59 protein-coding genes, 4 tRNA genes and 1 pseudogene (1 of these 64 cut by a window edge) are annotated in these 53,107 nt (G+C 70.3%); 40 read left to right on the forward strand and 24 right to left on the reverse strand.

Features of this window, described 5'->3' with window-relative positions; translation table 11 throughout:
* The first annotated feature begins 334 nt into the window (after positions 1–334).
* On the forward strand, positions 335–1,354 hold the full coding sequence (locus ACTIE9_RS02075) for a TerC family protein (protein ID WP_439563921.1): 1,020 nt from the start codon (positions 335–337) through the stop codon (positions 1,352–1,354).
* A 48-nt stretch (positions 1,355–1,402) separates the two neighbouring features.
* Here the strand turns inward: ACTIE9_RS02075 and ACTIE9_RS02080 are convergent, their stop codons facing one another.
* Positions 1,403–2,401 (reverse strand): isopenicillin N synthase family dioxygenase, encoded by a 999-nt coding sequence (locus ACTIE9_RS02080; protein ID WP_439563922.1) that lies wholly within the window; start codon positions 2,399–2,401, stop codon positions 1,403–1,405.
* Positions 2,402–2,562: 161 nt separating this feature from the next.
* Positions 2,563–3,384 (reverse strand): polyphosphate kinase 2, encoded by an 822-nt coding sequence (ppk2, locus tag ACTIE9_RS02085; RefSeq protein WP_439563923.1) that lies wholly within the window; start codon positions 3,382–3,384, stop codon positions 2,563–2,565.
* Between the two features lie 45 nt (positions 3,385–3,429).
* Here ppk2 and ACTIE9_RS02090 point away from each other — a divergent pair.
* The 4 genes and pseudogenes from ACTIE9_RS02090 to ACTIE9_RS02105 form a co-directional block, all read left to right on the forward strand.
* Positions 3,430–3,808 (forward strand): annotated as a pseudogene (locus tag ACTIE9_RS02090) (HAD-IC family P-type ATPase); the annotation flags it as partial.
* 99 nt (positions 3,809–3,907) lie between these two features.
* On the forward strand, positions 3,908–4,555 hold the full coding sequence (locus tag ACTIE9_RS02095) for a hypothetical protein (RefSeq protein WP_439563924.1): 648 nt from the start codon (positions 3,908–3,910) through the stop codon (positions 4,553–4,555).
* Between the two features lie 55 nt (positions 4,556–4,610).
* Positions 4,611–5,093, forward strand: a complete 483-nt coding sequence (locus ACTIE9_RS02100) for a glutathione peroxidase (protein WP_439564098.1) — start codon at positions 4,611–4,613, stop codon at positions 5,091–5,093.
* 33 nt (positions 5,094–5,126) lie between these two features.
* Positions 5,127–6,242, forward strand: coding sequence for an AAA family ATPase (locus ACTIE9_RS02105; RefSeq protein WP_439563925.1), 1,116 nt, complete (start codon positions 5,127–5,129; stop codon positions 6,240–6,242).
* A gap of 39 nt (positions 6,243–6,281) precedes the next feature.
* Here ACTIE9_RS02105 and ACTIE9_RS02110 read toward each other — a convergent pair whose 3' ends face one another.
* Positions 6,282–6,914: an alpha/beta hydrolase gene (locus ACTIE9_RS02110; protein WP_439563926.1), complete on the reverse strand. Its 633-nt coding sequence runs from the start codon at positions 6,912–6,914 to the stop codon at positions 6,282–6,284.
* The gene (locus ACTIE9_RS02115; RefSeq protein ID WP_439563927.1) at positions 6,911–7,879 is read right to left on the reverse strand and encodes a ring-cleaving dioxygenase; all 969 of its coding nucleotides are present in this window, start codon (positions 7,877–7,879) and stop codon (positions 6,911–6,913) included. The genes ACTIE9_RS02110 and ACTIE9_RS02115 overlap by 4 nt, the downstream gene beginning before the upstream one ends.
* A 143-nt stretch (positions 7,880–8,022) precedes the next feature.
* Between ACTIE9_RS02115 and ACTIE9_RS02120 the strand changes: the two genes are divergently transcribed.
* Together ACTIE9_RS02120 and ACTIE9_RS02125 are read left to right on the forward strand one after the other, a co-directional pair.
* Positions 8,023–8,382, forward strand: coding sequence for a hypothetical protein (locus tag ACTIE9_RS02120; protein ID WP_439563928.1), 360 nt, complete (start codon positions 8,023–8,025; stop codon positions 8,380–8,382).
* A 90-nt stretch (positions 8,383–8,472) separates the two neighbouring features.
* Positions 8,473–8,652: a YegP family protein gene (locus ACTIE9_RS02125; protein ID WP_439563929.1), complete on the forward strand. Its 180-nt coding sequence runs from the start codon at positions 8,473–8,475 to the stop codon at positions 8,650–8,652.
* A gap of 154 nt (positions 8,653–8,806) precedes the next feature.
* Here the strand turns inward: ACTIE9_RS02125 and aspS are convergent, their stop codons facing one another.
* On the reverse strand, positions 8,807–10,147 hold the full coding sequence (gene aspS, locus ACTIE9_RS02130) for an aspartate--tRNA(Asn) ligase (RefSeq protein WP_439563930.1): 1,341 nt from the start codon (positions 10,145–10,147) through the stop codon (positions 8,807–8,809).
* Positions 10,148–10,230: 83 nt separating this feature from the next.
* On the opposite strand from aspS, the gene ACTIE9_RS02135 reads away from it, so the two are divergent.
* From ACTIE9_RS02135 to resB, 4 genes are read left to right on the forward strand one after another with little or no spacing between them, the layout of a single operon-like run.
* Positions 10,231–10,863: a histidine phosphatase family protein gene (locus tag ACTIE9_RS02135; RefSeq protein ID WP_439563931.1), complete on the forward strand. Its 633-nt coding sequence runs from the start codon at positions 10,231–10,233 to the stop codon at positions 10,861–10,863.
* The gene (locus tag ACTIE9_RS02140; RefSeq protein ID WP_439563932.1) at positions 10,860–11,465 is read left to right on the forward strand and encodes a TlpA family protein disulfide reductase; all 606 of its coding nucleotides are present in this window, start codon (positions 10,860–10,862) and stop codon (positions 11,463–11,465) included. Before ACTIE9_RS02135 ends, ACTIE9_RS02140 begins: the two co-directional genes overlap by 4 nt.
* Positions 11,462–12,250, forward strand: coding sequence for a cytochrome c biogenesis CcdA family protein (locus ACTIE9_RS02145; RefSeq protein ID WP_439563933.1), 789 nt, complete (start codon positions 11,462–11,464; stop codon positions 12,248–12,250). The genes ACTIE9_RS02140 and ACTIE9_RS02145 overlap by 4 nt, the downstream gene beginning before the upstream one ends.
* Complete coding sequence (gene resB / locus ACTIE9_RS02150; RefSeq protein ID WP_439563934.1) at positions 12,228–13,853, forward strand: cytochrome c biogenesis protein ResB; 1,626 nt, start codon at positions 12,228–12,230, stop codon at positions 13,851–13,853. The genes ACTIE9_RS02145 and resB overlap by 23 nt, the downstream gene beginning before the upstream one ends.
* On the opposite strand, the gene ACTIE9_RS02155 is transcribed toward resB, so the two are convergent.
* Positions 13,850–14,581 (reverse strand): DsbA family protein, encoded by a 732-nt coding sequence (locus tag ACTIE9_RS02155; RefSeq protein WP_439563935.1) that lies wholly within the window; start codon positions 14,579–14,581, stop codon positions 13,850–13,852. The two genes, resB and ACTIE9_RS02155, sit on opposite strands and share 4 nt — an antisense overlap.
* A gap of 94 nt (positions 14,582–14,675) precedes the next feature.
* Between ACTIE9_RS02155 and ccsB the strand changes: the two genes are divergently transcribed.
* Positions 14,676–15,644 (forward strand): c-type cytochrome biogenesis protein CcsB, encoded by a 969-nt coding sequence (ccsB, locus tag ACTIE9_RS02160; RefSeq protein WP_439563936.1) that lies wholly within the window; start codon positions 14,676–14,678, stop codon positions 15,642–15,644.
* Positions 15,645–15,717: 73 nt separating this feature from the next.
* On the opposite strand, the gene ACTIE9_RS02165 is transcribed toward ccsB, so the two are convergent.
* Positions 15,718–16,317, reverse strand: coding sequence for a hypothetical protein (locus ACTIE9_RS02165; protein WP_439563937.1), 600 nt, complete (start codon positions 16,315–16,317; stop codon positions 15,718–15,720).
* Positions 16,318–16,393: 76 nt separating this feature from the next.
* Positions 16,394–17,386 carry an o-succinylbenzoate synthase gene (locus ACTIE9_RS02170; RefSeq protein WP_439563938.1) on the reverse strand — a complete coding sequence of 331 codons (993 nt, stop codon included), beginning with the start codon at positions 17,384–17,386 and terminating at the stop codon, positions 16,394–16,396.
* Positions 17,387–17,426: 40 nt separating this feature from the next.
* On the opposite strand from ACTIE9_RS02170, the gene ACTIE9_RS02175 reads away from it, so the two are divergent.
* The gene (locus tag ACTIE9_RS02175) at positions 17,427–18,341 is read left to right on the forward strand and encodes a 1,4-dihydroxy-2-naphthoyl-CoA synthase (RefSeq protein ID WP_439563939.1); all 915 of its coding nucleotides are present in this window, start codon (positions 17,427–17,429) and stop codon (positions 18,339–18,341) included.
* Positions 18,342–18,368: 27 nt separating this feature from the next.
* Here the strand turns inward: ACTIE9_RS02175 and ACTIE9_RS02180 are convergent, their stop codons facing one another.
* On the reverse strand, positions 18,369–18,992 hold the full coding sequence (locus ACTIE9_RS02180) for a TetR/AcrR family transcriptional regulator (protein WP_439563940.1): 624 nt from the start codon (positions 18,990–18,992) through the stop codon (positions 18,369–18,371).
* A 100-nt stretch (positions 18,993–19,092) separates the two neighbouring features.
* Between ACTIE9_RS02180 and ACTIE9_RS02185 the strand changes: the two genes are divergently transcribed.
* From ACTIE9_RS02185 to ACTIE9_RS02195, 3 genes are read left to right on the forward strand one after another with little or no spacing between them, the layout of a single operon-like run.
* Positions 19,093–20,124, forward strand: a complete 1,032-nt coding sequence (locus ACTIE9_RS02185) for a serine hydrolase domain-containing protein (protein WP_439563941.1) — start codon at positions 19,093–19,095, stop codon at positions 20,122–20,124.
* Positions 20,125–20,162: 38 nt separating this feature from the next.
* Positions 20,163–21,299, forward strand: a complete 1,137-nt coding sequence (locus ACTIE9_RS02190) for an AMP-binding protein (protein ID WP_439563942.1) — start codon at positions 20,163–20,165, stop codon at positions 21,297–21,299.
* A 10-nt stretch (positions 21,300–21,309) separates the two neighbouring features.
* Complete coding sequence (locus ACTIE9_RS02195) at positions 21,310–22,290, forward strand: 1,4-dihydroxy-2-naphthoate polyprenyltransferase (RefSeq protein WP_439563943.1); 981 nt, start codon at positions 21,310–21,312, stop codon at positions 22,288–22,290.
* Here ACTIE9_RS02195 and ACTIE9_RS02200 read toward each other — a convergent pair.
* The 5 genes from ACTIE9_RS02200 to ACTIE9_RS02220 all read right to left on the reverse strand — a co-directional run bounded on the left by ACTIE9_RS02200 (position 22,287) and on the right by ACTIE9_RS02220 (position 25,770).
* The gene (locus ACTIE9_RS02200; RefSeq protein ID WP_439563944.1) at positions 22,287–23,411 is read right to left on the reverse strand and encodes a sensor histidine kinase; all 1,125 of its coding nucleotides are present in this window, start codon (positions 23,409–23,411) and stop codon (positions 22,287–22,289) included. The two genes, ACTIE9_RS02195 and ACTIE9_RS02200, sit on opposite strands and share 4 nt — an antisense overlap.
* Positions 23,408–24,154, reverse strand: a complete 747-nt coding sequence (locus ACTIE9_RS02205) for a response regulator transcription factor (RefSeq protein ID WP_439563945.1) — start codon at positions 24,152–24,154, stop codon at positions 23,408–23,410. The genes ACTIE9_RS02200 and ACTIE9_RS02205 overlap by 4 nt, the downstream gene beginning before the upstream one ends.
* Positions 24,147–24,887 carry a cytochrome c biogenesis CcdA family protein gene (locus tag ACTIE9_RS02210; RefSeq protein WP_439563946.1) on the reverse strand — a complete coding sequence of 247 codons (741 nt, stop codon included), beginning with the start codon at positions 24,885–24,887 and terminating at the stop codon, positions 24,147–24,149. The genes ACTIE9_RS02205 and ACTIE9_RS02210 overlap by 8 nt, the downstream gene beginning before the upstream one ends.
* A gap of 9 nt (positions 24,888–24,896) precedes the next feature.
* On the reverse strand, positions 24,897–25,394 hold the full coding sequence (locus ACTIE9_RS02215; RefSeq protein WP_439563947.1) for a thioredoxin family protein: 498 nt from the start codon (positions 25,392–25,394) through the stop codon (positions 24,897–24,899).
* A gap of 94 nt (positions 25,395–25,488) precedes the next feature.
* On the reverse strand, positions 25,489–25,770 hold the full coding sequence (locus tag ACTIE9_RS02220) for a DUF4229 domain-containing protein (RefSeq protein ID WP_439563948.1): 282 nt from the start codon (positions 25,768–25,770) through the stop codon (positions 25,489–25,491).
* Between the two features lie 61 nt (positions 25,771–25,831).
* Between ACTIE9_RS02220 and ACTIE9_RS02225 the strand changes: the two genes are divergently transcribed.
* Genes ACTIE9_RS02225 through ACTIE9_RS02235 form a run of 3 tightly spaced genes read left to right on the forward strand, consistent with a single transcriptional unit; the run spans position 25,832 to position 28,714 of the window.
* On the forward strand, positions 25,832–26,188 hold the full coding sequence (locus ACTIE9_RS02225; protein ID WP_439563949.1) for a PLD nuclease N-terminal domain-containing protein: 357 nt from the start codon (positions 25,832–25,834) through the stop codon (positions 26,186–26,188).
* Positions 26,160–27,857: a 2-succinyl-5-enolpyruvyl-6-hydroxy-3-cyclohexene-1-carboxylic-acid synthase gene (menD, locus tag ACTIE9_RS02230; protein ID WP_439563950.1), complete on the forward strand. Its 1,698-nt coding sequence runs from the start codon at positions 26,160–26,162 to the stop codon at positions 27,855–27,857. Before ACTIE9_RS02225 ends, menD begins: the two co-directional genes overlap by 29 nt.
* A gap of 32 nt (positions 27,858–27,889) precedes the next feature.
* On the forward strand, positions 27,890–28,714 hold the full coding sequence (locus ACTIE9_RS02235) for a PPK2 family polyphosphate kinase (protein ID WP_439563951.1): 825 nt from the start codon (positions 27,890–27,892) through the stop codon (positions 28,712–28,714).
* A 57-nt stretch (positions 28,715–28,771) separates the two neighbouring features.
* Here ACTIE9_RS02235 and ACTIE9_RS02240 read toward each other — a convergent pair whose 3' ends face one another.
* Complete coding sequence (locus ACTIE9_RS02240) at positions 28,772–30,022, reverse strand: isochorismate synthase (protein ID WP_439563952.1); 1,251 nt, start codon at positions 30,020–30,022, stop codon at positions 28,772–28,774.
* 80 nt (positions 30,023–30,102) lie between these two features.
* Between ACTIE9_RS02240 and ACTIE9_RS02245 the strand changes: the two genes are divergently transcribed.
* Genes ACTIE9_RS02245 through ACTIE9_RS02255 form a run of 3 tightly spaced genes read left to right on the forward strand, consistent with a single transcriptional unit; the run spans position 30,103 to position 33,328 of the window.
* Positions 30,103–30,813, forward strand: a complete 711-nt coding sequence (locus tag ACTIE9_RS02245) for a class I SAM-dependent methyltransferase (protein ID WP_439563953.1) — start codon at positions 30,103–30,105, stop codon at positions 30,811–30,813.
* A 34-nt stretch (positions 30,814–30,847) separates the two neighbouring features.
* On the forward strand, positions 30,848–31,921 hold the full coding sequence (locus ACTIE9_RS02250) for a polyprenyl synthetase family protein (RefSeq protein ID WP_439563954.1): 1,074 nt from the start codon (positions 30,848–30,850) through the stop codon (positions 31,919–31,921).
* A gap of 54 nt (positions 31,922–31,975) precedes the next feature.
* Entirely contained in the window at positions 31,976–33,328 is a 1,353-nt protein-coding gene (locus ACTIE9_RS02255) for an FAD-dependent oxidoreductase (RefSeq protein WP_439563955.1), read from the forward strand.
* 3 nt (positions 33,329–33,331) lie between these two features.
* Here ACTIE9_RS02255 and ACTIE9_RS02260 read toward each other — a convergent pair whose 3' ends face one another.
* The 4 genes from ACTIE9_RS02260 to ACTIE9_RS02275 all read right to left on the reverse strand — a co-directional run bounded on the left by ACTIE9_RS02260 (position 33,332) and on the right by ACTIE9_RS02275 (position 36,465).
* On the reverse strand, positions 33,332–33,814 hold the full coding sequence (locus ACTIE9_RS02260) for a hypothetical protein (protein ID WP_439563956.1): 483 nt from the start codon (positions 33,812–33,814) through the stop codon (positions 33,332–33,334).
* Between the two features lie 199 nt (positions 33,815–34,013).
* Positions 34,014–34,433 (reverse strand): DUF1801 domain-containing protein, encoded by a 420-nt coding sequence (locus ACTIE9_RS02265; RefSeq protein ID WP_439563957.1) that lies wholly within the window; start codon positions 34,431–34,433, stop codon positions 34,014–34,016.
* Between the two features lie 45 nt (positions 34,434–34,478).
* Positions 34,479–35,969, reverse strand: coding sequence for a cardiolipin synthase (gene cls / locus ACTIE9_RS02270; RefSeq protein WP_439563958.1), 1,491 nt, complete (start codon positions 35,967–35,969; stop codon positions 34,479–34,481).
* Positions 35,970–35,976: 7 nt separating this feature from the next.
* Positions 35,977–36,465: a YajQ family cyclic di-GMP-binding protein gene (locus ACTIE9_RS02275; RefSeq protein ID WP_439563959.1), complete on the reverse strand. Its 489-nt coding sequence runs from the start codon at positions 36,463–36,465 to the stop codon at positions 35,977–35,979.
* 60 nt (positions 36,466–36,525) lie between these two features.
* On the opposite strand from ACTIE9_RS02275, the gene ACTIE9_RS02280 reads away from it, so the two are divergent.
* From ACTIE9_RS02280 to ACTIE9_RS02295, 4 genes are all read left to right on the forward strand, one after another.
* The gene (locus tag ACTIE9_RS02280) at positions 36,526–37,305 is read left to right on the forward strand and encodes a lytic transglycosylase domain-containing protein (protein ID WP_439563960.1); all 780 of its coding nucleotides are present in this window, start codon (positions 36,526–36,528) and stop codon (positions 37,303–37,305) included.
* An 84-nt stretch (positions 37,306–37,389) separates the two neighbouring features.
* Positions 37,390–37,474, forward strand: a tRNA-Tyr gene (locus ACTIE9_RS02285).
* Positions 37,474–38,319, forward strand: coding sequence for an inositol monophosphatase family protein (locus ACTIE9_RS02290; RefSeq protein WP_439563961.1), 846 nt, complete (start codon positions 37,474–37,476; stop codon positions 38,317–38,319). Before ACTIE9_RS02285 ends, ACTIE9_RS02290 begins: the two co-directional genes overlap by 1 nt.
* 209 nt (positions 38,320–38,528) lie before the next feature.
* Positions 38,529–39,707 (forward strand): peptidoglycan DD-metalloendopeptidase family protein, encoded by a 1,179-nt coding sequence (locus tag ACTIE9_RS02295; protein WP_439563962.1) that lies wholly within the window; start codon positions 38,529–38,531, stop codon positions 39,705–39,707.
* Here the strand turns inward: ACTIE9_RS02295 and ACTIE9_RS02300 are convergent.
* Positions 39,704–41,407 (reverse strand): glycoside hydrolase family 13 protein, encoded by a 1,704-nt coding sequence (locus ACTIE9_RS02300; RefSeq protein WP_439563963.1) that lies wholly within the window; start codon positions 41,405–41,407, stop codon positions 39,704–39,706. The two genes, ACTIE9_RS02295 and ACTIE9_RS02300, sit on opposite strands and share 4 nt — an antisense overlap.
* Before the next feature lie 147 nt (positions 41,408–41,554).
* On the opposite strand from ACTIE9_RS02300, the gene ACTIE9_RS02305 reads away from it, so the two are divergent.
* Positions 41,555–41,626 (forward strand) — tRNA-Thr (locus ACTIE9_RS02305).
* Positions 41,627–41,671: 45 nt separating this feature from the next.
* Positions 41,672–41,748 (forward strand) — tRNA-Met (locus tag ACTIE9_RS02310).
* A 180-nt stretch (positions 41,749–41,928) separates the two neighbouring features.
* Here ACTIE9_RS02310 and ACTIE9_RS02315 read toward each other — a convergent pair.
* Positions 41,929–42,474: a hypothetical protein gene (locus ACTIE9_RS02315; protein WP_439563964.1), complete on the reverse strand. Its 546-nt coding sequence runs from the start codon at positions 42,472–42,474 to the stop codon at positions 41,929–41,931.
* A gap of 212 nt (positions 42,475–42,686) precedes the next feature.
* On the opposite strand from ACTIE9_RS02315, the gene ACTIE9_RS02320 reads away from it, so the two are divergent.
* The 5 genes from ACTIE9_RS02320 to ACTIE9_RS02340 all read left to right on the forward strand — a co-directional run bounded on the left by ACTIE9_RS02320 (position 42,687) and on the right by ACTIE9_RS02340 (position 45,865).
* Entirely contained in the window at positions 42,687–42,821 is a 135-nt protein-coding gene (locus ACTIE9_RS02320) for a hypothetical protein (RefSeq protein WP_409647561.1), read from the forward strand.
* 99 nt (positions 42,822–42,920) lie between these two features.
* On the forward strand, positions 42,921–43,856 hold the full coding sequence (locus tag ACTIE9_RS02325; protein WP_439563965.1) for a hypothetical protein: 936 nt from the start codon (positions 42,921–42,923) through the stop codon (positions 43,854–43,856).
* A 38-nt stretch (positions 43,857–43,894) separates the two neighbouring features.
* Entirely contained in the window at positions 43,895–44,344 is a 450-nt protein-coding gene (locus ACTIE9_RS02330) for an FAS1-like dehydratase domain-containing protein (RefSeq protein ID WP_439563966.1), read from the forward strand.
* Positions 44,341–44,757, forward strand: a complete 417-nt coding sequence (locus ACTIE9_RS02335) for a MaoC/PaaZ C-terminal domain-containing protein (protein ID WP_439563967.1) — start codon at positions 44,341–44,343, stop codon at positions 44,755–44,757. Before ACTIE9_RS02330 ends, ACTIE9_RS02335 begins: the two co-directional genes overlap by 4 nt.
* Before the next feature lie 4 nt (positions 44,758–44,761).
* Entirely contained in the window at positions 44,762–45,865 is a 1,104-nt protein-coding gene (locus ACTIE9_RS02340; RefSeq protein WP_439563968.1) for a UDP-N-acetylmuramate dehydrogenase, read from the forward strand.
* Positions 45,866–45,870: 5 nt separating this feature from the next.
* On the opposite strand, the gene ACTIE9_RS02345 is transcribed toward ACTIE9_RS02340, so the two are convergent.
* A complete protein-coding gene (locus tag ACTIE9_RS02345) occupies positions 45,871–46,725 on the reverse strand; it encodes an ABC transporter permease (RefSeq protein WP_439563969.1) in 855 nt (284 codons plus the stop codon).
* The gene (locus ACTIE9_RS02350; RefSeq protein WP_439563970.1) at positions 46,722–47,621 is read right to left on the reverse strand and encodes an ABC transporter ATP-binding protein; all 900 of its coding nucleotides are present in this window, start codon (positions 47,619–47,621) and stop codon (positions 46,722–46,724) included. The genes ACTIE9_RS02345 and ACTIE9_RS02350 overlap by 4 nt, the downstream gene beginning before the upstream one ends.
* Positions 47,622–47,787: 166 nt before the next feature.
* Between ACTIE9_RS02350 and ACTIE9_RS02355 the strand changes: the two genes are divergently transcribed.
* Entirely contained in the window at positions 47,788–48,129 is a 342-nt protein-coding gene (locus ACTIE9_RS02355) for a histone-like nucleoid-structuring protein Lsr2 (RefSeq protein WP_439563971.1), read from the forward strand.
* A 24-nt stretch (positions 48,130–48,153) separates the two neighbouring features.
* Here ACTIE9_RS02355 and ACTIE9_RS02360 read toward each other — a convergent pair whose 3' ends face one another.
* Positions 48,154–49,362: a pyridoxal phosphate-dependent aminotransferase gene (locus ACTIE9_RS02360; RefSeq protein ID WP_439563972.1), complete on the reverse strand. Its 1,209-nt coding sequence runs from the start codon at positions 49,360–49,362 to the stop codon at positions 48,154–48,156.
* A gap of 161 nt (positions 49,363–49,523) precedes the next feature.
* Here ACTIE9_RS02360 and ACTIE9_RS02365 point away from each other — a divergent pair.
* The 6 genes from ACTIE9_RS02365 to ACTIE9_RS02390 all read left to right on the forward strand — a co-directional run.
* Positions 49,524–49,596: transfer RNA gene (locus ACTIE9_RS02365), tRNA-Trp, on the forward strand.
* A gap of 138 nt (positions 49,597–49,734) precedes the next feature.
* On the forward strand, positions 49,735–50,019 hold the full coding sequence (gene secE, locus ACTIE9_RS02370; RefSeq protein ID WP_439563973.1) for a preprotein translocase subunit SecE: 285 nt from the start codon (positions 49,735–49,737) through the stop codon (positions 50,017–50,019).
* Between the two features lie 48 nt (positions 50,020–50,067).
* The gene (gene nusG / locus ACTIE9_RS02375; protein WP_439563974.1) at positions 50,068–51,012 is read left to right on the forward strand and encodes a transcription termination/antitermination protein NusG; all 945 of its coding nucleotides are present in this window, start codon (positions 50,068–50,070) and stop codon (positions 51,010–51,012) included.
* Positions 51,013–51,099: 87 nt separating this feature from the next.
* Positions 51,100–51,528, forward strand: coding sequence for a 50S ribosomal protein L11 (rplK, locus tag ACTIE9_RS02380; protein WP_439563975.1), 429 nt, complete (start codon positions 51,100–51,102; stop codon positions 51,526–51,528).
* Between the two features lie 155 nt (positions 51,529–51,683).
* Positions 51,684–52,373, forward strand: a complete 690-nt coding sequence (rplA, locus tag ACTIE9_RS02385) for a 50S ribosomal protein L1 (RefSeq protein WP_255160344.1) — start codon at positions 51,684–51,686, stop codon at positions 52,371–52,373.
* A gap of 204 nt (positions 52,374–52,577) precedes the next feature.
* On the forward strand, positions 52,578–53,107 hold the 5' portion of the coding sequence (locus ACTIE9_RS02390; RefSeq protein ID WP_439563976.1) for a GNAT family N-acetyltransferase. The gene runs 43 nt beyond the window's last position; 530 of the gene's 573 nt are visible here — the first part of the coding sequence; it begins with the start codon at positions 52,578–52,580; the stop codon falls past the right edge of the window.

Consider the following 53,107-nt stretch of genomic DNA (forward strand, 5'->3'; position numbering starts at 1 on the left):
CGGGATGTTTCCTATGTCGTGAGACAGGGGTTTCCTATGTCCTGAAACTAGACACCACCGTCACCGCCACTGTCCTCGTAGAGGGCTCAGCGGTTTCCGCTCCGTGAGCAACCCCCGATCCTCATGGATCGGGGGTTGTTTCGTCTCTCCCCTCGCCTCCTGTGGCGTGTCGAACCGGGCCAGCATCGGCAGGTACACTCGTCGAGTCAAGGGGAGTACTCCTTCGAAGCCGACTCGTCAATACGTGCACGCCATCGTGCTCCGGGCGGCTTGTCCCGGTTCGCCGGGGCGGAAGAGACCTTGGTCATTCGTCGATTGACCAAGGAGCATCCCTATGGGCGTCACGCCCCTCATCTGGATCATCACCATCGCGGTCACGATCGCCTTCTTCATCTGGGAGTTCTACGCACATGTGCGTACCCCACACGAGCCCTCGATCGCCGAAGCGGCCAAGTGGTCGGTGTTCTACATCACGCTGGCCCTGATCTTCGGTGTGGGCATCGGAATGGTTTCGGGGTGGCAGTTCGGCGGTGAGTACTTCGCCGGATACCTGACCGAGAAGGCGCTGTCGGTCGACAACGTCTTCGTCTTTCTCCTCATCATGACCGCTTTCGCGGTGCCCAAGATGTATCAGCAGAAGGTGCTCCTGATCGGCATCGCGATCGCCCTCATCATGCGGGGAATCTTCATTGCCGTCGGCGCGACGCTCATCTCCAACTTCTCGTGGATCTTCTACATCTTTGGTGCCCTGCTGCTCGTACTCGCGTATCGCCAGGCATTCGCCTCACACGAGACTGACCCGCAGAACATCGGCATCGTCAAGTTCGCCCGCCGGCACCTGCCGTTCGTTGACAAGTATCACGGAGACAAGCTCTCGGTGAAGATCGACGGCAAGCGGTTCTTCACCCCCATGCTGCTGGTGATCGTGGCCATTGGCTTTGTTGACCTCGTCTTTGCGGTCGACTCGATTCCGGCGATCTACGGTCTGACGGAAGAGGCCTACATCGTCTTCACCGCGAACGCCTTCGCGCTGATGGGTCTGCGCCAGCTCTACTTCTTGATCGGCGGACTCCTCGAACGACTCATCTACCTCGCTCAGGGGCTCGCCGTCATTCTCGCGTTCATCGGCCTCAAGCTCATCTCGCACGCCCTCAAGATCAATGAGTTGCCCTTCATCAACGGCGGCGAGCCGGTGAAGTGGATCCCCGAGATCCCCATCTGGTTCTCACTCGGGTTCATCGCCACGACGATCACCGTCGCGACGGTGCTGAGCCTGTTGAAGACGCGCAAGAACGCTCTCGTGGCGGATGCAGCTGCCGAGAGCGCCGCGAACGAGACGAGCGACAAGCACTAAGGCTCGAGGCACGCCCCGCCGATGTCTCTCATCGCGGGGCGGGCTTCGCTAACTCCAGTGCGGGTAGTGCGCCTCGACGACGTTGGGGTGCGAGCGCACGCGGCTCTTCAGCCAGTTGACGCCGAACACCGGGTGCAGGGGGTTGTCGGGGTCGAGGGTGACGCCCGTCGCCTCGGCCGCGAGCTCGGCGGGCAGGGCGATGGTCGGAATCTCGGCGTCGAGGGCGGGCCCGAAGAAGAACGGCACCGAGATGCGGTCGTCGCCGGCGTCGGGCGACTGCACGCGGTGCAGGGTGGCCTTGAGGTAGCCGTTGGTGGCGATCTCGAGCAGCTCGCCGATGTTCACGACGAGAGCACCCGGCACGGAGGGGGCGTCGATCCACTCGCCGTCCTTCTCCACCTGCAGCCCGCCCTTGCCCTCCTCGACGTAGAGCAGCGTGAGCACGCCCAGGTCTTTGTGGGCGCCGACGCCCTGGGTGCTCTCGGTGCGCTCGCGCCCCGGGTAGCGTGCGATCTTCAGATGCGGTGAGGCGTTGCGGGCGAAGGCCGCGTCGAACGTGTCGGCGGGGGCGCCGAGCGCCTCGGCCCACGACCGCAGCAGGGTGACGCTGACGGCGCCGAGGTGCTCCATCCACTCCATGGTCACGTCGCGCAGCGCCGGCAGCTCGGCAGGCCAGAGGTTGGGGCCCTCGAGCGCCCAGAAGTCGGGTGTTCCGGCGACGAGCGGCACAGCATCCCGCTCGGCACCGATGTCGATCTGCTCGCGCCAGTCGGTGGCGCCCTGCGTGAGCTCGCCGCCCATGCGGGTGTAGCCGCGGAAGTGCGGGCTGTGCGTGTTCTCGATGGCGAGCTTCGCCTCGACCGGCAGGGCGAAGAAGTCGCGCGCCGTGGTCATCATGCGGTCGATGAGCTCGGGGCTCAGACCGTGGCCGACGAGGTAGAAGAAGCCGATCTCGTGGGTCGCGCGGCGCAGTTCGTCGCGGAAGCGGGCTGCGTCGTCGGCGGAGCCGTCGAGGAGGGACAGGTCGAGGATGGGGAGCGTGCGCATGAGAGGGGGTCCTGTTCGATGTCGTGTGGGTTGTCGGGGGCGGGCGCGAAGACGGCGCACCGAGGAGCTAGTTCGGGAGAAGAACTAGCGACAACAGCGACAACAGCGACAACAGAACAGGGTGCTCACGATGCCTCGACCCTAGCAAGACTCGTCGTCGATCAGAAGCGCAGCGTCTCAGCCGCATCGGGCACGTGCTGGTGCTGCTCGCGCGGGGGTCGCTGGTAGTCGGTGGCGGGTGGTCGCTCGGGGATCGCGACCTTCTCGGGGTCGGCGCGCTCGTGGCGGATCTGGCTGAGCAGGTGGCTGATCAGATTGATGCGGGATGCCCGCTTGTCGTCGCTCTCGATCGTCCACCACGGCGCCTCGGGAATATCGGTCGCGGCGAACATGGCGTCTTTCGCCCGCGAGTAGTCCTCCCAGCGTCGGATCGACTCAAGGTCGGTCGGCGAGAGCTTCCACCGCCGAAGCGGGTCGTCGACCCGCGAAGCGAAGCGCTTCTGCTGCACGTCGTCGGAGACCGAGAACCAGTACTTGAGCAGGATGATGCCGTCGTCGACGAGCATGCGCTCGACGACGGGCACCTGGCGCAGGAAGCGCTGGTACTCGTCGTCGCTCGAATAGCCCATGACCCGCTCGACGCCCGCGCGGTTGTACCACGAGCGGTCCATGAGCACGATCTCGCCCGCGGTCGGCAGCCTCTCGATGTAGCGCTGGAAGTACCACTGACCCCGCTCGCGCTCTGACGGCTGGGGCAGGGCGACGATGCGGGCGTGCCGCGGGTTGAGGTACTCCATCACGCGCTTGATGGCACCGCCCTTGCCGGCGGCGTCGCGGCCTTCGAAGATGACGACCACGCGTCGACCGGTCGCGATGACCCACTGCTGCATTTCGACGAGCTCGATCTGCAGGCGCTTCAGCTCTGCCTCGTAGAGCTTCTTCGGCACGCGCGGGGGGTGCCCGCCGGATTTCTTCTTCGCCATCGCCCGTCCTCGCCTTGAGGGCACACTGTACGCCCCGGACGCTCACAGGCCGAGGGCCTCAGCGTGGCGATGGTCGGCGACGGTGTCAACGACGCCCCGGCGCTCGCCGCGGCTGATGTCGGCATCGCGATCGGCGCCGGCACCGACGTGGCCATCGGCTCGGCCGGGGTCATCCTCGCGAGCGACGACCCGCGCTCGGTGCTCTCGGTGATCGCGCTGTCGCGCGCGAGCTACCGCACGATGCAGCAGAACCTGTGGTGGGCGGCCGGCTACAACCTCATCTCGGTGCCGCTCGCCGCGGGCGTGCTCGCTCCCATCGGCTTCATCATGCCGATGTCGGTCGGCGCGCTGCTGATGTCGGCCTCGACCGTGGTGGTGGCGCTCAACGCGCAGCTGCTGCGTCGGCTCGACCTGCGGCCCCGATCGCCTCGACACGGCACGGCCGTAGGGTTAACTCATAGGAGGAGCAAAGGAAAAGATACCCCTAGGGGTATAACGTCTTTCTCAATCGAAGGAGACGATCATGACGATCACCCGCTCTGCGTACGCCCTCATCGCGACGACCGCGCTCACCGCCCTGGCCCTGGCCGGATGCTCGAGCGCCGTCGACGCGACGGTGCAGCCCTCCCCCTCGCGGTTCGTCGCCTCGCCCGCACCGGCGACCGACGACACCGCCATGGGGATCGCTCCTCCCGCCACCCTCCCCGCCACAGCCCTGCCCGAGGAGGTCGATCCCGAGAGCGACACTGCTCTCGCGTGGGAGGCCCTCATGTCGCCCGAGGGGGAGTACGCCGCTGCGGCCTCCTACCTCGCGGTGCTCGAACGCTTCGGCGACGTCGAGCCGTACGCGACGATTCTCGAGGGCGAGCTGCGCCACATCGACGCGCTCACGCGGCAGCTCGATCGGGCAGGTGTCGATGTGCCCGAGAACCCTTACGTCGGCGTCGTCGTCGCCCCCGAAGATCTGCAGACCGCCGCTGAGGCGTGGGCGCAGGGCGAGATGCTGAACGTCGCGATGTACGACGCGCTCATCGCCCAGGCTGATGGCGAGAGGCTCGTGACGGTGCTGGGCAACCTGCGCCGCGCATCCCTCGAATCGCACCTGCCGTTGTTCGAGGCGGCGGCGGCCGCGGGCGGCACGCTCGACGAGCTGCCAGCGCACACTCCGTGACCACGAAGCCCGCGCACCGAGCGCGTTCAGCCTGAGCGCCTACCGTCAGAGGATGATGACGCTCACGGATGCTCCGCTCACGATGCTCGATGGCCGGGCGACCACCTTCGCCGAGTTCGCCGGCAAGGTCGTGCTCGTCGTCAACGTCGCGTCGCGCTGCGGCCTCGCACCGCAGTACGAGCAGCTCGAGAAGCTGCAGAAGACCTACGGCGACCGCGGCTTCACGGTGCTCGGCGTGCCCTCGAACCAGTTTCTGCAAGAGCTCTCGAGCGAGGAGAAGATCGCCGAGTACTGCAGCACCACCTGGGGCGTCACCTTCCCGATGACCGAGAAGGCGAAGGTCAACGGCAAGAAGCGGCACCCGCTCTACGCCGAGCTCGTGCAGGCGCCCGACGCGCACGGCATGGCCGGCCCCGTCACCTGGAACTTCGAGAAGTTCCTCGTGCTACCGAACGGCGAGGTGCACCGCTTCCGCCCGAACGTGAAGCCCGACGCGCCCGAGATTGTCGCCCTCATCGAGGCGAACCTGCCGAGTTGAGCATCCGTCGGTCGTCGCCTCTAGGCTGACGCCATGCTGCGCACCCTGGCCGTTGAGAACTATCGGTCGATCCAGCATCTCATCGTCGAGCTGTCGCCGCTCACGGTGGTGACGGGTGCCAACGGCAGCGGAAAGTCGAACCTCTACCGCGCCCTGCGGCTGCTCGCCGACGTCGTGCGCGACGGCGCGCTCAGTTCGCTCGCTGCCGAGGGCGGCCTGCGCAGCGCGCTGCATGCGGGGGGCCGGACGGGGCGCGATCCGGTCGCGCTGCGCCTCGGCTTCGCCACCGACGAGCTGTCGTACGCCATCGACTTGGGGCTGCCCCAGCCGGGCGTCAGCCCCTTCCCCCTCGACCCCGAGGTGAAGAGCGAAGTCGTCTGGGCGGGTGAGACGCTGCGGCCCTCGACCACCGTCGCCGATCGCCGGTCTCTTCGAGTTCGCGTGCGCGGAGCATCCGGCTCGCTCGAGATCGCGCCGTGGAGCGTGCACCCCACCGAATCGATGCTCGCGACGCTGGCCGACCCCGACGCGGCGCCCGAGCTCTTCGCGCTGCGGGAGCGGGCGCGCGGCTGGCGGTTCTTCGACGCGCTACGCACGGACCCGGATGCCCCCGCCCGGCGCCCCGGCCCGGCGACCTTCACGCCCGTGCTCTCGGGCGACGGCGGCACGCTGCCGGGCGCACTGGCGACCCTGCTGCGGGTCGGCAACGCGGAGGCGCTGCAGCGCGCCATCGGCGATGCCTTCGACGGGGCGCGAGCCGTCGTGGAGGAAGACGATCGGGGAATCGCTCGCGTCGGTCTGCAGCAGCCGGGCGTCTCCCGCTCGTTCGAGGCGGCGGAGCTGAGCGATGGCACCCTGCGCTTCCTGCTGCTCGCGACAGCGCTGCTCGCACCCCGACCCCCGGGCCTGATCGTGCTCAACGAGCCCGAGGCGAGCCTGCACCCGCGGCTGCTGCCGGCGCTCGCACAGCTCATCGCGCTCGCCGCCCAGCAGACGCAAGTGGTCGTGGTCTCGCACGCCGACGGGCTCGTGCGCGCGTTGCGCGACGACGCCGGGGTCATCGAGCTCGAACGCTCGGGCGCGGCGACGTCAGTGCGGGGCCAGCTGCCCCTGGAGGGTCCGGCCTGGACCTGGCCGAGCCGCGGGTGATTCCGAGGTCGCCCCCACGTCTCGTCGTCACGCCCGCTGTCAGCGGGCCACCCACTCCGCCGCGGCCTGCAGCTCGCTGCTGTCGATTCCGTGGCCGCCGGGCCGGCTGATTCGGGTCACGGATGCTCCATGCTCCGTCGCCGTGCGCGCGAGCCCGTCGACACTGCCGGCGGGCGCCATGGGGTCGCCAGTGCCGTTGAGCAGCAGCAGCTCGACCCCGGTCGCATCGCCGATCGGGTCGCGGTCGCCGAACGGGTACATGCCCGAGAACGCCACCACCCGGGTGAGCACGCCCGGGTGGAGCAGGGCGGTCGCGAGGGCGATGTTCGCCCCGTTGCTGAATCCGACGGCGGTGAGCGGAGCATCCGCTAGCGCGTACTCCTCGCGCGCCGCCGTGATGAACGCCGCGAGCTCGCCCGCCCGCCCGATCACGTCGTCGACGTCGAAGACGCCTTCGCCCATGCGGCGGAACCAGCGGGCGGCCCCGCCCTCGCGCACGCGCCCGCGCGGCGAGAGCACCGACGCGCGGGGGTCGAGCGCGGTGGCGAGAGCCGTGATCTCGGTCTCGGTGCCACCGGTGCCGTGCAGGGTCAGCAGCACGGGCGCGCCCGGTTCACCCGGCACGAGCACGTGGGGCCAGGCCGCGAGCCCGCCCTCGGGCAGCGTGCTCATGCGGCGACCTCGGGGTTGTTCTCGTCGGGCACGGTGATCGGGATCACGGCGTGCTCGATCTGCTCGCGCGAGGGCTCGAGCCACGGCGGCAGCTTGAGCGATCGACCCAGCTCGAGCAGCGGCTCGTCGATGTCGAAGCCGGGGGTGTCGGTCGCGATCTCGAAGAGCACCCCGCCCGGCTCGCGGAAGTAGATGCTCGTGAAGTACTGCCGGTCGAGGATCTCGGTGACGCGGTGCCCCTTGCTGGCGAGCTCGTCGCGCCACTGCTGCTGCGTCGCCTGGTCGGGTACGCGGAAGGCGATGTGGTGCACGGTGCCGCCGGCCGTGAGGCCCGGCTGCACGAGGTTCGAGGAGTGCACGTCGACGAGCGCGCCGGGCATGCCGTCACCCGCGGCGAGGCGAGTGCGGTTGCCCTCGGTCTCGACCACGCGCATCCCCAGGTCGCCCACCATGAGGGCGATCGTCTGCTCGGCGTCGCGCACCGTGAGCACGCTCGAGTGCTGGCCGCGGATGGCGTGCTCGGCGGGAACGCTCGCCGAGTCCCACGGGTCGCGCGGGTCGTGCTCGTGCGTGGCGACGAGCTCGATCTGCAAGCCGTCGGGGTCGTGCACGAGCAGGCGCTCCTCGCTCGAGGAGGTCGAGGTGATGCGCGCTTCGGCGCCGACCGAGGCGAAGTGGTCGACCCACCAGCCGAGCGAGCCCGCGGGCACCGAGAAGGCGGTCGACGTCGACTGGCCTGCGCCGATGCGGCCGCGCTGAATGCCGCGCCACGGGAAGAACGTCATGAGGCTTCCGGGCCGGCCCGACTCGTCGCCGTAGTAGAGGTGGTACGTGCCGGGGTCGTCGAAGTTGACGGTCTTCTTGACGAGTCTCAGCCCGAGGCCGGTGATGTAGAAGTCGATGTTCTTCTGCGGGTCGCCGGCGATCGCGGTGACGTGGTGCAGGCCCTGTGTGGTTGCGGTCATGACCGATGCTCCTTCGTGTGGTCGCTCGATGATATCGATGCAAACGCATAGAGCGCGAGGGCTATTCCCCACACCGTGCGCGTCGAGGGGTGACGGGCCGCGGACCCCGGCGGTCGTTCAGGCTCGCCGCTTAGCGTGGTCGCATGCTCGAACCGCTACGGCAGCTGCTGCGCCGCCCCGCGCCGCCGGCGGAGTACTGCGCCACGATCGTGGTCATGAGCGCCGTCACGAAGCTGGATGCTCTCGCCATCGTCGCTCTCGCCGTCGACCGTCCCGTCGAGCGTCAACGCACCATGCGCCCGTTCGTGCCCCTCGACGGTGCCGGCTACCAGAACGGTGCCTGGGTCGAGATCGAGATTCCGAAGTTCGGCGAGCCGCCGCCCCTCGCGATCGACGTCTACTCGACGATCAGCGACGACCACGCGCGGCTGCAGGCCCTGACGCTGCTGGCCCGGCTCGAGCAGTACACGGGCTGGCGCATCCGCCCCGATTTCAGCGTCTGATTGTCGGGCGCGTCTGGCGCGTCACCGCGAGGCCGACATAGCATCACGGAAGAGACGGCGTCCGAAGTCGTCCACAGGCGGGAGAGACCGATGAAGTTCGAGATCGTCAAGGGCAAGAGCACCACCCAGCCGTACTTCTGGCGCATCGTGTCGGGCAACGGCCAGACGCTCGCGGTGAGCGAGAACTACGTCGCCAAGTCGTCGGCGAAGAGCGCCGTCGAGTCGGTCATGAAGAACGCCGCGGGCGCCACCGTCGTCGACCTGACCTAGGCGAGCGTCCCGCTCGCACCCGAGCTCGCGGCCCGACGTGGATGGTCGCCCGCGCAATGACACCGCCCGTTCGCGATGACGGTGAACGTTCACGGTCATCGCCAATGCGCCGCATCATGGCTCGAGGCGGTGCCGCGCGTGGGTGCCCCGAGCGCTACGGCAGCAGGCGGGTCGGTCCGCGGAACAGGTAGGTCGTCTCGCGGATCGACCCGAGGCCGAGCATGAGCATGAGCACGCGCGCAAGGCCCATGCCGAAGCCGCCGTGCGGCGGAACGCCGTAGCGGAAGAAGTCGAGGTAGAACTCGAGCTCCTCCGGCTCAAGACCCTTCTCCGTCGCCTGCGCGATGAGCACGTCGATGCGGTGCTCGCGCTGGGCGCCGGTCGAGATCTCGGTGCCGTTGTAGAGCAGGTCGTAGCTGTTCGTGATGCTCGGGTCTCCGTCGCGGCGCATGTGGTAGAACGGGCGGATTCCCGTGGCGTAGTCGGTCACGAACACGAAATCGCTGCCGTGGTTCGCCTTCACCCAGGCGCTCAAGCGACGCTCGCCCTCGGGGTCGAGATCACCATCGGTGCGCGGGATCTCGTAGCCGCCCTCGGCCACGATGCGGCGCGCTTCCGCGAGCGGGATGCGCGGGAACGGCGTCGTCGGCACACTCACCTCGACCCCGAACGCGGCTTCGATCGCGGCACCGTGCTTCTCGACGACCGCACTGAACCCGGCCACGAGCAGCTGCTCGTGCATCTGCATGACGTCCTCGTGCGAGTCGATCCAGCTGACCTCGGCGTCGATCGAGGTGAACTCGGTCGCGTGGCGCGAGGTGAACGAGGGGTCGGCGCGGAAGGCGGGGGCGATCTCGAAGACCTTGCCGAAGCCGGCGGGCTGCGCCATCTGCTTGAAGAACTGCGGGCTCTGGGCGAGGTAGGCCTTCGTCTCGAAGTACTCCATCTCGAAGAGCTCGGCGCGGCTCTCGGAGGCGCTCGCCATGAGCTTCGGCGTGTGGATCTCGATGAAGTCGCGCTCGACCCACCAGGTGCGCAGGGCGTGCTCGAACGTGGTCTGGATCTTGAAGATCAGCGAGGCCTCGGGGCGGCGAAGGTCGAGGAACCGCCAGTCGAGGCGCTTGTCGAGGCTCGAGTCATCGGCGATCGGGGTCTCGGGCAGGGCCTCGCTCACGACCTCGAGCGCGGCGATCTTCACCTCGAGCCCGCCGAGCTTCACGCGCTCGTCGTGCTTGAGCTCGCCGGTGACGCGAATCATCGTGCCGTGCGCGAGCCCGCCGATCGTCTCGGTGAGCGCGGCGGCGGCGAGCTCGTCGGCCGAGGCGTCGTCTTCGAGGTCTCTCGTAGCAGGGTTGACCAGCTGCAGCGCCCCCGACTCGTCGCGCAGGATGACGAACTGCACCTTCTTCTGATCGCGAACGGTCTCGACCCATCCGGCGACGGTCACGGGGCCGTCGGGCAGGGGGGCGAGGTGCGCGATCACGGTGCGGGTCATGAGGCCCAAGCCTACCGGCGGGCTGCGGGATGCTCTCCGCCGCTCTCGGCGGCGGCAAAGGCGCCGAACTCTAGACTGGGCGCATGCCCGCCGACCTCGTTCACCTCGTGCGCCACGGCGAGGTGCACAACCCCGGGCACGTGCTCTACGGGCGGCTCGAGGGGTTCGGGCTCAGCGACCTCGGGCACCGCATGGCCGCCGCGGCCGTCACGGGTCTGGCGGGGCATCCGGTGACCGCCCTGTACGCCAGCCCTCTGCAGCGGGCGCAAGAATCGGCGGCGCCGTGGGCACAAGCGTTCGGCCTCGACATCCGCACCGACGAGCGCATCATCGAGCCGACCAATCGCTTCGAGGGCAAGCGCATGAATGGCCGCACGATCGCCGACCCCCGAAACTGGCACCTGCTGCGCAACCCCCGCCTGCCGAGCTGGGGCGAGCCCTTCGTCGATGTCGCGGCCCGGATGCTCGCTGCCATGCACGAGGCGCGCGAGACCGTCGACGCGGGCGAGGTCGTCATGGTCAGCCACCAGTTGCCGATCTGGATGGTGCACCGCGCGCTCGCCGGCGAGACCCTGCACCACGACCCGCGCAAGCGCCGGTGCTCGCTGTCGAGCGTCACGAGCTTCGCTTGGCGCGACGGCCGCTTCGCTGAGATCGGCTATCAGGAGCGCGGCGCAGAATTGCTCTCCGGAGCCACCGACCTAGGAGCAGTGTGAGCACCCGCACGACCCGCAGCGCCGTCATCGCGCTCGCCCTCGTGGGCGTCGCGATACTCACGGGGTGCACCGCCAACGACTCGCTCGCCGAGCAGTACCGCGCGGGCACCGGCCAGGGCTACATCTCGGGCGACGGGGCCTACACGGTCATCGCCGCCGCCGATCGCGGCGAACCGATCGACTTCGCCGGAGTGATCGAGAACGGTGACGCGGTCTCGAGCGACGACTACCGCGGCGAGGTGCTCGTCGTGAACTTCTGGTACGCCGGATGCCCGCCCTGCCGTCTCGAGGCCCCCGACCTCGAGGCGCTCGCGCAGCAGTTCGCCCCTGACGGCGTGAGCTTCCTCGGCGTCAACATCTACGACCAGGCACCGACCGCGCTCTCGTTCGCCGAGGAGTTCGGGGTGACCTACCCGTCGATCCTCGACGTCAACGACGGCGCCGTGCGCCTCGCGTTCGCCGGCGAGGTGGCGCCCACGGCCGTGCCGACAACGCTCGTGCTCGACCAGCAGGGGCGCGTCGCCGCCCGCATCGCCGGCCTCGTGAGCGAGCCGAGCGTGCTGCGCTCGATGATCTCCGACGTGCTCGCCGAAGACTCGTGAGCGCCCTCGCGGGCCCGCTCGGCGGTTCTCTTGCTCAGGCGGTCAATCCGATCGGCGAGATCGTGGTGAGCGGCAACCTGCTACTCGCCCTGCCGATTGCGCTCGCCGCCGGCTTCCTCGCCTTCGCCTCGCCGTGCGTCCTGCCGCTCGTGCCCGGCTACCTGGCCTACATCGGCGGCGTGACGAGCGGGAGGGAGCTCGAGCAGAAGCGCGGTCGGCTGCTGCTCGGCGTCGCCCTGTTCGTGCTCGGCTTCAGCGTCGTGTTCGTCGGCTTCTCGATCGTCTTCGCGACCGCGGGCCTGCTGCTGTTGCCGTGGATCGACCTCATCACGCGCATCGCCGGCGTCATCGTCATTCTCATGGGGCTCGTGTTCATCGGGCAGGTCTCGTTCTTGCAGCGCACGCTCGCGCCGCGCATCCAGGTCGCCACCGGGCTCGCCGGCGCACCGCTGCTCGGCATCGTGTTCGGGCTCGGCTGGGCACCGTGCATCGGCCCCACGCTCATCGCCGTCAACGCGCTCGTCATCAACGAGGGTGACATCGGGCGCGCGGCCATCATCGGGCTCGCCTACTGCCTCGGGCTGGGCATCCCGTTCCTGCTCGTCGCGCTCGGCTTCCGCTGGGTCGCGGGCGCGACCGACTGGCTGAAGCGCAACATCCGTGTCATCAACATCATCGGTGGCGCGCTGCTCATCCTCATTGGGCTCGCCATGGTGACCGGCCTCTGGCAGCAGTTCGTCTCGAGCCTCCAGGCGGTGATCGGTGGAACCATTACGCCCCTCTGACCACTACGACACAGCTCGAGACGACACCGAGGCTCCCGAGCCGCGGTCCACGACGATCGCGCAGCCGAAGCTCGACGCCGTCGGCTGGCTGCGCTTCGGCTGGCGCCAGCTCACGAGCATGCGCACGGCTCTCGTGCTGCTGCTGCTGCTCGCCGTCGCTGCGATCCCCGGCTCGCTCGTGCCGCAGCGCTCGGCCGACCCCAACGGTGTCGTGCAGTTCGAAGAGAACAATCCCGACCTGTTCCCCGTGCTCGACGCCCTGCAGGTCTTCGACACCTACAGCTCGGTGTGGTTCTCGTCGATCTACCTGCTGCTGTTCGTCTCCCTCATCGGCTGCGTCATCCCCCGCACGCAGCACCACTGGCGTGCCCTGCGGGCCGCGCCGCCCGCCACGCCCGCACGTCTGAACCGGCTCGTCGGCCACACCGAGCGCGAGGCGGCGGTCGACGCGGCGGCGGCCCTGGATGCCGGCGAGAGCGTGCTGCGCCGGCAGGGCTACCGCGTCGCCCGCTACGGAGACTCGCTCAGCGCGGAGCGCGGGTACATCCGCGAGACCGGCAACCTGGTCTTCCACTTCGCCCTCGTCGGGGTGCTGCTGACCGTCGGGCTCGCCGGCGGCTTCGGCTACAACGGCCAGCGCGTGATCATCGAAGACCAGACCTTCACCAACCAGCTCACGAGCTTCGACTCGTTCAGCCCCGGACGCTTCTTCGACGAGACGCGGCTCGACCCGTTCTCGGTGCGCCTCGACGAGTTCGTGCCCGAGTACGACATCGACCCGCAGACGGGTGCGCCGCTGCCGCTCGACTTCACGGCGTCGGTCACGGTCGTCGAGAACGGTGTCGAGCGCGCCGAGCAGATCAAGGTCAACGAGCCCATCTCGATCGGGGGCACGACGAGCTATCTGCTCGGCAACGGCTTCGCCCCCTGGATCACCGTCTACGACCCCGACGGCACCGCCGTCTTCAGTCAGCCCGTGCCCTTCCTGCCGCAGTCGTCGACCCTCACGAGCCTCGGCGTCGTCAAGGTGCCCGACGGCCTCGACGAGCAGCTCGGCATGATCGGGTTCTTCTACCCGACGGCGGCGACGCTCGAGTCGGGCGCGCTCACCTCGATCTTCCCCGAACCCGACCTGCCGGTGCTCACCCTCAACGCCTTCACGGGCGACCTGGGCATCAACGAGGGGGTGCCCCGCAACGTCTACTCGCTCGACACCGAGGGCCTCACCCAGATCACGGGAGGCGACTCGGGCACCGAGTCGCTCGTGCTGCCGCTCGGCGAGACCGTCGAGCTGCCCGACGGTCTCGGCTCGGTCGAGTTCACGAGCCTGCCGCGCTTCATCAGCATCGACGTGCACCACGACCCGACGCAGACGGGCGTGCTCATCTCGTCGGTGCTCGCCTTCCTCGGCCTGCTCACGAGCCTCTTCGTGCCGCGCCGACGGCTCTGGATCGCGGCCGAGCCCGATGGTGCCGGCGTTCGCCTGCAGTACGCGGGGCTCGCGCGCGGCGACGACCCCGGCCTCGAGCGCGCGGTCGCCGATCTCGCCGACACGCACGCGGCCGAGCTCGGTGCGCGCTCCGCCGAGCGGGTGACGGGCTAGTTCAGCTTCTGCTCGACGAGCGCGCGCAGGTCGTCGAACGAGGCGATCGCGGCCGGCTCGCCGTCGACGAAGAAGCTCGGGGTGCCCTGCAGGCCGAGGCCGAGCGCGTCGTCACGATCGCGCGCGATGCGCTCGAGCGTCGCCGGGTCGGCGATCACGCGGTCGTACTCGGCGAGGTCGAGACCGAGGTCGTCGGCCAACTGCCGGAAGGCCGCTGCCTGCGAGCCCGTGCCCGCGCTCCACTGCTGCTGCGTGGCGAAGAGCGCCTCATACATCTCGACCGTGGCCCCCTGGGCTGCGGCGGCCTCGAACGCGAGCGCGGCATCCACCGCATGGGGGTGGATGCTCGTGAGCGGGAAGTTGCGGATGACGATCGCGACGCGGTCGCCGTATTCGGCCTTCAGCTCGGCGACCGCCTGGCTCGCAACCGCGCAGGCCGGGCACTGGAAGTCGAGGAACTCGACGATCGTCACCTCGGGGTCGGCAGGATTCGTGATCGCGTGCGAGTCGCCGCGCAGCACCTCGGCGGTCACGCTCGCGTCGGGTTCGGGCAGGGCTTCGCCCGCAGCGGGCGCCTGCAGCGTGCTGACGAGGATCGCGACGATCGCGGCGAGGAAGGCCACGACCACTCCCACGGCGATTAGCTGCGCGGTGCGCGGCGACATCGTCTTCTTCGCGGGCTTCTTCTTGGGGGCTGCGGTCGTGGTTGCAGAGGGCGTTCGAGGCATATGGCCAGCCTGGCAGAACTTGCTTGGTGGCGGCAGAGTCGAAGGGCCCGGATCAACCTCGTTCTCAGCATCCCGCGCTTAAGCTGGAGGCCTCATGGAGAACATCGTCGCCCTCTCGCTCGTCGCCGTGTATTCGGCCATGGGCGTCTACACCATCGCGTTCATCCTGTTCACCTTCGATCTCGCGAAGCGCAGCGAGGCCCGCCCCGCGCCCGCCGTCGCGGCAGTCGATGCCGACGCCTCGGCCCAGCAGGCGGGCGGCGTGGCCACCGCGGTGCGAGCGACGACCACGACGACGGATGCTCCGCCCTCGGGCGCCACCCGCTACCAGCGCGCCGCCTTCGCCCTCGCGATCCTCGGCTGGGTGCTGCACTTCGGTGCCACCGTGCTGCGCGGGGTCGCCGCCGAGCGCGTGCCGTGGGCCAACATGTTCGAGTTCGGCCTCACGGCGACCGCGATGGGCATGGGCGTCTTCCTGCTCGCGCAGTTCTGGAAAGACCTGCGGTTCCTCGGCGCCTACATCACGGGCTTCACCCTGCTCTCCCTCGGCATCGTGACCGTCAACTTCTACGTCGACGTGGTGCCCACCCCGCCCGCGCTGCAGTCGGCCTGGCTCGTCATCCACGTGCTCGTGGCGACTCTCGCGACCGCGTTCTTCGCGATCGGCGCCGGCCTGTCGGTCATGCAGCTGCTCCGCACGCGGCGCGAGGTGCGCAAGGCCGAGGGCCTGCGGTTCCTCGACACTCTGCCCGGGTCGACGACGCTCGAGTCGCTCGCCTACCGGGTGAACGTCGTCGGCTTCGTGTTCTGGACCTTCACCCTCATCGCCGGCGCCATCTGGGCCGAGCGCGCCTGGGGCCGCTACTGGGGCTGGGACACCAAGGAGGTCTGGACGTTCATCATCTGGACGCTCTTCGCCGGCTACATCCACGCCCGCGCCACGCGCGGCTGGCGCGGTGACCGCTCGGCCTGGCTCGCGATCATCGGCTTCTCGGCCGTCATCTTCAACTACACGGTCGTCAACATCGCGTTCAAGGGGCTGCACAGCTATTCCGGCCTGTAGGCCGGAAGAGCAATGGGCACAGTTTCAGGCCTGTTCTGTCGTGACAGGTCGGGCCCCTGGCCCGACTCCTCCTTTACCCAGCAGGGGTGAGCGCCACGGGCGTGCGCGCCCCACCCCCGATGTCGAACTGCAGCACCGGAGCATCGGGGTCGCTGCAGTCGAACGGCGCGTTGTTGATCGGGTCGCTCGCGATGATGGCTCCGAGCTCGCTCGATGCGTCTTGCGTGACGCCCGCGATTGTGACGATCGTCGACAGGCTGTTGTCGACGACGGTCGTCGTGATGACACCTTCGGCACCCGTGTACGACCCTCCGATGCTGCCGGTCGTCACGCCCTGGCCCGCGATTCCGGCGATATCGAGCAGCAGGGTGAACGAGGGCGTGTAGACGTAGCTGTCGGCCGTGAAGCTGAGCCCGGTGTCGCCGTCGATCGTGAGAACGAGCCCCTCTGCGGTCGCTGACACGGCGTCGTAGAAGCTCTGCATCTCAGCCTGCGTGATGCGCCAGTCGCCGATGAGGCACGCGGGATCGGTCGGATCGGTGGGCTCCTCGGGCGCGCTCGTCTCATCCGCGGCATCGGGGTCGACGGCCGGATCGGCCTCGACGGTCGTGGTGCAGCCGGCGAGCAGCAGTAGCGCCGTGGTGGCGGTGAGGGCGAGCGGGGCGCGGCGCATGGGGCTCCTTCAGGTCGACTGCGGGGTGAGTCGAGGGTAGCCCTGCGCGGGTCGTCGCCGCATGAGCAGTTCGTGACTAGTGTGCGGCGAGCAGAGCGTGGCAGCGCGACAGTCGTGCTCGCCACCACGCGGCGCGCTCGGGGTCGGCGGCGAGCCGGCGGAGGGCATCCGGATCAGCGGAGATGCGGCCCACCGCGATCGCGCCGTCGACGGGGCGCAGCGGCGGGGCGGCGACGTCGTCGGCGAGCAGAGCCGCCGTGCCGAGCCCGCAGTCGTAGTCGAGGGTCGGCAGTCGGGCGGCGAGCTCGGCGCCCATCGCGAGCCCGAGGCTCGGGTCGCGCGCGCTCGCGCCGACCGCCGGCAGCCCGGCCCCGGCGACGAGCGCGAGCGCCCGGTCGATGCCGCCGAGGGGCGCCGCCTTGATGACCAGCAGGTCGGCGGCCTCGGCGCGCGCGACCGCGAGCGGGTCGGCGGCCTTGCGCACGCTCTCGTCGGCGGCGACGAGCACATCGATGCGGTGGATTCGCCGCCGCAGCTCGGCCAGCTCGGGCACCGTCGCGCACGGCTGTTCGACGTACTCGAGGTCGAACTGCTCGAGCGCGCGCACCGCGTGCTCGGCCTCGTCGACCGTCCACGCGCCGTTCGCATCGAGGCGGATGCGCCCCGCCGGCCCCAGCAGCCGTCGCGTCTCGCGCACCCGCGCGACGTCGTCGGCGAGCGTCTCACCCCGCTCGGCCACCTTGATCTTCACCGTGCGGCACTCGCCGAACAGGCTGATGGTCGCCGCCACCTGATCGAGCGGCACCGCGGGCAACGTCGCATTCACCGGGATGCTCGCGCGCACCGCGGCCGCGCTCGAGTCGCGCCAGCCGTAGTCGAGGGCCGCGGCCAGCCACGTGCTGGCCTCGGCGTCGTCGTACTCGAGGAAGGGGCTGAACTCGCTCCATCCGCTCGGGCCGTCGAGCAGCACGGCCTCGCGGCGGTCCACGCCGCGGAACCGCGTCACGAGCGGAACGCTCACCACGTGGAGGCGGGCGAGCACGTCGTCGAGCTCGGGCAGAGCATCCATGCCTCACAGTCTGTCACCGCCGCGCGCGTAGGCTGGCGGCATGGCCGAGCCGTTTGTGTCTGAGACCTTCGACGCCGCGCGATGGCAGGTCGCGCCGGGCTTCGACGACCTGACCGACCTCACGTACCACCTCGACACGTCGGGGCGCATCGCGCGCATCGCGTTCGACCGGCCCGAGGTGCGCAACGCGTTCCGCCCGCACACGGTTGACGAGCTCTACGGGGCGCTCGATGACGCGCGGCAGAACCCGAGGGTGGGCGTCGTGCTGCTCACGGGCAACGGGCCGAGCGCGAAAGACGGCGGCTGGGCGTTCTGCTCGGGCGGCGACCAGCGCATCCGCGGGCGGGGCGGCTACCAGTACGCGGAGGGCGAGACGGCCGACACGGTCGACAACGGCAAGGCCAGCAGGTTGCACATCCTCGAGGTTCAGCGCCTCATCCGCTTCATGCCGAAGGTCGTCATCGCCGTCGTTCCGGGCTGGGCGGCCGGCGGCGGGCACTCCCTGCACGTGGTGTGCGACCTGACGATCGCGAGCCGCGAGCACGCGCGCTTCAAGCAGACCGACGCCGACGTCGGCTCGTTCGACGCCGGCTATGGCAGCGCCTACCTCGCGAAGCAGGTCGGGCAGAAGGTGGCGCGCGAGATCTTCTTCCTCGCCCGCGAGTACGACGCCCAGCGCGCCTACGAGATGGGCACCGTCAACGCCGTCGTGCCGCACGCCGAGCTCGAGGCCACGGCGCTCGATTGGGCCGAGACGATCCTCACGAAGAGCCCCACGGCGATTCGCATGCTCAAGTACGCCATGAACCTCACCGACGACGGGATGGTCGGCCAGCAGCTCTTCGCGGGGGAGGCCACTCGGCTCGCCTACGGCACCGACGAGGCCGTCGAGGGTCGCGACTCGTTCCTGCAGAAGCGCGCGCCCGACTGGTCGCCCTTCCCCTGGCAGTACTGAGCGACGGGATGCTCGCCGTGCGTGCGGTTAGGCCTCGAGCCCGACGCCCACACGGTCGAGCACCCCGGCGATGAGCATCGCGCGCGCCTGCGGGTCGGGCACGAAGTCGCGCAGGATGACGGCGAGGCCGTGCGCGCTCGCCTGCGCGAGCATCATGCGGCTCGCCACGCGTGCCTCGTCGACCACGCCGGGCGGCTCGAGTTCGAGCACGATGTCGCGCACGAGGTCGGCGGCGTTGGGGTCATCGGGCCGGTCGGGCGGGGTGGTCATGGGCATCGACACGAGCGAGAACAGCTGCGGCTCGGCGAGGGCGAACGCGATGTACGACTCGCCGACCTCGCGCAAGCGGTCGATCGGCGGGCGGCCCGCAGCCGAGTCGAGCCGCGCGAACATGTCGCGTGCCATGATCTCGCGGGCCCGCTGCGCGACGGCGGCGATGAGATGGTCGCCGCTCGGGAAGTGCCGGTAGACGGCCGCGGCGCTCACGCCGCACGCCGCGGCGATGCGGCGCACGGTCACGCCGTCGAGTCCCTCGGCGCGCGCGAGCGCTTCACCGGCATCGACGAGTGCGTCGCGGAGCGCGCCATGGTGGTACGCCGAGCGCTCCGGGGGCGCGGGCGCCGCCCCAATCGTCGCTCGCTCTCCCGCCATGTTGACAGTGTACACATCGATGCGCTAGACATAGCGGCAGATGTTAACGCCGTAAACACGAGCCCCAGAACGTCCGACCACCCCAGGAGCACCGAGAACCATGAGCACACGAGAGCAGCGCATCCACCGTCTCATCGAGAAGAGCGCCGGCGACCGGCGGACCGGCGAGGTGCTGTGGCGCGTCGTCGCCCCCGACGGCAGCCTCGACGTGTCGCACGGCGACCTCGACCGCCCGTTCTTCGTCGCGAGCGTCAGCAAGCTCTTCACGGTCGCGTGCCTCGCGCAGCTGCGCGACGAGGGCCGCCTCGACTGGGATGCCCCGATCGCCCGGTACCTGCCCGACCTCGACCTGAGCGGGCTCGCGGTCGACAGCGGGCGCGACGTCAGCGCCGAGATCACCGTGCGCGAGGTCATGAGTCACACGGCGGGTCTCGCCGACTTCTTCGAGGGCCCCCGACCCGACGGCCCCACGACGCTCGAGCGCGCGATGCAGCGCGATTTCGCGTGGAGCGAGGCCGACGTCATCGCCTGGAGTCGCGCGATGACCCCCGCCCGCCGCGGTCGCGGCCTCTACAGCGACACGGGATTCCAGCTGCTCGATAGCGTCATCAGCCGGCTCGACGGCCGCCCGTTCGCCGAGTCGGTGCGGGCGCGCATCGCCGAGCCGCTCGGGCTCGGCGGCACGTGGGTCTTCACCCACGACGCGATCGACCGCTTCGACGAGATGGCCGTCATCCGCCACGGCGACCGCGACCTCCGGCTGCCGCTGCTGCTCGCCTCGTGCGGTGGCCAGGGCGGTGTGGTGTCGACCCTGCGCGACGGCGTGACGTTCGTGCAGGCCTTTTTCGACGGCCGGCTGTTCAGCACCGCGCTGCTGCACGAGATGCTCACCGACTGGCACCGCATCTTCTCGCCGCTCGAGTACGGCACGGGCGTGATGCGGTTCCGGCTGCCGGCGGTGCTCACGGGCTTCCGCTCGTACGAGTTCCAGGGGCACTCGGGCGCATCCGGCGTCGTCTTCTACCGGGATGCCCGCACGGGCGTCATCGTCGTCGGCACCGTCAACCAGCTCAAGCAGCGGCAGCTGCCCTACCAGCTGATGATCCGCACGGCCGCGGTCGCGGCATCCTGACCCGACCGCGCCCCAGCCGCGCGGGGTAGCGTGGGCGCGTGACCCGCCCGCTCGCCGTCGTCGACACCGCTGATCCGCTCGCCTGCGTCGCCGCCCTGCGCGATGCGCTCGACGGTGAGGGGCCCGCCGTGCTGTTCCGCGGCGGGGGAGTGAACCCGGTGCACACGGCGCCGCTCACGGTCGAGAAGCGCATCGCGCTCGTTGTCGAGACGAGCGGCACGACCGGGCGGCCCAAGCGCGTGGCCCTGAGCGCCGACGCCGTGCTCGCGAGCGCCGCGGCGAGCGAGGGCGCGCTCGGCGGCCCCGGGCAATGGCTGCTCGCGCTGCCCGTGCAGTACATCGCGGGCAGCAACGTGCTGGCCCGCTCGCTCGCCGCCGGCACGACCCCGATGCCCGTGCCGCCCGGCCGGTTGACCGCCGATCGTGTTCTCGAGGCCGTCGCCGCGATGGACGACCCTGTTCGCTACACGGCCCTGGTGCCCGCACAGCTCAGCCGTCTCGTCGACGAGGCCGAGACCGATGACGCCCTGCGGCGCGCGATCGCGGGGTTCTCGCGCATCCTCGTCGGCGGCCAGGCGACCCCCGCGCCGCTCGTCGAGCGCGCGACCGCGCTCGGCTGGCAGCTCACCCGTACCTACGGCTCGAGCGAGACCTGCGGCGGTGTCGTCTACGACGGCCAGCCGATCGGGCAGACCGAGGTGCGCATCGTCGACGGCCGCGTCGAACTGGGGGGCCCGACCCTCGCCGAGTACTACCTCGACGACCCCGAGCGCACCGCAGCCGCCTTCGTCGAGCACGACGGAGCCCGCTGGTATCGCACCGACGACGCGGGCGAACTGCTGGACGGCGCGCTGCGGGTGACGGGCCGCATCGACGACACCATCGTGACGGGCGGGCTCAAGGTGCGCCTGGGCGACGTCGAGCGCATCGTGCGCGAGCAGCCCGGCCTCGCCGACGCCGTGGTCGTCGCGGGCCACCACCCCGAGTGGGGCGAGGTGCCCGTGGTCGTCACGACGGCGCGCCCCGAGCTCGACGTGCTGCGTCGGGCCGTCGGCGCCGTGCTGCCTCCCGAGGCCCGCCCCGACCGCATCGTGACGGTGGATGCCGTGCCCCTGCTGCCGAGCGGCAAACCCGACCGGCTCGCGCTGACGCGCCGCGTGACCCCGGGTCACTAAACTCGCCGTCGTGGCCACGACGAAGAAGGCGCGCGCGAAGAAGCCCGCCGCGAAGAGCACGACCAAGCGCACGAACCCCGCGAAGGCGAGCGCGGCATCCGGCAACCCCGCGAAGGTGCGCCGCGCGACCGCGCGCGACTGGATCGCGGGCGCGCGCCTGCGCACCCTGAGCCTCGCGATCGTGCCGGTCGCCCTCGGCACGGCGATCGCGTTCGTCACGCTCGGCTACAACCTGGCGCTCGCGCTGCTGTGCCTCGGCGTCGCGGTCTTCCTGCAGATCGGCGTCAACTACGCCAACGACTACTCCGACGGTGTGCGCGGCACCGACGCCCAGCGCGTCGGGCCCAGCCGGCTGACGGGCTCGGGTGCCGCCCGCCCGCGCACGGTGCTCACGGTGGCCCTCGTCTTCTTCGGGCTCGGGGCCGCGTCCGGGCTGGCGATCGTCGTGCTCACGGGCCTCTGGTGGCTGCTCGCCGTCGGCGCGGTCGCGATCATCGCGGCCTGGTTCTACACCGGTGGTCGCCTGCCCTACGGCTACCTCGGCCTCGGCGAGCTCGTCGCGTTCCTGTTCTTCGGCATCGTCGCGACGGCCGGCACGGCCTACGTGCAGATCGAGCAGGTGCCTTTCGACGCCTGGCTCGCGGGCTCGCTGGCGGGCTTCTTCGCGGCGGCCATCATGCTCGTCAACAACATCCGCGATCGCGAGCAGGATGCCCGGGTCGGCAAGAAGACGCTGGCCGTGCGCATCGGCGACCTGCCGGCCCGCATTCTCTTCGTCGTGCTGCTCGCGGGCGCCTACGGCATGCTGGTGCCCTTCGCCCTGCTCTACGTCTGGGCCCCGATGGTGTTCTTCAGTCTGCTGATCTCGGCGCCCGTCGCCCTCATCGTGCTGCTCGCGAAGACGCCGGGCGAGCTCGTGCTCGCGCTCAAGCTCACCTCGCTCGCCGCGCTCGTGACGGGCCTCGGGCTCGCCGCGGCGATCGCGTTCTAGCCGCGGGGAACCCGCAGCCGAACCTCCGCACCCCCACCGGTGTCGTGCGCGCTCGCCGAGCCGCCGTGCGCCTCGATGATGGCCCGCGTGATGGCGAGGCCGAGGCCCGCTCCGCCCGCGATGCCGACGCGCGGAGCGGAGCGCGCGCTCGTGCCGCGCCACCCCGCCTCGAAGACCCTCTCGAGCTCGGTGGCGTCGAACCCGGGGCCCTGATCGCGCACGCTCACCACGGCCGCGCCCTCGAGCGGGTCGCCCGCCACCGTCACCGTGCCGCCCGCGGGCGAGTGCTCGATCGCGTTGATCAGCACGTTGATGAGCGCGCGGCTGACCTGTCGCGGGTCGACCCTCGCCGTGACACCCGCGGAGGCCGAGAAGGCGAGCGCGACGTCGTGGCTGCGGGCGAGCTCGCCGTGCTGAGCAACGATGTCGCTCGCGAGGTCGGTGAGCGAGACCGTCTCGATAGCGAGGGTGAGCGAGCCGGCGTCGATGCGCGAGAGTTCGAAGAGGTCGCCGACGAGCGACTGCAGACGAGAGACGTGGGCGCCGAGCTGACGGGCGTGGCGGTCGGGCTCGCTCGACAGCCCGTCTTCGAGCATCTCGGCGATCGCCTGGATGCTCGCCACCGGCGCGAGCAGATCGTGCGCGATGCGGGTGACGAGTTCGTGGCGCGCCCGCTCGGCGCGGGCGGCGTCGTCGCGCGCGCGCTGCAGGCGCTCGCTCGAGGTCACGAGCTCGCTCTGCACGTCATCGAGTTCAGCCGTTCTCCGGTCGGCGGGCGCGACGGCCTCACCCGATCCCAGTCGGTGGGCATCGCGGCCGAGGGCCCGGGCATCCCGCGAGAGAGAGCTCGAGAGCAGGATCGCGACGCCGACGGCGACGGTTCCGCTCACGGCCGTGACGGTGAGCGCGACCGCGGTGTCGGACTCGCTGATGTACATGCCGATCGACGTCACGGCGATGCCTCCGGCGACCGCGAGCACGGCTGCGAGCACGATGACGACGACGTGCACGATGAGCGGTGCGCGGCGCGCGAGTCGCATCGTCAGCGCGGCGACGAGCCCCGTGGCCGCCGCCGTTCCGGCGGCCGTGGCGATGATCTGCAGGTATTCGGGCCCGGTCACGAGGCGCCCTCCGGCACGGCGAGGGCCTCCGCGTTGAGCCGGTAGCCGACCCCCCATACCGTCGCGATGATGGCGGGGGCGGCCGCGTCGGCTTCGATCTTCTCGCGCAGCCGGCGCACGTGCACCGTGATAGTCGAGACGTCGCCGATGGTCCAGCCCCAGACGTCGGCGAGCAGCTGCTCGCGTGAGACGGTCCGGCCGGGTCGGCGGGCGAGATAGGCGAGCAGATCATGCTCGCGCGCCGTCAGCGCGAGAGCCCCGCCGTCGAGGGTGATCTCGCGGCGCTCCGCGTCGACATGGAGGCGCCCGAGGGTGACGTCGCCACCCCCGGCCCCAGCGGGGTGAGCCCGCCGCAGCAGCGCCTCAGCCCGCAGCACGAGCTCTCGGGGCGAGAAGGGCTTGGCGAGGTAGTCGTCGGCCCCGGCCTCAAGACCCTCGATGCGATGCTCGGGCTCGCCGAGCGCCGTGAGCACGATGATGGGCACGCTCGAGCTCTCGCGCAGCCGCCGCGCCACGGCGAGGCCGTCGACGCCCGGGATCATGCGGTCGAGCACCACCAGGTCGGGGCGTCGCGTCGCCGCGAGCTCGAGGGCGACGACCGAGTCGGCGGCGGTGTCGACGAGGGCGCCCGCGGCGCTCAAGTAGGTGGCCGCGATCTCGAGCAGCGTCGGATCGTCGTCGACCACGAGAACGCGCCGCCCGTCGAGCGGGCGGTCGGCGGCGAGCGAACGCGCCTCAGCCACCCTGGAGCACGCCCTCGAGCTCGGCGATCGGGTCGTACCAGCCCAGGTCGAGAATGAGGGTCTGCAGCGCCTTGTCGGCGCCGACGATGACGACGATGCCGACCACGATGAAGAGCACACCCATCGTGCGGCGGAACCAGCCGCGCGGGTCGGCCAGCCACCCGAACCGGCGCGCGGCCGAGCGCCCGGCGAGCGCGATGAGCAGCAGGGGGATGGCGAGGCCGATCGCGTAGAGCGTCACGTACAGCAGACCCTCGGCGAACGAGACAGGCAGCACGGTCGCCACGATGAGCGCGTAGGTCGGGCTGCAGCTGCTGAACACCGGGCCGAGGGCGGCGCCGGTGAGGATGTCGCCGCCCACCGACTGGCGCTGCACCGAGGCGTCGAGCGCGCGGTTGCTGCGGTCGCCGAGCCCCAGGCGGGTCGAGGCACGCTCCCACAGGCTTGGGAACAGCAGGTTGACGCCGAGGAGCACCACGATGACGCCCGAGATGATCTGCCAGACCTGAGTCGGGATGCCGAGCAGGGCCGTGGTCGCCTTGAGCAGCAGCGTGAACACGATGACGCTGACGGCGAGGGATGCGGCGATGACGAACGGTCGCCAGCGCGCCCGCCGGCCATCGCCATCCGCCACGATCGAGCCGCCGACGATGACCGGCAGCAACGGCAGCACGCACGGGGCCGCGACGGTCAGCACGCCCGCGAGCAGGCTGACGACGAGGAGTCCCTCCATGAGCCGACCCTACGGGGCCGCGGCGATGAGCGCGTCGAGCGTGGTGTCGTCGTAGAGCACGCCCTTCGTCAGCAGATCGCCGTCGTCGTCGACGTACACGATGGTCGTCTGCAGCGTGACGCCGTACTGCTGCTTCAACTCGGTGGCCGAGTCGAAGTCGACCTTGAAGATCGTCATGCCCGCCGGAATCGCATTCGCTTCGATGTCGGCATCGAGCGCGCGGCACTTCGGGCACCACGAGGCGTGGAAGAAGAGCACCTTGAGCCCCGGCGTCTCGGCGATGGCGCCGTCGTAGTAGTCGAGGTACTCGCCGACCCCCGATGCCGAGACCTCGGCACCCTCATCCGAGGCCGCGGCGTCGGTCGCGCCGACCTCGGGTGCCGGTTCGGCTGCGGGTGCGGTCGCGGCGGGGAGTGTGGCGTCGGTCGCGGCCCCGCTCGAGCATCCCCCGAGCCCCACCACCAGGGCGAGCGCCGCCCCCGCGGCGATCGTCATGCGTCTCGACATCTCACATCCTCCTTCAGCGACCGCACCCGCGACCGTCGATTCGACTGTAGGGCGGGGGCGAGGCGGCCGGGAGGCCGATCACCTTACGAGGTGCTTACGGATGCCGGGAGGAGTCATCGCCCGGCGCGGCGGCCTCCTCAGCCGCCGAGTCCTCCGCGGCCGCATCGTCGTCGACGGGAGGCCGTTCGCGGCGAGCGGCGAGGTCGAGCGCCACGGCATCCCGCAGCGACGAGAAGAAGATGTACGACACCGTCATCGAGATCACCGTCGCGATGATCGCCGCCCACCACCAGTCGATGCCGGCCGCGAGCAGCAGCCCGAGTCCCGCACCGAAGATGCCGAGGCGCAGCAGGGTGTAGCGAATCCATGGGCTCACCCCGCCAGTCTACGAGCGGTCTCTCGGTGCCTGCCCAGAACCTCGGGCGTACACTCGGAGCATGGCCCGTCTCCTGTTCGCACTCGGAGCCGTCGCGGTCGCGTTCTGGGTCTACACGATCGTCGACGTGCTGCTGACCGACCGCTCGCGTGTTCGGGCTTTCCCCAAGCAGGTCTGGGCGTTCGGCGTCGTCCTGCTGCCCGTCGTCGGCGGCCTCCTGTGGCTCATCGTCGGCAAGGCCCGCCGCTCGGCGGGCGGGGCGCGTCGCCCGGTCGCTCCCGACGACGACCCGGCCTTCCTCCGCACGCTGTCGAGCGACGAGATCGCCAAGCGGGCCGAGCAAGACGAACGTCTGCGACAGCTCGAGCAAGAGCTCGCCGACCTCGACGATGACACCCCCGCCGACCCCGAGCGCTGACGCCGCCGGGTCGCCCGCCAGCCGGGCGGCCGTAGCGCTGCTCGAGGGTCTCGTGCGGGCCGGCGTCGCCGACGTCGTTCTGAGCCCGGGCTCGCGCTCGCAGGCTCTCGCGCTCGCCGCCGCCGCCTTCGCCCGCGCGGGGCACCTCGCGCTGCACGTGCGCATCGACGAGCGCATCGCCGGCTTCACCGCGCTCGGCCTCGCCGTCGAGAGCCGCCGCCCCGTGGCCATCATCTGCACCTCGGGCACGGCCGTCGCCAACCTGCACCCCGCCGTGCTCGAAGCGCACCACGCCGGAGTGCCGCTCATCGTGCTCACCGCCGACCGGCCCCTCGAGCTGCGCGGCATCGGCGCCAACCAGACGACCGTGCAGCCCGGCATCTTCGGCGACATGGTGCGTGCCGACTGGGATGTCGCGGCGCCCGTCGGCGCTGCGGACGAGATCGACGACGCCCAGGAGCTCGGCGCGCTCGCCGTGCGTGCGAGCGCGGAGGGCCCCGTGCACCTCAACCTCGCCTACCGCGAGCCGCTCAGCGGGCCCGTGGAGGTGCCGGACGACCTCGTCACGGGTTCGGTCCCCTCCGCGCTCGCCGTCGAGGGGCCGGTCGTGATCGATCTGCGGCCCGACGACGCGACCGTCGTGATCGCCGGCCACGGTGCGGGTGCCCGGGCCGAGCAGCTCGCCGTCGCCCTCGGCGCCCCCCTCGTGGCTGAGGTGTCGAGCGGAGCCCGGTTCGGTCGCCACGCGGTCGTCGCCTACCGCGATGTGCTGCGCGGCCCACACGGCGACGCCGTCGGCCGGGCGATCGTGCTCGGTCACCCCACGCTCAGCCGTGAGGTGCCGCAGCTGCTCGAGCGCGCCGACGTCGACGTCATCGTCGTGCGCACCTCCGGCGTCGAGGACTACAACCCGGGCCGACGCGCCCGCATCGTCGACGACGTGCGCGTGCTCGGAACCCCCGACGCGGGCGTCGTGCGGCGCTGGGTGGGCGGCTGGGTCAGCATGTCGCGCGCCGTGCTCGAGTCGCAGGCACCCGACGACCCGGCTCCCGATCTCTCGCTCGCGGTCTCCGACGATCGGGGAGTGCGGGCCGCCTTCGCCAAGGCCGAGCTCGCGGTGCTGCGGGCGCCGATCGATCGTCGGATGCTCGCGAAAGCTCTGTGGGCATCCACCTGGCCTCACGACCGCCTGGTGCTCGCGGCCTCGCGCCTGATCCGGGTGGCGGACGCCCTGGTGCCCGGCAAGGCGATCAGCGTGCACGCCAATCGCGGGCTGGCCGGCATCGACGGCACCGTGTCGACGGCCACGGGCGTCGCCCTCGCCGCGGCGCGCGAGGCCCGCAGCGGCACGACCCGCGTGCTGATGGGAGATCTCGCCCTGCTGCACGACGCCGGAGCGCTGCTCGTGCCCCTGCCCGACGACCTCCGCCTGCACGTGTTCGTCGGCAACGACGGGGGTGGCACCATCTTCGACGACCTCGAGGTGGCGGCGACCGCGCACCCGGACGACTTCGCGACGGTCATGCGCACGCCGCACCGGGCCGACCTCGCCGCGCTCGCCGCAGCCGGCGGCTGGGCATACCGCCGCGCGACGACGCGAGCCGACCTCGACGACGCGCTCACCGCCCCCGAGCCCCTGCTGCTCGTCGAGGTGCCGCTCGAACCGTAGCCGCACGCACGGCTCACGGGTAGCATCCGGCCATGGATGAACTGCTCCGCGCCCGTGCCGGCTTCCGCCTCGACGCCGTCGACTGCTCGGCCACCCCGGGCATCGCCGCCGACAAGAAGCGCGCGGCGACGCTGCTCGCAGAGGGTGCCGAGCACCTCTCCGAGCTGCAGGAGAAGCTGTTCGCCGCGAGCCGTGCGGGCGACACCCGCCGCGTGCTGCTCGTGCTGCAGGCCATGGATACCGCGGGCAAGGGCGGCATCGTCCGGCACGTCATCGGCGCGGTCGACCCGCAGGGCGTGCAGTTCGCCGCGTTCAAGAAGCCGACGGAGGAGGAGCTCGCCCACCACTTCCTCTGGCGCATCGAGCAGCGTGTGCCCGCGGTCGGCATGATCGGGGTGTTCGACCGCTCGCACTACGAAGACGTGCTCATCGGGCGCGTTCGTGCGCTCGCGCCTGCCGACGAGATCGAGCGACGCTACGGCGAGATCGTCGACTTCGAGCGTCGACTCGTCGACGACGGCGTCTCGGTCATCAAGGTCATGCTGCACATCAGCCGCGACGAGCAGAAGGCCCGGCTGCAGGAGCGGCTCGACCGTGCGGACAAGCACTGGAAGTACAACCCCGGCGACGTCGACGAACGGATGCTCTGGGACGACTACCAGCGCGCCTACCAGCTCGCCATCGAACGCACCGACACCGATCACGCGCCGTGGTTCGTCGTGCCTGCCAACCACAAGTGGTACGCGCGCCTGGCCGTGCAGTCGCTACTGATCAGCGCCCTCGAACGCCTCGACCCGCAGTGGCCGGCCGCCGACTTCGACGTCGAGGTCGAGAAGGGGCGGCTCGCTAGTTCCTAGGGAATGGCGTCGGTGGCGGGGCGGTCGGCTTCACGGCGCTGTGCCCATTGACGCCCTCTAACGGAGGGCGTCCGCGATCGGGCGGAACTTCATGCGCGTCTCGGCGAGCTCAGAATCGGGGTCGCTGTCGGCCACAATGCCCGCGCCCGCGTAGGCCGTCAGCAGCCCGTCGTCGTCGATGCGCGCGCACCGCAGCGCGATCACCCACTCGCCGTCGCCGTCCTGGTCGATCCAGCCCACCGGCCCGGCGTACCGACCGCGGTCGAAGGGCTCGAGCTCGGCGATGAGGGCGAGTGCGGCATCCGTCGGCGAGCCAGCGACCGCGGCCGTCGGGTGCAGCGCCGCGACGATGTCGAGCGCGCTCGACGACTCGCCCAGCTGCATCTCGACATCGGTCGCCAGATGCCACAGGTTCGGCAGCTTCAGCGTGAAGGGCAGCTCGCTCGCCGTGACCGCGCGCACGTGCGGCCGCAGCGCGTCGAGCACGCTGCGCACGGCGAAGGCGTGCTCGTCGAGGTCTTTCGTGCTCGTCGCCAGCTGGGCCGCCGCAGCCGCGTCGTCGGTCGCGCCCGCACCGCGCGCCGTGCTTCCGGCGAGCACGCGCGCGCTCGCCTCGCCGCCGTGCACGCTCACGAGCGTCTCGGGGCTCGCCCCGACGAGCCCGTCGACGGCGAACGTGACGCAGTCGGGGTAGCGGTCGGCGAGCTCGTGCAGCAGCGCCCGCCGGTCGGCGTCGGCCGGGATGCTCGCTGTCGCGTCGCGCGCGATGACGACCTTCTCGACCCGCCCCGCGCGAATCGCCGCGACGGCGCGCCCGACGACCGCCGTGAACTCTTCGCGGCTCAGGGAGGCCGCGGCGAGGGTCGCCCGCGGGCGCTCGCCGATCGGCCGGGGAACGGGAGCCGCGCGCGTCTCGGCGGTCGCACCCGCGGCGGTGATGCGCGTCACCCAGCTCACACCGTCGTGGCGCCCCACGATGATCTCGGGAACGACGAGAACGCTCGGCGCGCTCGAGCCGTCGGCGAACGCGAAGGCACCCATCGCGACGAGGCCGGTGCCGGGGCGGTGCACGATATCGACCACCTCCGCGGCGCTCGCGATCGCACGCCAGGCGACCGCGGCATCCTGCAGCCGGGTGGGCCCGCTGAAGGTGAGCCGCAGGGTCTCTCCGATGCCGACGATTCCATCGCCGCGGCGTAGCGCCGTCAGCGGATGCCGGCCGTCGGCGAAAGCGAGCAGGTCGTCATGGCCGGGCGCGAGCTCGGTCACCGCGCGCAGGGCCAGCCCGGGCGCGGCTGAGGGAGTCACGCGTTCAGGCTACTCCGCACCCGACGCTCCCCCAGGCGGCTCACTGCGAACCCCGGGTTGGCGCTCACTAGACTCGTGGCGTGACGAAGGCCGATCTGTCGAAGACACCGCGCGACGTCGCGGCGATGTTCGATGGCGTCGCCCGCGGCTACGACCGCACGAACGCCGTGCTCTCCGTGGGCAACGCCGCGCTGTGGCGCATCGCGACGGTGAACGCCGTGGCCCCGCAGCCGGGCGAGCGCATCCTCGACATCGCGGCCGGAACGGGCACGAGCTCGATCGCGCTCGCCAAGACCGGCGCCGAGGTCATCGCGCTCGACTTCTCGCAGGGCATGGTCGAGGAGGGCCGCCGCCGCCACCCCGACCTGCAGTTCGTGCAGGGCGACGCCGAGAAGCTGCCGTTCGGCGACGCCGAGTTCGACGCCGTCACCATCAGTTTCGGGCTGCGCAACGTGCAGCACCCCGAGGTCGCGATCGCCGAGATGCTGCGTGTGCTCAAGCCCGGTGGCCGGGTCGTCATCTGCGAATTCTCGAGACCCCCGCTCGGCCTGCTGCGCGCCGGCTACCACGCCTACCTGCGCTACGTCATGCCGCTCATCGCGGGGGCCGCGAGCTCGAACCCGGAGGCGTACCGCTACCTGTTCGACTCGATCCGCGACTGGCCCGAGCAGTCGGTGCTCAGCCAGTGGCTCCGCGCGGCCGGGTTCACTCGCGTGGGCTACCGCAATCTCTCGTGGGGGGTGGTCGCCCTGCATCGCGGGCGCAAGCCCGCCGGCGCATCCGCGCACTGAGCCGCCCCGACCGCCTCGACAGATCGGCAGACCGTTGACCCGCCTTCCTCCGCTCGCTCGCCGCAGCAAGACGCTCTCCGCGTCGCTCGGCCTCGGCGAGAAGCTGTTCGCGTCGAGCGAGGAGCGCCGCTTCGCCGAGGCCATCGAGACCGGCCTCGTCGAGGTCGAAGAGGGTCTGCTGCGCGAGGTCGCGTTCGCCGACGACATGGCCGATGTGACGTCGCGCTATCTGCTCGAGGCCGGCGGCAAGCGCATCCGCCCCGTGCTGACGCTGCTCACCGCCCAGCTGGGCGAGGGCAACAACGCCGCGGTCATCACAGCCGCTCAGGCGGTCGAGATCACGCACCTCGCCTCGCTGTACCACGACGACGTGATGGACGAGGCCGAGATGCGGCGGGGCGTTCCGTCGGCCCAGAACGTGTGGGGCAACTCGGTCGCGATCCTCACAGGCGACCTGCTGTTCGCGCGCGCGAGCAAGCTCGTCGCGAGCCTCGGTGAGGGCGCCATCAAGTTGCAGGCCGACACCTTCGAGCGGCTCTGCCTCGGCCAGCTGCACGAGACGATCGGCCCGCGCGGCGACGACGACTCCATCGAGCACTACCTGCAGGTGCTCGCCGACAAGACCGGTTCGCTCATCGCCGCGGCCGCGCAGATGGGCGTCATCTTCTCGAACGCTCCTGAGCAGTACGCGGCCCCCGTGGTCGCGTTCGGCGAGAAGATCGGCGTCGCCTTTCAGCTCATCGACGACGTCATCGATCTCGCCGAGCCGGAGGCCGAGACCGGCAAGGCGCAGGGCACCGACCTGCGCAGCGGCGTCGCGACCCTGCCCCTCCTCTTCCTGCGGCGCGCCGCGGTCTCCGACCCCGAGTCCGCCGCGCTGCTCTCGCGCATCGTGCGCACCGTCGGGGCCGACGAGACGCCGGCCGCCGACGACGAGCTCGCGGCCGCCATCGCCGAGCTCCGCGCTCACGACGTGACGGCCGAGACCCTCGAGGAGGCCCGACGGTGGGCCGACGAGGCGGTCGCCGCTCTCGATCCGCTGCCCGAGGGCCCCGTCAAGCTCGCGCTCACCAAGTTCGCCGAGGCCGTCGTCGAGCGCAGCACCTAGCGCGCCACTACTCCGCACGGCTCCACCACCCTGCACAGAAAGAACCGCACGCGCATGACCAAGCTCAGGCTCGCCATCGTCGGAGCAGGCCCGGCCGGCATCTACGCCGCCGACATCCTGCTCAAGCACGAACGGTCGTTCGACGTCTCGATCGACCTCTTCGAGCAGCTGCCCGCTCCCTACGGCCTCGTGCGCTACGGTGTCGCGCCCGATCACCCGCGCATCAAGGGCATCATCAACGCTCTGCGCGAGGTGCTCGATTCGGGCGACATCCGCATCTTCGGCAACGTGCACTACGGCACCGACATCACCCTCGACGACCTGCGTCGGCACTACCACGCGGTCATCTTCTCGACGGGGGCGATTCGGGATGCCGCTCTCGACATCCCCGGAATCGACGCGCTCGGCAGCTACGGCGCAGCCGACTTCGTCAGCTGGTACGACGGGCACCCCGACGTTCCCCGCGAGTGGCCGCTCGAGGCCGCGTCGGTCGCGGTGATCGGCAACGGCAACGTGGCGCTCGACGTCGCGCGCGTGCTCGCCAAGCACCCCGAAGACCTGCTGCCGACCGAGATCCCCGACAACGTCTACGAGGGCCTGCTCGCCTCGCCCGTCACCGACGTGCACGTCTTCGGGCGCCGCGGTCCGATGCAGGTGAAGTTCACGCCGCTCGAGCTCCGCGAGCTCGGTGAACTGCGCGACGTCGACATGATCGTGCACGAGGAGGACTTCGACTACGACGAGGCCTCCCGCCGCGCGATCGAGACGAACAAGCAGATCACCGTCATCGACCGCATCTTCACGCAGTGGCGTGCGCGCGAGACGGGCTCGGCCTCGCGCCGCCTGCACCTGCACTTCTACGCCAAGCCGCTCGAGGTGCTCACCGACGCCGAGGGGCGCGTCGCGGGCTTCCGCTACGAGCGCACGCGGCCCGATGGGCACGGCGGAGTCGAGGGCACGGGCGAGATCCGCGAGGTCGCCGTGCAGTCGGTCTACCGCGCGGTCGGCTATTTCGGATCGCCGCTCGACGGCATCCCGTTCGACGAGCGCCACGGCGTGATCCCCAACCATGAGGGCCAGGTGCTCGGCGACGACAACCAGAAGGTTCCGGGCGTGTACGCCACCGGGTGGATCAAGCGCGGGCCGGTCGGCCTCATCGGCCACACGAAGAGCGACGCGATGGAGACCATCCAGCACCTCGTCACCGACCAGGCCTCGTGGTGGAACCCCGCCGACCCCGACGAGCAGTCGGTCGTCGACCTGCTCGACGGGCGCGGCGTGCTCTACACGAACCTCGACGGCTGGCACCGTCTCGACGCGCACGAGCAGGCGCTCGGAGCGCCGCAGGGCCGCGAGCGCGTCAAGGTCGTGCCGCGCGACGAGATGATCCGTATCTCGCGCGACTGAGTCTCAATCGAGGCCGTCGAGCCAACGCGAGCGTGGCCGGCGCCATTGTTCGCCCTCGGGCAGCGCATCCGGTTTGCATCGCGTTGCCTGCCGCAGGGCGGTCTCAGGGTCGACACTCCAGCGGGTTCCCGAGCGGTAGGCCTCGTCCGACCAGTGAATCGTTGCCAACCCTGCGTACCGCAGCCGGTGGCCTCGTGCCGGCCGGCAAACGTGCGGCGGCTCGGGGGCGACTGCATCGGCATCGATGACATCGAGAAACCGTAGCGCGCTCACGCACGCGAGCGGCCCGCCGTGGGCCCACGCGCCTCTCACGGCCGCCGGGAGGTTACGCGAGCCGTACCAGCCGCGGCACAGTCGGTGAAGTGTGCCGTACTGCACTCCCAGCCGCACCTCATCAGCACTCCATCCGGCATCGAGAAGCTCGCTCCGCGCGATCACTCCGCCGTGCTGGGAGATGTACTCGTCGAACGAGTGAAATCCGCGCATGGTGCGGAGTGTGGCGTTCTGTCGCGGACCGTGACCGTGGTGACGGCGTGACGGTGAACCCCGGTGTTCCCGTCGTGCGCGGTGGAGGACGCGCCGTGCACCGCCAACCATCGCTCGACTTCCACAACTTCGGAGTGGGAGCGAACGAGCCGTGTCGCTGACTTCCACTCCGAAGTTGTGGAAGGAACGCGGGGTGGGGCTAGTGGGGGTCGACGGCGGTGTCGGCTGTCACGGCCCAGCCGAGCGCGATGAGCTCGCGCAGGGCATCGAGGTCGATCGCCGAGAGCCGGGTGACGTAGACGCAATCGACTCCTGTCGTGTGCGAGCCCAGGCGCTCGAGCACGGCGGCGGCTCCGGGGTGCGTCTGGAGCCCGTAGAACGACAGCTTGGCCTTGCGGGGTGAGAACGCGGCGCGCGGCCAGATGCCCTTGTGCCCGCTCGCGTAGTGGTAGGCGTAGGTGCCGAAGCCGATCATCGACGGCCCCCACATGACGGGCTCGGCCCCGGTCACGGCGCGGAAGATCGCGACGAGCTCGGCGCCCTCGGCGCTGCGCCGGGCATCCAACGTCGCCAGGTACTCGTCAACGGGCACCTCGGTGGGCAGCGTCTTCTGCGTCATGCCAGCACGCTACTCGCCCCGCACGCCGCGAGCGAGAGGGCGGCGCTACTGCACTGTTGCGGTGACGCGCGCCAGATCGTCGAAGATGCGCATGTGCGCCGGGCGCCCCAACCACTGCTCGAGGGTGAGTTCGCGGGAGTTGTCGCGGTACGACTGCTCGATGGCGCGCAGTTCGCGAATGAATGACGCACCGCGCACCATCACCGAGACCTCGAGATTCAGGCTGAACGAGCGCATGTCCATGTTGCTCGACCCGATGATGGCCACCTGATCGTCGATCGTGAAGTGCTTCGCGTGCAGCACCGTGGGCGAACGGTACAGCCAGATGCGCACCCCCGCGCGCAGCAGCTCTTCGTAGTACGACCGCTGCGCGTGGAAGACGAGCGTCTGATCGCCCACCTCCGAGACGAAGAGCTGAACGTCGAGCCCGCTCTGCGCGGCCGTGGTGATGGCGTAGAGCATCGACTCGTCGGGCACGAAGTAGGGCGAGCAGATCTGGATCTGCTCCTGAGCGGCGTAGACGAGCGAGTTGAAGAGCCGCAGGTTGTTCTCGCCCTCGAACGCGGGGCCGCTCGGCACGACCTGGGCGTCGAGGCCCTGGCCGGGGTCGATCTCGGGAGGGATGACCGTCTCGCGCAGCAGCAGCTCGTGGGTCTCGCTGTACCAGTCGGTCGCGAAGAGCGCTTCGATTCCGGCCACGATCGGCCCCTCGAAGCGCACCATGACCTCCTTCCACGCGAGCCGCGATCCGTCTCGCCGCTTCCTTCGCCTGTAGCCGCGCTCGATGAGGTTCTGCGAGCCCGTGAACCCGACGGCGCCGTCGACGATCAGGAACTTGCGGTGGTTGCGCAGATCGGGGCGCTGCCACTGCCCGCGGAAGGGGCGCACGGGGAGCATCGGGTGGTGCTCGGCGCCGATCGCATCGAGGCGCGCGCGCATGCGGCGGTAGCCCGAGACTCGCAGCGAGGCGACGTGGTCGTAGAGCACGCGCACACCCACCCCGCGGGCGACCGCGTCGCCGAGCGCGAGGAAGAACGGCTCGGTCTCGTCGTCGACCGACATGATGTAGAACTCGACGTGCACCGAGCGCCGCGCCGCTCGCACGGCCTCGGTCATCGCCGCGATCGATGCCGAGTAGTCGGTGAAGAGCCGTGCCGTGTTGCCGCCGACCAGAGGCATCGCGCCGAGGTTGCGGTTGAGCTCGACGATGGGTTCGAGCCACGGCGGCCAGGGCGACTCCTTGCTCACGCGGTCCATGCCCTCGGTCGTCTCGAGGATGTAGCGGTTGATCTCCTCCTGCTGCTCGCGCCGCCGTTTCGGCAGCCGTCGCGACCCCAGCATGAGGAAGAGCAGGAAGCCGATGAGCGGCAGGATGTAGATGAGCAGCAGCCACGCGAGCGCGCTCTGCGGTCGGCGGTTGCGCGGCACGACGACGAGCGACACCAGCGCGATGGTCACGATCAGCACGAGAACGAGCACCGAGGCGATCAGCACGACCCAGGCCCCGGCGCCGCTGATCGTGATGTCGTCGGTCATGACATGCTCAGCGGAAGTTGACGAACTGCAGCGCCACGTCGAGATCCTTGCCCTTCAGCAGCGCCATCGTCGCCTGCAGGTCGTCGCGGCTCTTCGACTGCACGCGCAGTTCGTCGCCCTGGATCTGGCTCTTGACGCTCTTCGGCCCCTCGTCGCGGATGATCTTCGCGATCTTCTTCGCGTCATCGCTCGAGATGCCGTTCTTGAGCCCCACCTCGATGCGGAACTCCTTGCCGCTCGCATACGGTTCGCCCGCGTCGAGGCTGCGGATGCCGATGCCGCGCTTGATCATCTTCGACTCGAGCACCTCGAGCACGGCCTTGACGCGCTCCTCCGCGCTCGCCTTGAGCAGCAGCTTCTCACCGCTCCACTCGATCGACGCCCCGACGCCCTTGAAGTCGTAGCGCTGCGCGACCTCTTTCTGCGCCTGGTTGACAGCGTTCTCCGCCTCCATCTTGTCGACCTTGCTCACGATGTCGAATGAAGAATCAGCCATGGCCCCATGCTAGCGAGGCCGGTACAGCAGGCGCAGAGCCGAGGCTGATGAGATGTCGGCATGCGCATCCGCTCGCTCGCCCTGCTCGGCCTGGGGCTCGCCCTCGCCGGCATCGCGGTGGGTCTGGTCATCGTCACGGTGTTCACCCCGCGCGGCACCCTTCTGGTCGAGGATGCGGGATCGACCGACGAGGCCCCGCTGGCCCCGCGCTGGGTCGCGCCTGCCGCGCTGCCCCCGTCGGCCGACTTGCCGAGCCGTCCGGGGGTGTCGGGCCTGGTGGATGCGGCCTGGGTCGCCGCCGTGGCGCGGGAGTCGGGAATCCCCGAGCGGGCGCTCGCCGCCTACGCGGGCGCGGCGATCGCGAAGCACGCGGAGCGCCCCGATTGCCTGCTCGGCTGGAACACGCTCGCCGGCATCGGCTGGGTCGAGTCGCGGCACGGCAGCTACGGCGGAGCATCCATCGCCGACGACGGCACCGTGAGCCCGCCGATCATCGGCATCGCCCTCGACGGCGCGACGACAGCCCTCATCACCGACACTGACGGCGGAGCGTTCGACGGCGACGCCGAGTTCGATCGCGCACTGGGGCCCCTGCAGTTCATTCCCGGCAGCTGGGCGAACTGGTACGTCGATGCGAGCGGCGACGGCGTCGCCGACCCGCACAACATCGACGATGCGGCGCTCGCCGCCGCCAACTACCTGTGCCGCGCGGTGCCGACTCTCGGCGACGAGGAGTCGTGGCGGGCCGGGATCGCGGCGTACAACCGCGACGGCGCCTACCTCGATGCCGTGGCAACGGCGTCGCTGCGCTACGTCGAGTCGGCCCCCGCACCCGACTGACGGCCGTGGTCGCATCGGCCCTGCGGCTCTTGTATTCTTGACGAGCGCCTCCGGTCGGTGATCACACGGGTCGGGCGCGCTCATGGCGAGTTACCCAAGCGGCCAAAGGGATCTGACTGTAAATCAGACTGCTCAGCATTCGGGGGTTCGAATCCCTCACTCGCCACCATGACCTCCTCATCCGCCGCTGGCCCCGACCTCCTCGCCGTCGCGCGGTCGGTCGCCCTCGAGGCGGCCAGCCTCGTCGTCGAGGCCCGTCGCGGTGCCGTCGAGGTCGCGGCGGCGAAGTCGTCGTCGGTCGATGTCGTCACGCAGGTCGATCGCGACGCCGAGTCGCTCATCCGCGGGCGGCTCGCCGAGCTGCGGCCGCATGACGGCTTCTTCGGCGAGGAGTCGGGCGGCGGAGGCGGCACGAGCGGCCTCACCTGGGTCGTCGACCCGATCGACGGCACGGTCAACTTCCTGTACGGCATCCCGCACTACGCCGTGAGCATCGCCGTGGTCGAGGGGGAGGCCGACCCTCAGGCGTGGCGCGCCCTCGCCGGCGTCGTCGTCAACCCGGCGACAGGCGAACTCTACAGCGCGATAGCGGGCGGCGGAGCGCACCTCGGTGATCGCGCCATCCGGGTCGCCGACGCCGTCGCTCTCGACCAGGCGCTCGTGGCGACGGGCTTCGCCTACCTGGCCGCGACACGTGCCGAGCAGGGGGCCGCGGTCGCGCGCCTGCTGCCTCTCGTCCGTGACATCCGGCGTATGGGAACGGCGTCGCTCGACCTGTGCGCGGTGGCGGCGGGGCGCGTCAACGCCTACTTCGAGCGCACGCTCAACCCGTGGGATCACGCCGCGGGGGCTCTCATCGCCGAGGAGGCCGGTGCGACGGTGACGGGGCTTCCGGGCGCGCGTGCCGACCATCGGTTCCTGCTCGCGGCGCATCCCGATCTGGTGCGGATGCTCGCGCCGGTGCTCGCCGAGATCGGTGCTCTTCCGCCCACTGTGGAGGGCTCGGCGCGCTGACCCGCCCCCTCGGTGCCAGCCGCGAATCCTCTTCACCGACTTTCGCTCGCCGCCCGACCGGGTTACTCTTTACCAATCCGTGATAATCCGCCGGGTTCGGTGGTGCGCACGGATACCCGATTCCGACCTGCTGAGCAGGTCGATTTCGAGCGGACCGGCCGGGTTCGCGCGGCATGACCGATTTGTGACTCCTGAGGCTGACTGACACCGTGACGACTGAGAACCCGTGGCTGACGGGAGGATCCGAGCAGGATCCGACCGGCGCCGAGAGAGACCCCTTCCGGTCTCTGGGGCTCGGATTCACTGAGGAATCCCCGACGATCGAATCCGACGTCGAGCCCGCCCCCGAGATCGACGTCGCGCCCCTGAGCGAGAGCTCGGTCATGGCCACGACGAGCTTCCCTCCTGCGGCCCAGCCCGGCTCCGACCTCGTCGCTCTCCCTCCCGCCGCCTCTACCGAGCTCGTCGCCACGAGCCGGCGCGCCCTGCGCGACGCCGAGCGCGCCGTGCCGGCGGCGCGGCGCCCGCGCCGGGCCGACAGCTCGCCGCGACTGTTCCCCGCCCGCGGCCCGCGCCGGGCGTCCGCACCCGAGACCACCGATCGAGCCGTGGCCGCCGCACCGGCCCCGGTCGCCAGCGCGTCTCGCGTGCCGCTCACCCGGCGGATCGCCAAGAAGGCCTTCCCGCCCATCGTCATGCTCGCCGCCGCCTCGCTGCTCGTCGGCACGTCGGTGCCCGCGAACGCGCTGTTCGATCCTGACGCACCTCCGGCATCCCTGGCACTGTCGTCGATGCCCACCGCGCCCGCGACCGAAGCGGAGGTGCTGGAAGAGCAGGTGCTCGAGTCGGACGCCGCCAGCGAGCTCGCGTCGACCGCCGCCTCGCGCGCGGAATGGGGCGTCACCTCGTACGCCGAGATGCTCCGGCTGCGGTACGGCAGCACCAATTACTCGTACTCGCCCTCGGGCGTCGGCGCCATCCGCTGGCCCTTCCCCTTCGCCGCCAACATCACCTCAGCGTTCGGCGACCGCGTCGCCCCCTGCCGCGGCTGCTCGTCGTACCACCGGGGCGTCGACTTCGACGCCGGGTACGGAGCCCCTGTCGGAGCGATCGCCGACGGTATCGTCACCGCGGTCGGCCGTTCGAGCTCGTTCGGCTACCGCGTCGAGGTCGAGCACATCATCAACGGCCAGAAGGTCTTGTCGCTCTACGCGCACATGATCGACAACAGCTCTGTGCTGGAGCTCGGTGCTCCCGTGGTCGCGGGCGAGATCGTCGGCGCGCTCGGCAACACCGGCCTGTCGACCGGGCCCCACCTGCACCTCGAGATCCACATTGACGGCGTACCCATCGACCCCTTCGCCTGGTTGATGGCGAACGCGGTCTAGACGATCCAGACCGCCGCGTCCGTCGGCAGAAGCCCCTCCTCGAGGGGCGCGCTGGCGAGCACGACCTCGCCCGCCGGAAGAGCCACCGGCTCGTCTCCGATGTTCGCGATGACCGTGACGGCGCCGTTGCGCAGCGCGACGACGCCCTCGTCATACCCGTCGAGCCACTCGACCGAGCCCATGCCGAGCCCGTGCTCAGCGCGCAACCGGAGGGCTGAGCGGTAAAGCTCGAGGGTCGAGCCCGGGTCGCCCTGCTGCAGATCGCGCGCGAAACGGGCGAACCCGGTGGGCTGCGGCAACCAGCTGTCGCCCGACGCGCTGAAGCCGAACGCCGGGGCTGCAGTCTCCCACGGGATCGGCACACGGCATCCGTCGCGCCCGTAGACCTCGCCGTTCGTGCGGTGGAACGTCGGGTCTTCTCGCACGTGGTCGTCGAGCTCGATGACCTCGGGCAGCCCCAGATCCTCGCCCTGGTAGAGGTAGGCGCTGCCGGGAAGGCTCAGCATGAGCGTCGTGGCGGCGCGGCCGCGCTTCAGGCCGAGAGCATCGTCGGGCTTGTCGGCCGACTTCGGGCCGATGCCGCTCGCGGGCGCTGCGCCGTAGGTGCTCAGGCCGTAGCGGCTCGTGTGGCGCACGACGTCGTGGTTCGAGAGCACCCAGGTGCTCGGGGCGCCGACCGCGGTGAACGCGGCGATCGACTCGTCGATCACCGAGCGCAGGCGCTCGGCCTCCCACGGGGTGCCGAGGTAGCTGAAGTTGAAGGCCTGGTGCATCTCGTCGGGGCGCACCCAGAGCGCCGCCTTGGCCAGCGGCTCGACCCAGGCCTCGGCGCACAGCACGCGATCGCCTTCGTACTCCCGCAGCACGCGGTGCCAGTCGCGGTATACCTCGTGCACCTCGGGCTGCGCCCAGTAGGGAACCTCGTCCGGCGCAGAGATCGCGTCGGCGAGGCCTCCCGCGTCAGCGACCTGCACGATGTCGGGCAGGCCCTCCTTCTTCATCAGGCCGTGCGCGACATCGACGCGGAAGCCGTCGACGCCGCGATCGAGCCAGAAGCGCAAGATCTGACGGAACTGCTCCCACACCCACGGGTTCTTCCAGTTGAAGTCGGGCTGCGAGCTGTCGAAGATGTGGAGGTACCACGGGCCGGGGGTTCCGTCGGCCTCGGTGATGCGGGTCCAGGCGTTACCGCCGAAGATCGACTGCCAGTTGTTGGGCGGCAGCTCGCCGTGCTCACCCTTCCCGTCGCGGAACATGAAGCGGTCGCGCTCGGGCGAACCGGGACCGGCCGCGAGGGCCTCCTGGAACCAGGGGTGGTCGCTCGAGCAGTGATTCGGCACGAGGTCGACGATGACGCGCAGGCCCAGCCCGTGGGCGCGATCGCGCAGCGCGTCGAAGTCGTGGAGGGTGCCGAAGATGGGGTCGACGTCGCAGTAGTCGCTGACGTCGTAGCCGGCGTCGCGCTGCGGCGACCGGAAGAACGGCGAGAGCCACACGGCGTCGACGCCGAGCTCGCGCAGCGCGGGCAAGCGCTCGGTGATGCCGGCGAGGTCGCCGATGCCGTCGCCGCTCGCGTCGGCGAACGACCGCGGGTAGATCTGGTAGATGACGGCGGAGCGCCACCACTCCGCGCCGGGGGCGGCGGTTCCGCGGTGGTCGACGGTGGTGGTGGTCGTCGAGGAGGACGTCTCGTTCGGCATCCCGCCACCCTATGACACCGCTCGGCAGAAAGTGGAATCGGTTCCATGCCCGAATCGACGGGGATGCGGGCCGCAGCGGGGTGCAGACCGCCGGTTCTCAGGTGCTAATCTTCTCTGGTGCCAATCGCCGTTCGCGGCGTCGGCAGCGCCCCGATAGCTCAGTGGTAGAGCACTTCCATGGTAAGGAAGGGGTCGTCAGTTCAATCCTGACTCGGGGCTCCGGTTCATCCGTCACGGCCTCGCGGTCGCGCGGAGTACCTGCCCGGCGGGGTAGCTCAGGTGGTTAGAGCACACGGCTCATAATCGTGGTGTCGCGGGTTCGAGTCCCGCCCTCGCTACCATTTTCGAGATGGTTGCGTGTGGCTTGCGCCGTGAACGCTCGTCCGCGTTCACGGGGTTCGAGTCCCGCCCTCGCTACCATTTTCGAGATGGTTGCGTGTGGCTTGCGCCGTGAACGCTCGTCCGCGTTCACGGGGTTCGAGTCCCGCCCTCGCTACCGTTTCACAGACCGTTGCGACGGCTCAGTACCCGGTGCGCTCGTCGATCAACCGCTGCAGGTCGGCCTTGACGCCCGCGATGGCCTCGCGCTGCTCCTCCTCCGACAGCAGCAGCGGTTCGGCGCGCGGAATGAGCCGCGCCTGCATGAGCTCGCCGATCGTGTCATCCCGCGCCCGCAGCGCCAGGTCGCGCACGATGGCATCGTCGGCGCGCGCCGCCTCGAGCCTCTCGACGACACCGCGGAGGGTTCGGCTGCGCGCGGAGAGCCGCTCGGCCTCGTCGCGCTTGCGGCGAACGCGGGCGAGGTCGCGCTTCGAGCGCGCGCCGCGCGACTCCCGCGGCGTGGGCGCAGCGCGCACGCTGTCGTCCGAGAGCCGCGCGGCCGTGGCCCGCAGCTCTGCCGCGAGCGTGTCGATGGCCTGGCGCGCCAGGTCGGCCGACTCGCGCTCGTCCCACGCGGCTCCATCGCGCAGGATGCGCAGGATGACGCCGTTCTTCACCGACAGGCGCAATGCGGAGAGAGCGACGAGATAGCCCTCATCGATCTGGTGCGCCAGGTTCCGTGGCATCGGCGGACGCGAGCCGTCCGCGATCGCGGATGCAGGGGCGGGCCAGAAGCGCATGACGACCTTCGCGAGCTCGTGAGGGGACGACCTCCAGGGTAGAGCCCGCCCCTGCGCGCACGCCGGGGGCGTGCGCCGAGCATCCCGACAGAATGAGTCGCGACACGCCGAAAACACAACATGTAGGGGAATGACACGCGTGTGATTCCCGTTATATAGTGAGACCCCTAGCCGCCGGGGGCGGAGAATTCAGCAGAAGGAGGTCCATCATGGACAACGACAACGAGACCATCGGCGGCTATGCCGTGCCCGTCGACCCGATGGACATGCTGCAGTGCGAGAGCTGCCAGTAGCAGCCGCTGACACAGACATCAGTCAGTCGAAACCCCGGAACGCCGACGCTGGCGCTCCGGGGTTTCGCATAGGCGGGGCCGAGCCGCGAGGAGTGTGAGATGAGCATCACCGTCGATGCCCGATCGTCTGACGCGCGCGCCCGACTCGCCAGCGACGCCGAGGTGCTCGACCGGGTGCACCGCACGCTCGGACCAGTCGACGTCGTCGCCGAGCACTGGGGTGCCCATAAGCTCTCGCGCGTGCTGCACGTCGTCACGCGCGGCGGCGAGCAGGCAGTCGTCAAATGGCATCGGGATGCGGGCCCCCACCACCGCGAGACCGAGGCTCTTCAGCAGTACGCCGTCGCGCTCGGCGGCGATGCCCCGCGCATCGTGCTGAGCGATCCCTCCCTGCGGTTGCTGACGCTCTCGCGCCTGCTGGGAGAGGCGGCCGTCGGCACACCGCACGAGCGCGACCCCGACATCCACATGCGTGCGGGCGACCTCGTGCGGCGCCTGCACGAGGCCGAACCGCCGCGCAAGCACGACCGCTTCGGTCGCCACATCGCGGCCGAGTTCGAGCGCTGGAGCCGCGCCGCCGACGCCCTGTGGGGCGACGGCCTCGACGGGCGCGACGAGCGGGCCGAGCGGCTCGCGGCCGAACGGCACCTCGCCCGCCAGCACGTGGCCGCGGCGCTCGACCTCGGCGAGTTCGACCACGTGCCCGCGCACCGGCGGCTGTCGCCCCAGCACTGGATCATCGACCCCGGGGGTCACGTGCGCTTCATCGACTTTGCGCACCTCGAGTTCGAGCCGCGCATCGTCGACCTGCTGTGGCTCGAGTACGGGCCCTGGCGCGACGAGCCGTGGCTGCGCGCCGCCTTCCTGCACGGCTACGGCCGCACGCCGACCGAGCGCGACGAGCTCGCGCTGCGGGCCGTCGCGGCGACGCGCGGCCTCGAGCTGCTGGTGCGGGGCGAGGCGCGCGGGCACGCCGCCGAGAAGGCGCTGGGGCGCTCGATGCTCGACCGCCTGCTCGGCGCGACCCTCTTCTAGACCGGGGCGCGGCATCCGCTCGCGCCTAGACTGGGCGCGTGCCCGTGAATCCTGAGTTGACCGAGCGCGCGTTCGCCCCGACGCCGCCCTACCTGGTGGGGCGCGAGAAGGTGCGCGAGTTCGCCCGCGCCGTGCTGGCCACCGCGCCCCTGCACCACGACCCGGAAGCGGCTCGTGCGGCCGGCTTCGCCGACGTCGTCGCTCCGCCGACCTTCCCGATCGTCATCGCCGAGGCGACGCTGCAGCAGCTGCTGGCTGAGCCCGACGCCGGCATCGACTTCAGCCGCGTCGTGCACGGCGACCAGCGTTTCAGCTACTCGCGCCCGATCGTCGCGGGCGATGAGCTCACGGCGACGCTGCGGGTGACGAGCATCAAGTCGCTCGGCGGCAACAGCATGGTCACGAGCGAGTCGGCCATGACCGACGCGACGGGGGCGCACGTCGTGACGAGCATCTCGACGCTCGTCATCAGGGGAGACGAATCATGAGCCTGCTCGAGGGCCTCCAGGTCGGCCAGGTCGTGGCCGAGCGCTCCTTCCCGCTCACGCGCGACACCCTCGTGCGCTACGCCGGGGCGAGCGGCGACTTCAACCCGATCCACTACCGCGACGATGTCGCCGCCGCCGTCGGACTGCCGGGCGTGCTCGCCCACGGCATGCTGACGATGGGCTTTGCCGTGCAACCGGTCGTCGATTGGCTGGATGCCCGCGGCTGGGTCAGCGACTATCAGGTGCGGTTCACGCGCCCCGTCGTCGTCGACCCGCAGCTCGGTGCCGTCGTCACGGTCGCGGCCACCGTCGGCGCAGTGGATGACGCCGGAGCCCGCATCGACCTCACGGCGACGGTCGGCGAGCAGACGGTGCTCGGCAAGGCCCAGGTGCGCGTCACCGCGTTCGCCTGATCGCATGCGACTGGCAGATCTCACCACCCTGCGCATCGGCGGCCCGGCCGAGCGGTTCGTCGAGGCGTCGACGAGCGCCGAACTCGTCGACGCGGTGCTCGACGCCGACGCCCACGGTGAGCCCTGGCTCGTGCTCGGCGGCGGCTCGAACGTGCTCGTCGGCGACGACGGTGTCGAGGGAGTCGTCGTGCGCGTCGCCACGCGCGGCATCGAGCGACTGCCGGATGCTCCCGGCTCAGCCCGCCCCGTGCGCCTGCGGGTGCAGGCGGGCGAGCCCTGGGATTCCCTCGTGGCGCACACCGTCGAGAACGGGTGGGGCGGCATCGAGGCGCTCAGCGGCATCCCCGGATCGACGGGCGCTGCGCCGATCCAGAACATCGGGGCCTACGGGCAGGAGATCGCCGAGAGCCTCGTGAGCGTCGAGGTGCTTGACGTCGACAGCGGCGAGCGGCGCACGGTGCCGGCACCCGCGCTCGCGCTCGGCTACCGCACGAGCGCGATCAAGCAGGGCTGGCGGGCCGTCGTGCTGAGCGTCGACCTCGCGCTCGAGCGCGCCGAGGGTGCGACGAGCCGGCCGGTCGCCTACGCCCAGCTCGCCGACGCGCTCGGAGTCGACATCGGGCAGCGCGCGCCCCTGGTCGGCGTGCGTGCCGCCGTGCTCTCGCTACGCGCCGGCAAGGGCATGGTGCTCGACGAGGCCGACCGCCAGTCGGTCAGCGCAGGCTCGTTCTTCACCAACCCAATCGTCACCGAGTCGTTCGCGCTCGGCCTGCCCCCCGACATGCCGCGCTGGCTCCAGCAGCCCGAGCCCCCCGCGCTCGCCGTGCCGCTCGGCACCGAGCCCGCCTCTCCGCCCGTGCCTGTCGAGGGCTCCGTCAAGCTCAGCGCCGCCTGGTTGATCGAGCATGCCGGCATCGCCCGCGGCTTCGCCCTGCCGGGCTCGGGCGCATCCGTCTCGACGAAGCACACGCTCGCCCTCACGAACGCGAGCGGGCGCGCGACGGCGGCCGAGGTGGCCGAGCTCGCGCGGTACATCCAGACGCGCGTCATGAGCGAGTTCGGCGTCGTGCTGTACCCCGAGCCCGTCTTCGTGGGCCTGACGCTATAGGCCTTTCAGCTGTCTTTGCGGATCCAGCGGAACGTCAGCCGCGCTACGATGAGCCCGACGACGAGCCAGATGCCCAGCGCGATCGCGATGCCCGGCAGATCCCACGACTCGTTCTGCTCGAGCACGACGAGCTCATCGGGCAGGAAGACGCTGCGCATGCCCTGCGCCATCCACTTGAGCGGGAAGATCGACGCGAAATTCTGCAGCCACTCGGGCAGGTCGCTGAAGCGCAGGTACACGCCGGAGATGAACTGCAGCACGAGCACGATCGGGATCACGACCGCCGTGGCGCTCTTGCCCGACCGCGGCACAGCGCTCAGCGCGATGCCGAGGATGGCGGAGGTGAGGACTCCCAGCGTGAACACCCAGGCGAACGTGACCCAGTTCTCGGCGTTCTCGGGCGGCGGAACCTGGAACACCGTGAAGCCGAGCAGCAGCAGCACGCCGGCCTGCAGCAGTCCCGTCACGAACGACTGGCCGAGCTTGCCGATGAAGTAGCTCACGATCGGCAGCGGCGAGCCGGCGAGGCGTTTGAGCGTGCCGTCGCTCTTCTCCATCGCGATGTCGATCGCGAGGTTCTGCAGGCCGCTGAGCAGCACGCCCGCGGCGAGCATCGCGGGCAGGAAGAACCAGGCGGCCGTGATCTCGTCGCCGCTGGCGGTCTGGCCGAAGCTCGCCTCACTGAACGACACCGAGAAGATGGTGAGCATCACGACGGGGAACAGGAAGGTGAAGAACACCGTGTCGGCCTGACGGAAGTACGCGCGAACCTCGTATCCGATGCGCAGAGCGCCGAGCCGCACGGCACGTGCGCCGCTGTTTTCGGAGAGTCCCGGGCGGGGGGTCGTGGTCGTGCTCATCGTGCCGTCTCCGTCTCGTTCAGGGTGTCCGCGGCGATCTCCGCCGCGTGCTCGTGACCGACGAGGTCGAGGTACACGTCCTCGAGGCTCGGCCGGATCACTTCGAGCCCCTCGGGCTCGGCCCCCAGGCGGGCGACCAGCTGCGTCACGACGGTGGCGGGGGTGTCGGTGCGCTGCGCGCGGCGTTCGCCGCCCTCGATCCATCGCACGAGCGGCACGCGCGACTCGCGGCCGCCGATCTCGTCGATGGGGGCGAGATCGACCATGCGCCCCGCCGCGATGATGCCGGCCCGGTCGCCGAGCTGGGCCGCCTCATCGAGGTAGTGCGTGGTGAGCAGGATGGTCGTGCCCTCGCGCTGCAGCGTGCGGATCAGCTGCCAGAAGCTGCGACGCGCTTCGGGATCGAAACCCGTCGTCGGCTCGTCGAGGAACAGCAGCTCGGGCGCGCCGATGATGCCGACGGCCACGTCGACGCGGCGGCGTTGCCCGCCCGAGAGCTTGCGGATCAGCGCACCGGCCTTGGTCTCGAGCCCGACGGCCGCGATGACCTCGTCGACGTCGCGCGGGTTCGGGTAGAGCGCCGCGAAGTGCCGCAGCTGCTCGGCGACGGTGACATTGCCGCTCTCGCCGCTCGACTGCAGGACGATGCCGATGCGCGCCTTCCACTCGAGACCGGCCCGCCAGGGGTCGACCCCGAGCACGCGCACCGTACCGCCCGTGCTCTGGCGGTAGCCCTCGAGAATCTCGATGGTGGTCGACTTGCCGGCGCCGTTGGGGCCGAGCAGTGCGAAGGTCTCGCCGCGGTGGATCTCGAAGGAGATGCCGTCGACGGCGGTCAGATCGCCATACGCCTTGCGCAAGTCGTGCACCTCGATGGCGGTGTCGGTGGTGTTCATGCCTCCAGCATCCCGCGTCGTGGCCCGCTGCGGAACGCCTGCTCGGCTGATTCGCGGGTCCACCGATCGGTGGACGAAGAATGAGAATTCAATTGCACGTTTATCGGCGGAGAATTCCGATAAACTCAGCCCGCTCATAATCACGCATTATCGAGGGAGAATTGCCATGAAGCGCATCACGACCGAACTCGTCGACGATCTCGACAGCACCGTGATCGGCCCCGGTGAGGGTGGCACCGTCACGTTCTCGCTCGATGGTGCGAGCTACGAGATCGACCTCGGCCGTGCCAACCAGCAGGCGCTGCGGGATGCTCTCGCTCCGTTCATCGCGAAGGCCCGGTCGACCGGCCGACGTGCGTCGGCCGCGCCGCGCGCGCGCCGGGCATCCGCCGCCACGGGCGACACCGCGGCCGTGCGCGCCTGGGCCCAGAGCAACGGCTACGAGGTCGGCGACCGCGGCCGCATCCCCGCCGAGATCCGCGCCGCCTACACGGCCGCGCAGGGCTGAGCACGCGCCCCTCGGCGCCGACGATCAGTCGGTGCCGAACAGGGCCTGCAGGCGCTGGATTCCCTCGAGCAGGTCGGCGTCGCCGAGCGCGTAGCTGAAGCGCAAGTATCCGCTGGGGCCGAACGCCTCGCCGGGCACCGCCGCGACTTCGGCGTGCTCGAGAATCAGGTCGGCGAGCTCGAGCGAGGTCGTCGGCGTCGAGCCCTTCCACTCGCGGTTCAGCAGCCCGGTGACGTCGGGGTACACGTAGAACGCGCCCGTCGGCGTCGGCGTCACCATGCCCGGGATGCGGTTGAGCTCCGCGACGGCCACGCGACGCCGGCGGTCGAAGGCCTGGCGCATGGTCGCGACGGCATCCTGCGGCCCCGTGAGGGCGGCGATGGCGGCGCGCTGCGAGATGTTCGCCACGTTGCTCGAGAGATGCGACTGCAGGTTCGAGGCCGCGGCGATGACGTCGGCCGGTCCGACCATCCACCCCACGCGCCAGCCGGTCATGGCATAGGTCTTCGCGACGCCGTTGACGAGGATGCACTGCTCGGCGAGCTCGGGCACCGCCTCGACGATCGAGACGGCGCGCACGCCGTCGTAGGTCAGCGACTGGTAGATCTCGTCGCTGATGACCCAGATGCCGTGCTGCAGGGCCCACTCGCCGATCGCCCGCGTCTGCTCGGGGCTGTACACCGAGCCGGTCGGGTTCGAGGGGCTCACGAACAGCAGCACCTTGGTGCGCGGGGTGCGCGCGGCCTCCAGCTGCTCCACGGTGACCAGATAATCCTGGTCGGCGCCCGCGAAGACCTCGACGGGCACGCCCCCGGCGAGGTGCACGACCTCGGGATAGGTGGTCCAGTACGGCGCCGGCAGCAGCACCTCGTCGCCCTCGTCGACGATCGTCGCGAACGACTGGAACACGGCCTGCTTGCCGCCGTTCGTGATGATGACCCGACCGGCGCTCGTCTCGAGACCCGAGTCGCGCGCGGTCTTCTCGGCCACGGCCTCGCGCAACTCGGGCAGGCCCGCCGCGGGCGTGTAGCGGTGGTTCTTGGGGTCGCGGGCAGCGATGACCGCGGCCTCGACGATGTGCTCGGGAGTCGGGAAGTCGGGCTCGCCCGCGGCGTAGCTGATCACGGGGCGCCCGGCGGCCTTGAGGGCTTTGGCCTTGGCGTCGACCTTGAGGGTCGCGGATTCGCTGATAGCGGCGATGCGGCGGGCGATGCGGGAGGAGTCGGCGGTCACGGCGCTGATTCTACGCGGGGCGCAGCATCCGATCGCCGGATGCCCGGCGCTCGTCGGCGCAGGGCCCGGCTTGGTGCTGTCCGCGTCGTCGCCTACACTGGGCCGAGGTAGTTGATCTCTGCCATGCTTTCGCGTGCCCTGAGATCAGCGATCCGCCGCAGAGGGCGGTGGCTCAATTGGTAGAGCAGCGGTCTCCAAAACCGCAGGTTGCAGGTTCGAGTCCTGTCCGCCCTGCAGAGTCGTCGGCCCGGGGGTCTCCGTACGGAGCCCCCGGGATCGGCGGTGAAACGCGCCAGGTACTGCTGCACCACCACGGCGCGACGCAACGCACCACACAGTCACAACGACGAAGAGTCGTGAGGAGAGCATCACGTGAGCAATGTGATCGACGAGCCCGGCGAGGACGTCGTCGCGAACGCCAAGAAGGAGCGCGCTGAGAAGCGCGGCCCCTTCGGCCGCTTCGCGCTGTTCATCCGCCAGGTGCTCAACGAGCTCAGCAAGGTGGTCACCCCCACCCGTCGTGAGCTCATCACCTACACGATCGTCGTGCTCGTCTTCGTGATCATCATGATGGCGATCGTGTCGGGCCTCGACATCGTGTTCCTGTGGCTCGTGCGGTTCATCTTCGGTGACGGAACGGCCGCGGTCGGCCTGTAGGCCGCCGCATCCGCCCGATCGCCCGCTGTACTGAGAGAAAGAGAAACCGTGACCGAGAAGCTCCCCAGCGACCTCGACTACTCGACTGCCGCTGAGCAGTCGTCGGAGGAGGACGAGGCGCAAGAGGGCAACACCCTCGAAGCCGACCTGCACTCGGTCGACGCCGTCGAGCACTCGGCGATGCACCTGGTCGACGAGAGCGATGAGCCCGATCTCGACGGCCTGCTCGATGCCCTCGAGGCCGCCGCCGACCCGGAGGCCGACGCGATCGTCGACGACGCCCTCGATATCGACTCCGCCGACGAGGCCGAGGCCGCCGCCGAGGCCACGAACGACGAGGCCGGCGAGGAGAACCCCGAGCCCGAGGCCGCCGACGCCGACCCCTACGACGAGTTCAAGCTCGAGCTGCGCATGAAGCCCGGCAAGTGGTACGTCGTGCACTCGTACGCGGGCTTCGAGAAGCGCGTGAAGCAGAACATCGAGAACCGCAAGATCTCGATGAACATGGAGGAGAGCATCTACGAGGTGCAGGTCCCCATGGAGGACGTCGTCGAGATCAAGAACGGCCAGCGCAAACTGGTCACCCGCGTGCGCATCCCCAGCTACGTGCTCGTGCGCATGGACTTGAACGAAGACAGCTGGTCGGTCGTTCGCCACACCCCGGGCGTCACGGGCTTCGTGGGCAACGCCCACAACCCCACGCCTCTGCGGTTCGATGAGGCGTTCCAGATGCTCAAGTCGACCGTTCAGGTCGCCGAGGCTCCGGCGAAGGCCGGCGGCGCGAAGGGCGGCGGCCTCGCCGCCCGCGTCATCCCCGCCGAGATCGACTTCGAGGTGGGCGAGACCATCACGATCAAGGAGGGCTCGTTCGCCGGGCTCCCCGGCACGATCAACGAGATCAAGCCCGAGAGCGGCAAGCTCATCGTGCTCGTCTCGTTGTTCGAGCGCGAGACCCCCGTCGAGCTGTCGTTCGACCAGGTCACCAAGCTGTAGCTACTGCAGATCACCGCGGCGTGCACAGGGCACGCAGGCGGGAGCGCGGCATCCACCCGGATGCCGCTCGACACGAAGGAAGAGAACATGGCACCGAAGAAGAAGGTCACGGGTCTGATCAAGCTGCAGATCCAGGCCGGCGCCGCCAACCCCGCCCCGCCCATCGGCCCGGCGCTCGGTCAGCACGGCGTGAACATCATGGAGTTCTGCAAGGCCTACAACGCCGCGACCGAGTCGCAGCGCGGCAACGTCATCCCGGTCGAGATCACCGTGTACGAAGACCGTTCGTTCACGTTCATCCTCAAGACCCCGCCGGCCGCTGAGCTCATCAAGAAGGCCGCGGGCGTGCAGAAGGGGTCGTCGACCCCGCACACCGTCAAGGTGGCCAAGCTCACCAAGGAGCAGGTGCGCCAGATCGCCGAGCAGAAGCAGGTCGACCTCAACGCCAATGACATCGAGGCGGCCGAGAAGATCATCGCCGGCACGGCTCGCAGCATGGGCATCACTGTCGAATAGCGACGAGTCGCTATTCGACCAGTGATGGCGTGACAGAACGTCGTCACAGCAGGTCGTTAGCGCCGAGGTGCATCGTCACCTCCCCCTGCACGAACACACCAGCGGGAGAGCCAGCCAGGCTCGTGAACCGCGAACTCACCTCTAGGAGACACAACATGGCACAGAAGTCGAAGGCCTACCGGGCCGCGGCCGAGAAGATCGAAGACGGCAAGTTCTACTCGACGGCCGAGGCCGTCGCCGTCGCCCGTCAGACCGGCTCGAAGAACACCAACTCGACCGTCGAGGTCGCGCTCAAGCTCGGCGTCGACCCCCGCAAGGCCGACCAGATGGTGCGCGGCACCGTCAACCTCCCTCACGGCACGGGAAAGACCGCGCGCGTCATCGTGTTCGCGACCGGCCCGGCGGCCGAGGCCGCGATCGCGGCCGGCGCTGACGAGGTCGGCGGCGTCGAGCTCATCGAGAAGGTCGCCGGCGGCTACACCGCCTTCGACTCGGCGGTCTCGACCCCCGAGCTCATGGGCCAGGTCGGTCGACTCGGCAAGGTGCTCGGCCCCCGCGGCCTCATGCCCAACCCGAAGACCGGCACCGTGACGCCCGACGTGGCGAAGGCTGTCACCGACATCAAGGGCGGCAAGATCGAGTTCCGCGTCGACAAGCACGCCAACGTGCACTTCATCATCGGCAAGACCGCCTTCACCGAAGAGCAGCTGCACGAGAACCTGAAGGCCGCGCTCGACGAGGTCATGCGTCTCAAGCCGTCGAGCTCGAAGGGGCGCTACCTGCAGAAGGGCTCGCTCTCGACGACCTTCGGCCCGGGCATCCCGCTCGACGTCAACGCCGTCTGAGTTGATTGGTGCGCCGCCGCTGCTGCGGCGCAGCGCACGAATGGCCCCGCTTCGGCGGGGCCGTTCGTGTTTCCGCCGCGTGCTGAACCGCGTCTCGCCGCGGGCGTGTTCGCAACTCAGGCTGAGCAGGCAAATGTCCGCGGTTCGCGCGGCACATCCGGCCATCCAGCCTGAGTTGCGAACACCGGCGGGCAGAATGAGCGGATGCTCGAGAGCGGTGTGCGCGTGCGCGAGGCCCGACGCGACGAGGCCGAGGCGCTGCACGTGCTCGCGGCGCTCACCTTCCCGCTCGCGTGCCCGCCGTCGACGACCGAGGCGGCGAAGGCCGCGTTCATCGATCAGCACCTGAGCCACACCGCGTTCGAGCAGCACCCCGCTGACCCGCCGCGGCTCATCATCGGCGCCGAGAGCTGGGGCCGGCGCGCCGGCTACGCGATGCTCGTGCCCGGCGTGGCGGCCGACCCCGATGTGGCGGCGGCCGTGCAGCATCGCCCCACGGCCGAGCTGAGCAAGCTCTACGTGCATCCCGACCACCACGGTGGCGGGGTGACGTCGGCGCTCGTCGAGCACGTGGTGCACGCGGCGGTCGATCAGGGTGCGGTCAGCGTGTGGCTCGGGGTGAACATCCACAACGCCCGAGCGAACCGGTTCTACGAGAAGTCGGGGTTCGCGATCGTGGGCACGAAGGGCTTTCTCGTCGGCGAGGCGGTCGAAGACGACTACGTGCGCGAGCG

The sequence above is a fragment of the Microcella sp. genome, assembly GCF_051860105.1.
Taxonomy (GTDB): domain Bacteria; phylum Actinomycetota; class Actinomycetes; order Actinomycetales; family Microbacteriaceae; genus Microcella.

What these genes read in the sequence shown, in the direction of transcription:
- ACTIE9_RS02075 (WP_439563921.1), top strand. Translation starts at nt 335, where the DNA reads ATGGGCGTCACGCCCCTCATCTGGATCATCACCATCGCGGTCACGATC.
- ACTIE9_RS02080 (WP_439563922.1), bottom strand. Translation starts at nt 2,401, where the DNA reads ATGCGCACGCTCCCCATCCTCGACCTGTCCCTCCTCGACGGCTCCGCC.
- ppk2 (WP_439563923.1), bottom strand. Translation starts at nt 3,384, where the DNA reads ATGGCGAAGAAGAAATCCGGCGGGCACCCCCCGCGCGTGCCGAAGAAG.
- ACTIE9_RS02095 (WP_439563924.1), top strand. Translation starts at nt 3,908, where the DNA reads ATGACGATCACCCGCTCTGCGTACGCCCTCATCGCGACGACCGCGCTC.
- ACTIE9_RS02100 (WP_439564098.1), top strand. Translation starts at nt 4,611, where the DNA reads ATGACGCTCACGGATGCTCCGCTCACGATGCTCGATGGCCGGGCGACC.
- ACTIE9_RS02105 (WP_439563925.1), top strand. Translation starts at nt 5,127, where the DNA reads ATGCTGCGCACCCTGGCCGTTGAGAACTATCGGTCGATCCAGCATCTC.
- ACTIE9_RS02110 (WP_439563926.1), bottom strand. Translation starts at nt 6,914, where the DNA reads ATGAGCACGCTGCCCGAGGGCGGGCTCGCGGCCTGGCCCCACGTGCTC.
- ACTIE9_RS02115 (WP_439563927.1), bottom strand. Translation starts at nt 7,879, where the DNA reads ATGACCGCAACCACACAGGGCCTGCACCACGTCACCGCGATCGCCGGC.
- ACTIE9_RS02120 (WP_439563928.1), top strand. Translation starts at nt 8,023, where the DNA reads ATGCTCGAACCGCTACGGCAGCTGCTGCGCCGCCCCGCGCCGCCGGCG.
- ACTIE9_RS02125 (WP_439563929.1), top strand. Translation starts at nt 8,473, where the DNA reads ATGAAGTTCGAGATCGTCAAGGGCAAGAGCACCACCCAGCCGTACTTC.
- aspS (WP_439563930.1), bottom strand. Translation starts at nt 10,147, where the DNA reads ATGACCCGCACCGTGATCGCGCACCTCGCCCCCCTGCCCGACGGCCCC.
- ACTIE9_RS02135 (WP_439563931.1), top strand. Translation starts at nt 10,231, where the DNA reads ATGCCCGCCGACCTCGTTCACCTCGTGCGCCACGGCGAGGTGCACAAC.
- ACTIE9_RS02155 (WP_439563935.1), bottom strand. Translation starts at nt 14,581, where the DNA reads ATGCCTCGAACGCCCTCTGCAACCACGACCGCAGCCCCCAAGAAGAAG.
- ccsB (WP_439563936.1), top strand. Translation starts at nt 14,676, where the DNA reads ATGGAGAACATCGTCGCCCTCTCGCTCGTCGCCGTGTATTCGGCCATG.
- ACTIE9_RS02165 (WP_439563937.1), bottom strand. Translation starts at nt 16,317, where the DNA reads ATGCGCCGCGCCCCGCTCGCCCTCACCGCCACCACGGCGCTACTGCTG.
- ACTIE9_RS02170 (WP_439563938.1), bottom strand. Translation starts at nt 17,386, where the DNA reads ATGGATGCTCTGCCCGAGCTCGACGACGTGCTCGCCCGCCTCCACGTG.
- ACTIE9_RS02175 (WP_439563939.1), top strand. Translation starts at nt 17,427, where the DNA reads ATGGCCGAGCCGTTTGTGTCTGAGACCTTCGACGCCGCGCGATGGCAG.
- ACTIE9_RS02180 (WP_439563940.1), bottom strand. Translation starts at nt 18,992, where the DNA reads ATGGCGGGAGAGCGAGCGACGATTGGGGCGGCGCCCGCGCCCCCGGAG.
- ACTIE9_RS02185 (WP_439563941.1), top strand. Translation starts at nt 19,093, where the DNA reads ATGAGCACACGAGAGCAGCGCATCCACCGTCTCATCGAGAAGAGCGCC.
- ACTIE9_RS02210 (WP_439563946.1), bottom strand. Translation starts at nt 24,887, where the DNA reads ATGGAGGGACTCCTCGTCGTCAGCCTGCTCGCGGGCGTGCTGACCGTC.
- ACTIE9_RS02215 (WP_439563947.1), bottom strand. Translation starts at nt 25,394, where the DNA reads ATGTCGAGACGCATGACGATCGCCGCGGGGGCGGCGCTCGCCCTGGTG.
- ACTIE9_RS02225 (WP_439563949.1), top strand. Translation starts at nt 25,832, where the DNA reads ATGGCCCGTCTCCTGTTCGCACTCGGAGCCGTCGCGGTCGCGTTCTGG.
- menD (WP_439563950.1), top strand. Translation starts at nt 26,160, where the DNA reads ATGACACCCCCGCCGACCCCGAGCGCTGACGCCGCCGGGTCGCCCGCC.
- ACTIE9_RS02235 (WP_439563951.1), top strand. Translation starts at nt 27,890, where the DNA reads ATGGATGAACTGCTCCGCGCCCGTGCCGGCTTCCGCCTCGACGCCGTC.
- ACTIE9_RS02255 (WP_439563955.1), top strand. Translation starts at nt 31,976, where the DNA reads ATGACCAAGCTCAGGCTCGCCATCGTCGGAGCAGGCCCGGCCGGCATC.
- ACTIE9_RS02260 (WP_439563956.1), bottom strand. Translation starts at nt 33,814, where the DNA reads ATGCGCGGATTTCACTCGTTCGACGAGTACATCTCCCAGCACGGCGGA.
- ACTIE9_RS02265 (WP_439563957.1), bottom strand. Translation starts at nt 34,433, where the DNA reads ATGACGCAGAAGACGCTGCCCACCGAGGTGCCCGTTGACGAGTACCTG.
- cls (WP_439563958.1), bottom strand. Translation starts at nt 35,969, where the DNA reads ATGACCGACGACATCACGATCAGCGGCGCCGGGGCCTGGGTCGTGCTG.
- ACTIE9_RS02275 (WP_439563959.1), bottom strand. Translation starts at nt 36,465, where the DNA reads ATGGCTGATTCTTCATTCGACATCGTGAGCAAGGTCGACAAGATGGAG.
- ACTIE9_RS02280 (WP_439563960.1), top strand. Translation starts at nt 36,526, where the DNA reads ATGCGCATCCGCTCGCTCGCCCTGCTCGGCCTGGGGCTCGCCCTCGCC.
- ACTIE9_RS02290 (WP_439563961.1), top strand. Translation starts at nt 37,474, where the DNA reads ATGACCTCCTCATCCGCCGCTGGCCCCGACCTCCTCGCCGTCGCGCGG.
- ACTIE9_RS02300 (WP_439563963.1), bottom strand. Translation starts at nt 41,407, where the DNA reads ATGCCGAACGAGACGTCCTCCTCGACGACCACCACCACCGTCGACCAC.
- ACTIE9_RS02315 (WP_439563964.1), bottom strand. Translation starts at nt 42,474, where the DNA reads ATGCCACGGAACCTGGCGCACCAGATCGATGAGGGCTATCTCGTCGCT.
- ACTIE9_RS02325 (WP_439563965.1), top strand. Translation starts at nt 42,921, where the DNA reads ATGAGCATCACCGTCGATGCCCGATCGTCTGACGCGCGCGCCCGACTC.
- ACTIE9_RS02335 (WP_439563967.1), top strand. Translation starts at nt 44,341, where the DNA reads ATGAGCCTGCTCGAGGGCCTCCAGGTCGGCCAGGTCGTGGCCGAGCGC.
- ACTIE9_RS02340 (WP_439563968.1), top strand. Translation starts at nt 44,762, where the DNA reads ATGCGACTGGCAGATCTCACCACCCTGCGCATCGGCGGCCCGGCCGAG.
- ACTIE9_RS02345 (WP_439563969.1), bottom strand. Translation starts at nt 46,725, where the DNA reads ATGAGCACGACCACGACCCCCCGCCCGGGACTCTCCGAAAACAGCGGC.
- ACTIE9_RS02350 (WP_439563970.1), bottom strand. Translation starts at nt 47,621, where the DNA reads ATGAACACCACCGACACCGCCATCGAGGTGCACGACTTGCGCAAGGCG.
- ACTIE9_RS02355 (WP_439563971.1), top strand. Translation starts at nt 47,788, where the DNA reads ATGAAGCGCATCACGACCGAACTCGTCGACGATCTCGACAGCACCGTG.
- rplK (WP_439563975.1), top strand. Translation starts at nt 51,100, where the DNA reads ATGGCACCGAAGAAGAAGGTCACGGGTCTGATCAAGCTGCAGATCCAG.
- rplA (WP_255160344.1), top strand. Translation starts at nt 51,684, where the DNA reads ATGGCACAGAAGTCGAAGGCCTACCGGGCCGCGGCCGAGAAGATCGAA.